This window comes from Collinsella aerofaciens, assembly GCF_028209625.1.
Classification (GTDB): domain Bacteria; phylum Actinomycetota; class Coriobacteriia; order Coriobacteriales; family Coriobacteriaceae; genus Collinsella; species Collinsella aerofaciens_AM.
Genome location: NZ_JAQLDU010000007.1, coordinates 56625 through 112908 on the forward strand (window position 1 = coordinate 56625; position 56284 = coordinate 112908).

The following is a 56284-nucleotide window of genomic DNA, read 5'->3' on the forward strand; positions in this document are numbered from 1 at the left end:
CCTCGAGCGTGATAAAGCTATGTTGAGCAGGCTCAAAAGCCATGGGCGCAGCCCCTTCCTACAAGGCGCGTAAATGCGAGTTATAGCAACCAAGCCATGATACCCCAGTGCTCGGCACGTCCCCAATGGCTAAAGGCGCCTTTCCAAAGTTGCGGTGAAATAGGGACTGATTGAAGCTCTAAGACCGCCAAACAGTCCCTATTTCACCGCAACGTATGATGGGGAATTTTGGATGCTGGGTATAATCGTCGTATTGCATTGAAATGTGGCGAAAGGAGTGGCAATGTCTCGGTATTGCGCCTCGTGCGGCAAGCTTCTTGAAGATAATGCCAAGTTCTGCACCTCGTGCGGTGCACCCGTTGAGCAAACAGCCGCGAGCGATAGCCAGCCCGCTTTTGAGCAGACCGGCTCCCTTGATACGCCGCAAGCCAAGGCGGACGACCCCCTCGCCTATAGCCCCGACCCCGCCGCAAGGACCGAGGCCGTCGAGACCACGCAGCGCATACCCGTCGCGAGCGGCTCGCCCCAACAGCAGCCGGCTCCCGCATACGCGCCCGCTTCGCCACAGACCCCCGCTCCCAAAAAGAGCGGCACCGGGCCGCTTATCGCCGTTATCGTTGTGCTGGTGGCGATCATCATCGCCCTGGTCATCTTCTTTGCGATCAGACCGTTCGACAACGCCGCCACGCAGACGACTGCCGAGGTAGCTAAGCTGCACCATGACGTCGACGACGATGACCTAAAGCCTCTCGGCAATCCCAACAGCCTGTACGACGATGATGACGATGACGACGAGGATGGCGGCGAAGCAACGCTCTCCGAGCAGAACCTCTACCGTCGCCTGAGCGAATACTACGACCTGCTCGAAGATCTCGACAGCCAGGTCCGTGGCTGCGCGCAGAACTTCAACGGCAACTATCTGGAAGAGGATCAAACCACCCGTCAAAATCTCGCCGACGTCGCCGAGCGCACGGAGGACACCATCGAGCAGTATTACGACATCGTCGAGGACCTGGACGTCCCGACGAGCTCCAAGAACTACAGCTCCTGGAAGGATATCATCGCCCTGTACGACGACCTGGATCACCGCATTGACGCAATCTGTGATGCCTGGGAGATCAGCCTGAAATACGCCAAGCCTGCGGACCACAAGAATGAGATCGTGGCGCCGCTGTCGCGCGACAACGTGGCGGGCACCAATGACAATAAGTACCGCCTAGACTTTGAGGAGCGCTATCCCGGCGCTAAGCCTGTCGAGGTGAACTAGCGCTTTGTCGTTCCCGAGCCGGCAGTTAGGGACGTTCCTAAACTGCCGGCAGAAAAGGAACGTCCCTAACTGCCGGTCAAAAAAACGAGCGAGGATCGCGGGGTCCTCGCTCGTTTTTTTGGGCAATGTTTCGACTGCGCCGTTACTTGTCGGCGGCTGCTTTCTTGGCAGTCGACTTCTTCGCGGTCGTCTTCTTGGCGGCAGTGGCTTTCTTAGCCGTCGTCTTCTTTGCCGTGCTCGCCTTGGTTGTGGTCTTGCGACCGCGGGCGGGCTTCTTCTCCTTGGTCGGGCAGTCCATGTTGACGCAGATACGCCACGGACCGCGCGCCGTGTTGACCACCACGATGGGGGCGCCGCACTCGGGGCAGGTCTCGCCCGTCGCCTCGAGCTTGCCGCGCGCCGGCAGCGGATAGCTCACGCCGCAGTCATCGTAGTTGGTGCAGCGGATAAAGCGCTTGCCGCTCTTCTCGCTCTTGTGCGCGATCAGGTCGCCGTGACGTCCGGCCTCGGCACACACCTTGCACTCGCCCACCTTAAGATCGGGCTCGTAGTTGGTGGGGCACGTGGGGTTCACGCAGATCTCGAAGGCCTTCTGGCGGAATGGCTGGCACTTGATGCGCGGCGCGCCGCACTCGGGGCACACGGCGGCCTCGCCCTCGAGCGGGCTCACCTTGACGCCACTCGGCACCGGATAGGTCACGTCGCAGTCGGGCCAACCCATGCAGCCGATAAAGCTGCCGCGGGTCTTGGCGCTCGTCTTCATAACCAGGTCCTTGCCGCACTTGGGGCAGGCGCCCACGCGCGCATCGGCCGTGACGGCGTCGCTGATGGCGTCGCCCAGCTCCTGCGTATGCTTGAGCAGCTCGTCGAGCACGCCGGCCAGCAGCGCGCGCGAGTGCGTCACGACATGCTCTTCGGTGTCCTCGCCGCGCTCCACGCGGGTCATGTCGCCGTCGAGCTCGCTGGTCATATCGGGGCTCGTGATGCGCGGGGCAAACTGCGACAGCGCGTCGATGATGGCGATACCCAGCTGGCTCGGCTCAACGGGATCATTTTTGAGATAGCGCACGGCATACAGGCGCTCGATGATGCTCGCGCGCGTGGACTTGGTGCCCAGGCCGCGCTTCTCCATCTCCTGCACGAGCTTGCCCTGGCTGTAACGCGCGGGCGGCTCGGTCTGCTTGGCCTCAAGCTTAATGTCGAACACGTCGACCGTGTCGCCCTGCTCAAGCGGCGGCATCTGCTCGTCGCGCTTAAGGCCGTACGGGTAGGCCTCGCGGAAGCCCGGGGTCACGAGCACGTCGCCCGAGGCCACGAACGGCTCGCCGCTCACGTCGAGCTCGAGCTTGGTGTTCTCGATGGTCGCGGGACCCATAAGCGTCGCCAGGAAGCGGCGGGCGATGAGGTCGTAGAGCTTACGCTGGCCGCCATCGAGCGTGGACGGATCGCCTTCGCCCGTGGGGTAGATGGGCGGGTGGTCGGTGGTCTCGACCTTGCCGCGCGTGGGCTTCATGGGGCCGGCGAGTACCTTTTTGCACACGGGCGCCAGCGCCGGGTTGATCTTTGCCAGGTCGCTCACCACGGCGCCCAGATCGAGCGTCGCAGGGTACACGGTGTTGTCGACACGCGGATAGCTGATGAGGCCCGCCATGTAGAGGGACTCGGCGATGCGCATCGTACGCGCAGGCGAGATGCCCTCGGCCGCGGCGGCAGCCTGCAGCGAGGTCGTCGCGAACGGCGTGGGCGGCTGCTGCTTGCGGGAGCGCCTGGTCACCGCGGCGACGGTTGCCGTCGTAGCGCCGTCGACGTGGCCGTACGCCGTCTCGGCAGCATCTTTATCGGTAAAACGCGCCGTCTTGTGCGCAATCTTAAAGCGGTCATCCTCGGCAGCACCCTGAGCGGCACCCATGCCGCGAATCTGCCAATAGTCCTCGGGCACAAACGCCATGCGCTCGCGCTCGCGCTCGACCACCAGGGCAAGCGTCGGCGTCTGCACGCGGCCGGCGGAACGCACGTTGCCAAAGCCGCCAAACTTGGCGAGCGTCAGGTAGCGCGTGAGCACCGCACCCCAAATGAGGTCGATGTGCTGACGGCTCTCGCCGGCGTCGGCCAGGTTCTGGTCGAGCGAGACAAGGTTATCGAAGGCCTGCGTGATCTCGGCCTTGGTAAACGAAGAATACTGGGCGCGGGCGACCGGCAAGTCGGGCGCCACCTCGCGCACCTTGTTGAGGGCGTCCGAACCGATCAGCTCGCCCTCGCGATCGAAGTCCGTGGCGATGATGACGCTGTCGGACTTTTTGGCGAGGTTCTTAAGCGAGCGGATGAGCTCTTTCTCGGCCGGAAGCTTAATGACGGGCGCCCAGGTGAGATAGGGCAGGCTCTCGAGCTTCCAGCCCTTGATGGAAATGCCATCGGCAAGGAACGGCTTGCGCTTGGTGTCGTACGGCGGGCGGGCCAGGCCATCGGGCATATCGGCCGGCAGCATTTCGCCGTCCTCCGTGACCGAATACCAGCCCAACTTTTTATCGAACAGCACACTGTCGCAAAAATCGGGTGCCAGGATGTGACCGGCAAGGCCGATCGTCACGCACTCCTCGCCCTTCCACTCAAAACGGTAAATGGCGGTGTTGTACACCTTGTCCTTTTTGGGCTTGCCCGTGGACAGACGCTCGGCGATCTGACGCGCGGCGTCGTTTTTCTCAGCGATGATGAGCTTCAAAAGAGGCTCCTATCTCGTGTGTCTGCGGCTGCGCCCGCCCTCTTGGCGGCCGACTTACGCCCTTGCTTGCTCAATCTGCCCGATGAGCCAATCGCACCAGGCATCCATGCCCTCGCCCTTGCGCGCGCTCACGGCAAACCGCGGCGCCTGCGGATTGAGGTCATCGAGTGTCTTAGTATACCTATCCATGTCAAAATCGAAAGCCGGGGCCACGTCGACCTTGTTGAGCAGCTGCGCGCCGGCGTGTTGGAAGATGCCCGGGTACTTGATGGGCTTGTCGTCGCCCTCGGGCACCGAGAGAATCATGATGGACAGGTTCTCGCCCAGGTCAAAGTCGACCGGGCAGACCAGGTTGCCCACGTTTTCGATAAAGATGACGTCGATGTTCTCCAGACCCACAGCCTGGTCGAAGGCGTCAACGGCCTCCATGATCATGTTGCCCTCGAGGTGGCACAGGCCGCCCGTGTTGATCTGGATGGCGGGCATGCCGGCTTCCTTCATGGTGATGGCGTCGACGTCCGAGGCGATATCGCCCTCGATAACGGCACAGCGCAGGCTGGCTTTGTCACGCAGGCGCTCGTTGGTGCCCAGAATCGTGGTGGTCTTACCCGAGCCAGGGCTCGACAGCACATTGATCACGTAGGTGTCCGTCTGCTCAAACCGCTTACGCAGCTGATCTGCCAGGCGCTCGTTGCGCGACAGAATCGGCGACGCGATATCAATCGTTTTCTCGGCCATACTTAGCGCTCCTTACTTTGGCCCTTTTATACCCCATCGCTAGATGGCGAGCGTGCTAATCGTCGGGGGTCTCGATCTCGATACTTGCGATGTCGAGTTCGCGGCCATGCAGCAGACGCACGTTGGCACCGCCACATTGGGGACAACGGCAATGGAAACGGTCGTGCTCAAAGACCTCACCGCAGTCCAGACACTCGCTTTGTGGATGGACTTCCTCCACGGCAAGCTCGCAGCCGCGCGTGAGCGGGTCCTCGTCGCGAAACGTCTCCCACGCAAAGTCAAGCGCCTCGCGCACGACCTCGGTCATATCCCCGATACGCAGCGTTACCAAAACGGCGCGCGAGGCCCCCGCCCCACGCGCCGCGCGAATCACTGTATCGAGTATGCCGTTGACAATGCCAACCTCGTGCATACCGATTTACTCCTCGTCGTCCTCGTCGTCCGAGAACAGGTCCAGACGGCTCACGAACAGGCCCTCCTTGCCCTCGCGCGCGGTAATGACCACGCGAGCGATGGCGAGCGAAATCTCGTAGAGCGAGAGCAGGGCGCCATACATGAGACCCAGCGTAACGGGCGAGCCGTCGGGCGTAATCACAGCCGAACCCACGAGCAGGCCTACGTACACGTAGCGCCAGGCGCTGCGGAAGGCCGCATAGGACACGATGTGGAAAACGGACAGGTAGAAGATGATGAGCGGCAGCTCAAACGCCACACCAAAGCCGATCATAAAGAGCAGCTCCATGTTGACGTAGTTCTCCAGATCGGGCAACGCCGTAGCGACAGCCGAGGTCTCGCCGATGAGCCACTCAAAGCCCGCCGGGATGATGATGAAGTAGCAGAAGATGGCACCCAGGAAGAACAGCACCGTCGAGGCGAGCACCGTGGGCACAACCCACTTGCGCTCGTTGGGGCGCAGTGCCGGCAGGAAAAATGCCAGAATCTGCCAGATGATCATGGGCGTGCACATGACCACGGCCATCTTGATGGCAAGCGAGAAGCGCAGGCCAAAGCCGCCGAGCGTGGTGGTGATGTAAAACTTACCGTCCGGCACAAAGGAGCGGATGGGGTCCTCAAGAATATCGAGCACCACGGGCGTGGCAAAGTACAGCACGATGGCGGCGGCAAACACCGAAACGACCACGATGGTCAGGCGGCGACGGAGCTCTCCCAGGTGATCGAAGAGCGGCATGCGCGCAGGTCCGATCGGCATTACTCATCGCCTCCCTTCGGGGCGTCGGCGGCAGCAGCCTCGGCATCGTCCTCGACCTCGAGCTCGCGAGCGAGCTGGTCGACGACGGCCTTGCGCTTGCGGGGACGACGGGCGTAGAGATCAGCCGTCGTGGGCTCTGCCGGCTCGGGCTTGGGCTCTGCAGCAGGCTCGGGGTCCGCAGCAGCAGCGTCAGCATCGGCGGTCGCAACCTCAACGGCAGCACCCTCGGCAGCGACCTCGCCCTCAGCAGCACCCTCGCTTGCGGCCTTCTCGGCAGCAAGACGGGCGCGACGCTCGGCAAAGGTCTCCTTCTTGGCGGGCGCTGCCGTCTCGGTGGCATCCTCGTCCGCATCGGAATCGTCGTCGGCCGCAGCAGCCTTCTTGGGCTTGACCGGCGCCGACGCGGCCTCACTCACCGGATCGATAATCTCGGACTGAACAACGGCCGTCATCTTTTCCTGCGTCTCGCGGAACTGACGGATGGCACGGCCGATCGTACGGCCCATCTGCGGGAGCTTATCCGGGCCAAACAGCAAAAAGCCGAAGACCACGATGATCGCGAGCTCACCCTCTCCAATACCAAACACACATACCTCCAAGGCTCGATGTGAGTCGAGCCCGCACCGCGCCATTCGGCCGGAACTCGTCTATTCATTCGGTCAAGTATAGCGCCCGGACGCCAAAACGTCCGAGCGCATCACAAACATATGCCAAACGGCACGCCCCTTTTGGGGCAGGGCCTATGCGGCCGTGATCGAAATCTCCTGGTCGACACCCAGCAGCTGAACCACGCGCATCACCGGAGGCTGCACGTTAACGCAGCTAAAACGCTTGCCGTGATCGGCTGCGTGGTGCGCGGCGCCCACGAGCACGCCAATACCCGTCGAATCGATATAGCTCACCTGGGCAAAATCGAGCTCAACGGCCTCAGTGGGCTGCTCGAGCGCCAGGTCGATGGCATTGCGCAGGCTATCGGCGTTAGAGATATCGATCTCACCGGTCACCTTAATGGTGTAGAGCTCTGGCGTGGGGTTGGTGGAAATACCCAAATCCATGTATACGCTCCTTTACGTATCGAAAGTGCGGATAGTACTAGGCGCGGACTTGCGGGGCCCTACGCGTTAGGCGCGCTCGGCACGCGCAAGCTCGGCAGCGACGAGCTTGACAGCCAGCACCAGCACATCGAGCGCAGCCTCCAGGTCCTCGACCGTGGGATAGCTCGGCGCGATGCGGATGTTGGTGTCGCGCGGATCCTTGCCATAAGGCCAGGTGGCACCAGCCGGCGTGAGCTTGACGCCCAGGTCGGCACAAAGCGCGGCGACCTTCTGGGCCGAGCCCTCGGGGCCATCGAAACTCACAAAGTAGCCGCCATGGGGATGAGTCCAAGTGGCGCAACCCGTGTTACCCAAGCCCTCGGTGAGTTTACGCTCAACGGCCTCAAAGCGCGGGCGCAGGAACTCGGCATGCTTTTTCATGTGCTCCTTGACCGCCTCGATGGTGGGAAGGAAACGCACGTGACGCAGCTGGTTGAGCTTATCGGCGCTAATAAGACCGGCCTTCAGGCGCTTGGAGAACTCGGCGATGACCGCGGGGCTCGCACCGATAAAGCCGATGCCGGCGCCCGGGAAGGTGATCTTGGACGTCGAGGCAAAGGCCACCACGCGATCCTCGGTGCCCGCCGCGCGAGCGAGGTCAAAGATATTTGCGAGCTCGTCGGTCTCGTCGTACAGGTCGTGCACGCAGTAAGCGTTGTCCCAGAAGATGCGGAAATCGGGCGCGGCCGTGGGCATCTCGACCAAGCGGCGCACAGTGTCCTCGCTAAAGGTGATGCCCGTGGGGTTGGAATACTTGGGCACGCACCAGATACCCTTGATGGAATCGTCGGCGGCAACCAGGCGCTCGATCTCGTCCATGTCGGGGCCGTTGTCGGTCATCGCGACGGGGACGTTCTCGATGCCCAGATCGGCGGTGATGCCAAAGTGGCGATCGTAGCCGGGAACAGGGCACAGGAACTTGACCTTCTTGCCGTCGTGCGCTGCCTCGTAAGCCTCCCAAGGGTCGCTGCCGCACGAGCCGCAACGCCAGAACATACCGGCGATATCGTGCTCGATCAGCAGGCTCGATGAGCCCAGTACGAGCGTCTGCTCGGCAGGACAACCCAGGAACTCCCCCGCCAGCTTGCGTGCCGAGGGAATGCCCTCAAAGCAGCCGTAGTTGGAGCAGTCGACGTTGCCGTCATGCAGATCGGCATCGGCATTGAGGATATCGAGCATGGGTCGAGAGATGTCCACCTGGGAGGGCGACGGCTTGCCGCGGGCCATGTCGAGCGCCAGGCCCTTGGCCTTGACCTCGGCGACCTCGGCTTTGAGCGCCTCGATGGCGGCATCGAGTTCGGTGGTTTCCATCTTCTGGTAGATCGTCTGCATGGGGTGCGACCTTTCGCGAAGCGGTACGTTGCAGTTCGTCTAAGTATAGACCGCCATCGTCGCAACGTTATGAAGCCGTGATAGATTAAGTTCATCGCAATCAATTACGAATCGCCGCGCATGCCGGCGTGGGGCGCCCAAGGAGGCACTATGGAGTACGGATCGTTTCAGGCCGAGGAATTCGGCGACTTGCAGCGCCTGGTCGACGGACTGTTTTACGACCGCCACGCCATCGACCGCCTGGATCTGATCGTACAGGCCGAAATCTTGGACCTGGCGCCCGACCTCATGGAAATCGTGAACCTTTTGCCGCCCGGCTACTACGACCGCCAGTCACTTTGCGACCAGCTCAACTCCGCCTTGGCCGCCCACGGCTGGGGCGCCGTCTACGGCACCGTGGAATAAGCCTCGAGGCCGGCATTTGGCCCGTTTCCCGACCCTGGCGAGGCTTGTTTTAGGGCTTGTGGCCAAAAAAGGGCAAATATGAGTACTGTCACCTTTTTAGTAGCAGCGTTTCTTGGTCGAAATCGGCAAAACTCGACTTGAAACTCCCTAATCACCGTCAGCTAGCGCCAAATTGGAAGTCGATGGTCACTCATTAACGTACAGTTCTTATAACTTTGTTCATTATTTTCCGCACCTAAAATGATACGCCGTTTGTGACAGTACTCACAAACGGCGTTTTTTGACCACTGGCGTGTCTGGCAGGCGGCAAGCACCGCCCGAATCCGCATTTTGAACGCGCCCGAATCGGTTCTGGAGCCGGTTTTCGCGCTCTTACTCGTCTTTGGGCGAGGGATGCTTGCAGACCACGCTCATGTAGATCATGCCGAGCACGGCTGCGGTGACCGAACCGGCGAGAATAGCGGCCTTGGCTGCAAGAACCTCAAACTGGGCCGTCGGGAAAGCAAGGCCGCTGATGAGAATCGACATGGTAAAGCCGATACCGCCCAGAATGCCCACGCCGGCAATCATGTGCCAGTTGACATTGTGCGGCAGCTCGCAGGCCTTAAGCTTAACCAGGGCAAACGTCATACCAAAGATGCCGATCGGCTTGCCCAGCAGCATGCCAAAGTACACGCCGAGCGTCACCGGGTCGGTGAGCAGTGTGCTCATGTCCACGCCCACTAAGCGAACCTGAGCGTTTACGAACGCAAAGATCGGCAGGATCACAAAGTTGACCGGCGTGGAGATCAGACGCTCCATGCGGATGAGCGGCGGGGTCACGCGGTGCATGACGCGCTCGACCTTGGTAGTCGAGACGGTAAAGTCATGCTGGCCCAGGATGTGTGCCTCGTCGTCGTAGCGGTCATCGAGCAGCGGCAGGCACTCGCCCAGCCAATCGGTGAGACTATCGAGCTTGACGCCGCACTTGGCCGGAATGGTGAAGGCCAGGATGACGCCAGCAAGCGTGGCATGTACGCCGCTCTTGAACATGCAGAACCACAACAGCAGACCCAGTACCGAATACGGGGCAAGGCGGTAATGCTGCGTCTTGTTGAGCCACACGAGCGCGCAGGTCACAAGTGCGGCGGCGCCCAACCAAAACGGATTGGGGCTCTGACCGTAGAAAATGGCGATGGCGGCGATGGAAATCAGATCGTCGGCGATGGCGAGCGTCGAGAAGAACACGCGCACGCCGTTGGGCACGCGATTGCCCAAAAGCGACAGCACGCCCAGCGCAAAGGCAATATCGGTTGCCATGGGGATGGCCCAACCGTTGCGGGCGCCGGCATGGTTAAAGATCAGGTAGATGCAGGCGGGAACGACGACGCCGCCCACGGCCGCCAACATGGGAAGCATGGCCTGACGCGGATTCTTGAGCTCGCCGACCGTCATCTCGTACTTAAGCTCAATGCCCACCAACAAAAAGAAAATCGCCATGAGGAAGTCGTTGACGAAAAGCTCAACGGTGAGACCAGCCGTAAGGTTACCCAGACCCACATACAGCGGGGTCTCCAAAAAGTGATGGATGGCCTCGTAGGCATCGGTATTGGCGCAGATGACGGCGGCGATGGCGGCGAAGACCATGACGGCGGCGGAAATCGTGCCGTTCTCGGCGATGCGCTCCCAGATGTCGTGACGTTCAAAGCGCTTGCGCTCACGAACGTTGAACAGCTGCTCAGTTGCTGCCATGGGCGGCTCCTTTCACGGGAAAGCTCCCGTCTTAAAAAAGCACGGCCCGCCCAAGTGGCGGCGCCGCGCTCTAACGTATTACGCTTGCATCTAGCCTACCCTGCACGACAAGCACGCAGGCGTGGCCGAAAAGCGGAACCACAGGTTGAACATTATTTGCTCAACGGCACGGGCACGCCTGTCCAAGAGACAACGCGGTTCCGTGCACAAAAAACGACCGGAGCGCGGGGCGTCCGCGATCCGGTCGTGGCGTTCGGTCAACTAAACCTAGCAGGCGGCCATGATGGGGGCAGCGACCTGCTTCTTACGGGAGAGGACGCCCGGCATCCAGACGCCGTCGTGCTCGTCAGCGATGCCCAGGCCCTTCTGAGCGGCCTCGGTCTCACCCTCGAGCAGGACCTGCGAGCCCTCCTCCATGATGTCGGTGATGCACAGGACGATGCCGTCGGCACCCTTCTCGGCGGCATAGGCGCGCATGGCCTCGCGGATCTCGTCAATCATGCCAAGCGCACGGCTCTTGTCGACAGTCTCGTACTGGCCAATGAGCAGCTTCTTGCCAGCGGGCTCGAACATCTTGATGTCGTTGCCGACCATCTCGGCTGCGGTGAAGGAGCCGGACGGACGGGTGAGGAAGACCTCCATGCCAAACTTGACCGGGTCGACGCCCACCTGCTCGCCGAGCTTGGCGGCGACGGCGCGGTCGACATCGGTGGTGGTGGGGCTCTTGAGCATGAGCGTGTCGGTCATCATGGCCGAGAGCAGCAGCTTGGCCTGGACGTCGGAAAGCTCAACGCCGAGCACGTCGGCGAGCTTGGTGACGATGGTGCAGCTGGAGCCCCAGGGCAGGCAGATGTAGTGCAGCGGGCCGGCGGTCTCGAAGTCGCCGATGCGGTGATGGTCGACGACGCCAAAGACCGTGGCGTCCTTAAGGCCTGCGACGGACTGGGCGGACTCGTTGTGGTCGGTGAGGACGACGAGCTGACCGGCCTCGACGGACTCAATCACGCGGGGCTCGGCGATGCCGGCGTCGGCAAGCAGCTTGGCGGACTCTGCCGGAAGCTGACCAAGGGCGCAGGCCTCGTAGGTGTTGCCGGCATACTCAACCTGGTTGAGCAGCTGGGACAGGACGACGGCGCTCATGATGGCGTCGTTATCGGGGTTCTGGTGACCAAAGACAAGAACGTTTGCCATGGGTTTCCTCCATATGCGTGTGTGTACTCATACGTGTCTATGGTAGCACGCTGACGCCGAACCTTCTGAAACGGAAGGGGCGCAGCGCAATTTGGGACAAACGTTGAGGCGAGGCCTACCCCCTCACCACCCGCCCCTTGCATCAGCTATTTACCGGCGGCGCGCAGGGCTACGTAGGCGGCACCGATGATGCCGGCGTCGTTGCCGAGCGAAGCGACCTTAATGGGCGTCTCGCGCGAGGCGGAGAGCGCGTACTGCTTAAAGTGCTCGCGAACCTTGTCGAGGTAGACATCGGCCGAGGCGGAGGCGCCGCCGCCGATGAGGAACATCTCGGGATCAACCACGTTGGCAATAAGCGCCAGTGCGCGGCCGAGATAGTCGGCCATGGTATCGGCCGCGGCCAGCGCGAGCTTGTCGCCCTCGCGGCAGGCCTGGAACACGTCCTTGGAATCGGAGGGGCCGGTCAGCTCGATGGGCTCGACGCCCGCCTTTTCGCACTCGGCAAGGTAGTTGCTCACCACGCCGGTGGCGCTGGAATACTGCTCCAGATGGCCATGGCCGCCGCAGCCGCAAGTGCGTTCCTCAGCCGGGTTCAGGCACATGTGGCCAATCTCGCCGCCGGCGCCCACAACGCCTGATACCACGTCGCCGTTAACGATAACGCCGCCGCCCACGCCGGTACCAATGGTGACCATCACCACGTTCTGTACGCCCTTGGCAGAGCCGAGCCAGGCCTCGCCCATGGCAGCGGCGTTGGCATCGTTCTCGTACTTAACGACCGCGTCGGGGCAGTGCTCCTGAATGGCGACTCTTAGCTCAGGCAGGTTAATGGCAATGTTGGCCTTGACCTTGGCATCGCCCGATGCCGGGATGGGGCACGGAACGGCCAGGCCAATACCCGCCACAAAGGCGCGCGGAATCTGGGCCTTGGCGACCACCTGGTCGATAGCCTCGGTCACCGCGGCAAAGCCCGCAGCGTCAACGATGGGAGGCGTGGGCACGCTGGCCTTGGCCAGCAGGTTGCCGTCCTCGTCGAACAGGCCCTCCTTAACCGAAGTGCCGCCGACGTCGATGCCGATGTAATACTGCTTAGGTTCCATGGGAGCCCGCCTTTCTCGTTTAAACATTGCCTGTATGGTACCGCTCCCAAGGCAAAAACCTGCCAAAAAGGGACAGGTTTGTTTTGGCAGGTTTTATCTGGGAAAACGCAAGGCATGAGATTCGGTTCGCTGGGCGGCAAAACGGCCCAACCCCATCTTCGAGCCGATCAATTTGCTCAATACCACATTATTCGAATGCATATTCATTTAGAGCGCTCTAGTTAATATAGAAAAGCGTTTTTTGATTATATCTTTCTCGAACTTTTCAAAACGCAATAGGGATGCTTAGGCGTGGACTATACTTTCGTTTGTACTCAATCAAGCCGGAAAGGAGGTTCCATGATTCCCAAATACGAGGCAATAGCTGCAGATATCCGTCGAAGCATCGAGGACGGCGCTCTAAAGCCGGGCGACAAGCTGCCCACCGTCGTTGAGTTCTGCGAGCTCTATAGCGTTTCCAAAATCACCGTCAAACGAGCTATTGAGCAGATTACCGATGAAGGTCTTGTTACCAGCCGGCGCGGATCGGGCACCTACGTTAAGGACACGGCGGGGCTTCCCGGCCAGGCGTTTTTCCAGGGCAAGAACGATCGCTCCCAGGGCTTTTCGTACGAGCATCGCGGGGAGAAAGTGACCTCGGTGGTCTACGATTTCTCGATCGTCAATCCGCCGGCAGAGGTTGCGACCCAGCTGGGAATGGCCGAAGACGACTTTGCCTATCACATCGTGCGCGTACGCGAGGTCGATGGTCAGCCCATCGTTATCGAGTATACCTATATGCCACTCGAGCTGATTCCGGGTCTTAAGAAAAAAGACCTGTACGCGTCGGTCTACAGCTTCATCCGCGAGCAGTGCGGACTCAAGATCTCGAGTTTCCACCGCACCATTCGCGCCGTCGCGGCAACTGAGGAAGAGGCTGAGCGCCTGGATACCAAACCCGGCTCTCCCCTGCTCGAACTCAACCAGATTGGCTTCTTGGATAGCGGCACCGCGTTTGAATATTCTATCTCGCACAACGTAGGCGACCGCTTTGAGCTGCACAACGTAACGCTGGCCTAGTTTTGTAATCCGGTGGGTGCTCGTTTTGAGCTGTCTTACGCGGCACCCGCACAACCTTATGGGAGTATTCACATGTCCGATTTGATTAAACTCACGCCGATTTTCCACGAGAAGATCTGGGGCGGCCGCCAGCTCGAAACCGTATTTGGTTACGACATTCCCGAGGGTCCCATCGGTGAGTGTTGGGCTATCTCGGCCCACCCCAACGGCGACTGCCAGATCGCGGAGGGCCCGTACGCCGGTCACACGCTGTCATGGCTGTGGGCCGAGCACCGCGAGCTCTTTGGCAACTGCGAGGGCAAGGAGTTCCCGCTGCTCATTAAGATTCTGGACGCCAAGGACGACCTTTCGATCCAGATCCATCCCAACGACGAGTACGCCGCCGAGCACGAGAACGGCAGCCTGGGCAAAACCGAGTGCTGGTATGTGCTGGACTGCGAGCCCGGCGCCACAATCATCGTCGGCCAGCGCGCCAAGGACCGCGCCGAGGCAGCACAGATGATCGAGGACGGCCGCTGGGACGAGATGCTCAACGTGCTGCCGATTCACAAGGGCGACTTTTTCCAGATTGACTCCGGTACCGTGCACGCCATCAAGACCGGTACGCTCATTTTGGAGACGCAGCAGTCGAGCGATGTGACCTATCGCCTGTACGACTACGACCGCCCCGGCACCGACGGCAAGCTGCGCCCGCTGCATATTGAGCAGAGCCTCGACTGCATCGATTTTGATGTTCAGGCGCCGACCGACGGCACCGTGACCGCGCCCGAGGTCGACGGCGTGACCGAGCTCGAGTCCAATCCCTGCTACACCGTCGATCGTGTGCGTGTCGACGGCAGCAAGACCCTCGACCAGCGCTGGCCCTTCATGTGCCTGTCGGTCATCAACGGCGAAGGCACCGTCTGCGGCGACCCCGTCCACAAGGGAAGCCACCTGCTGGCCCCGAGCACCGTCAGCTCCATCGACCTCGAAGGCAAGATGGAACTGATTATTAGCCACCTGTAGGTCACTGGTACCCGAGTGCTCGCCGGGATGGGCGCGGGGTTTGATCGCCTGCTCGGGCAGTCCTGCTCGCACGGAGAGCACATTAAGTGCTCTCCGCGCGAGCAGGACTGTCCGAGCAGGCGACGTTGTCCATGGCGCCTGTCCGGGGCCGCCGAGATTACGACAGCTTGACGATCGGCGCAAAGCCCTTCATAAGCTTTTTGGTCTGGCCGGTTTTTTCGAATTGAACCTCGATCATGTCTCCGGCGACCGAGATCACGGTACCCGTGCCAAAGGTCTTGTGGCTCACGGTATCGCCCGCGGCAAAGTCCTGCGATGCGCTGGCGCGATCGACCTTGCGCTCCACCGTCGGCGACACCTTGGACGACGGCTTTTTGGCTCGCGGCGCGCCCGAGCCAAAGGTCGAGGCGACACGGCCGGCGTCGGGTGAGACCCCGCGATGACGCTCGGTCCCGTAGCTGCTGCCGCCAAAGAAATCGTCGAAGCTCGATCCGCCGCGCGAACCGGAACCGCCGGTCGAGCGCGTATGCGAGCCAAACACCTTGCCGCCATACATGTCCGAGCCCATACCCGAGCCAAACGTGCCGTGGCGGTCGCCGCGCTTCTCCCAGCCCGTGCCCTCAAAACCGGCAGAACCGATGCCGCTAAACTCGATGTCCCCAAACGGAATCTCGTTGAGGAAACGCGAACGCGGGTTGGCAGAAGTCGAGCCGTAGGTGCGACGCGTGGCCGCATAGGTCAAGAACAGGCGCTTACGAGCGCGCGTAATGGCAACGTAGGCCAGGCGACGCTCCTCCTCGAGCTTGCCCGGATCGTCACTACCGCCAAAGTCGTGCACGTGCGGGAAGATGCCCTCCTCCATGCCAGCCACGAACACCGCCGGGAACTCCAGGCCCTTGGCGGAGTGGATGGTCATCATAGTGATAGCATGCGTCTCGCCGGCCAGGGAATCCAAGTCGGAGCGCAGGGCCAGCCACTCCATGAGCGCCGGCAACGCCTTGCAAGTGAGCGGGCCATAGGTGCGCTCGATCTCGTCGGCATGTACAGCACCCGCCGGCAGCTCCGTCGGTGCGGCATAGGCGTTGCCCGCGATGGCGGCGGCCAAGGCATCCTGCGGCGAGAACGCCGGGGCGGCTAGGCTATCGAGCGGATTGGAGCCCGCGGCGTCACGAGCGCCGACAAGTGCCTCAAACGAGGATGCCGGAGCGGACGGCCCCGGCTCGGGCGCGGGCGCACTCACCACGACGGGCTCGGGCTCGGCACTGACAGGCACATCGGCAACACCGGCTGCACGCAGCTCTTCCAAGCTCTCGAGCGTGCCCTCGATATCCTCGTGCGTCTCCTCAAATTCGGCAGCGACGCCCAGGAATTCCTGGATGTTCTCGGCGCGGCTCTCGGACTCCATGGTGCCCTCGGCGCGGAACGCCTGCAGCAGGCCCGTCTTGTCGACAATCATCTCGACGACATCCTTGAGCTCGCCGTCCATGCGACGGCCCTCGCGCACCAGCGCCACAAAACTCGACAGGCCGTTGCGCACCTTGGCACTAAACATGCCCGTCTCGGCTGTTGCGATCTCGCAGGCCTGGAAGAACGAGCAACGGTTGTCGCGCGCCAGCTGCTCAATCTTTTGGATCGAAGTGGAGCCGATGCCGCGGCGCGGCGTGTTGATGACGCGCTTGACGCTCATCTCGTCGGCCGGGTTCACGATCATCTTGAGGTAGGCCATGACATCGCGGATCTCGGCGCGGTCGAAGAATCGCGTGCCGCCGACGATCTTGTAGGGCACGCCCGCGCGCAGGAACATATCTTCGAGGATACGCGACTGGGCGTTGGTGCGGTAGAACACGGCGATATCGTCGTAGCTCGTACCCTTGGCATGCAGCTTCTCGATCTCGCCGGCAATCCAGCGACCCTCGTCGCGCTCGTCGCTTGCCTGGAAAGCCTGAATCTTCTCGCCATCGCCCTCGGCCGTAAACAGGCGCTTGTCCTTGCGCTGCGAGTTGTGGCGAACAACGGCATTGGCGGCGCTCAGGATATGGCCCGTAGAGCGATAGTTCTGCTCCAGCTTGACGGTCTTGCAGTTTTTAAAGTCCTGCTCAAAGTCCAGGATGTTGGTGATGTCGGCGCCACGCCAGCTGTAAATGGACTGGTCGTCGTCGCCCACGACCATAAGGTTTTGGTACTTGGCGGCCAGCAGGTTGGCGATCTCGTACTGGACGTGGTTGGTGTCCTGATACTCGTCGACGCTAATGTAGCGGAAGCGCTCTTGATACTTGTCGAGCACCTCGGGGCGGGTGCGCAGCAGCTCGAGCGTGCGCACGAGCAGGTCGTCGAAGTCCATCGCGTTGGCGGCGCGCAGGCGGCGCTCCAGCTCCAAGTAGACCTGCGCGGCCTTTTTGTCATTGGGGCTGTCAGCGGATTTGAGCATGTCCTCGGGCCCGATCATGGCGTTTTTGGCCGAGCTGATCTTGCTGCGGATCATGTTGATGGGGAACTGCTTTTGCTCAATGCCGAGCGCCTGCATAATGTCGCGCACCATGCGCTTTGAGTCATCGTCATCGTAGATGGTGAACTGGCCGGTGTAGCCCAGCAGGTCGGCGTCCTCGCGCAGCATGCGCACGCACATGGCATGGAAGGTGCACACCCACATGCCGCGGGTGCCACTGGGGATGAGCGCTGCCAGACGCTCGCGCATCTCGGCCGCGGCCTTGTTGGTAAACGTGATGGCCAGGACCTGCCAGGGCTTAACGCCCAGGTCGCCAAGCATATGCGCGATGCGGAAGGTCAGGACGCGGGTCTTACCCGAACCGGCGCCGGCGAGCACCAGCAACGGACCCTCGGTGGTGAGTACCGCCTCACGCTGGGCGGGGTTCAGGCTATCGATGTCGACGAGCGGCTTGGCGGGCTTGGGTGCCGGCGCGGAAGCGTCGTAGATGTCGAGCGGAACGAGCTCGGGCTCCGGCGCAGCGGGGGCGGTGTATGCATCGAGCGGCACGGGTTCCGGCGCAGGCGGCACGGGTACCGCGGCGTTCTTTTCCCAGGGCAAGGGCTGGGTCATGGGCGACTCCTCATCTGACGGACGGCGCGCCTGCGGGCAGCGCCATAGTTTGAGCCGTACCAGTATACCGAGCCGCGCGGACACCGACGCAAATCACACCACGACTCCGTGCGCCGCCGTCAGGCCCACCCCATCGCCCAAAAACGAGGGCGGCATAGACCTTTTGGTCATGCCACCCTCTTTGAATGACAAGTTGTCGCTCTGGCCGCCGCGCAGCGTCAACCAAGTTACAGGCCGAGCATGGGCTCCAGAACGAAGAAGTATGCGAGCACTACGATGCCCAGGATGATGCGGTAGACGCCGAAGCACTTGAAGTCGTGACGGCGGACGAAGCCCATGAGCCACTTGATGGCGATGAGCGAAACCACAAAGGCCACAACGCAGCCCACGCCCAAGATGGCGATCTCGTTGGTGCCGAACGTGCCGCCCTTGATGAAGTACTTGACCAGCTTGAGCGCACTCGCGCCAAACATAACAGGAATAGCCAGGAAGAACGTGAACTTAGACGCCACCGAACGCGTACAGCCCAAAAGCAGGCCGCCGATGATGGTAGAACCGGAGCGAGACGTACCAGGCACCAGCGAAAGCACCTGGAAGCAGCCGATACCCAGCGCAGTCTTCCAGCTCAGGTCCTCGAGCGTGGCGATGGAACCAAAGTCCAGATTCTCGTCATCGTCCTCATCCTCAGCGGTAGCCGTGGCGGACGCCGCAAAGTGCGCACCGGCGGGACGTCCACCCGACACCACAGCACGCGAACCAAACGAACCGGCAACGGCCATTTCCTCGCGCTTGCTCGCGCGCCAGTTCTCTATCACGATAAACAGCACGCCGTACACAATGAGCGCCAGCGCCACGACGGGAGCGTTGTAGAAATGCTCCTCCATCCAGTCGTTGAGCGGCAGGCCGATCGCCGCCGCAGGAATGCAACCGAGCACAATCTTGCCCCACAGCACCCAGGTGTCGCGACGGCCCTCCTTGCCCTTGCTGGGCGAGAACGGGTTGAGCTCGTGGAAAAACAGCACGCAGACGGCCAGAATGGCGCCGAGCTGAATCACGACCAGGAACATATTCCAGAACGTCTCGCTCACGTTCATCTTGACGAACTCGTCCACCAAGATCATGTGACCCGTCGACGAAACGGGCAGCCATTCGGTGATGCCCTCGACCAGGCCCATGAAGGCAGATTTTAGAAGCTCGATAATATCCAAAGGGACCCCCTCGTTAGACACCCGCCGGTAGATGTTCTGCGGACGATGCGGGCGATGTCCCATTATCAACCGTTGGCGGTGCGACCGCGCCTACCCTTACCAAAAAACTCGCCCGTTCACAGAATTGCGAGCAGTTAAACCGAAATCCTTGGGTATAACTGCAACAAGATAAAGTGTCCGGCGGTCAACGCACCCGCGCCCGCCCGACGCACGAGCCCCGCGCCCGTGCGATAGACCAAGGAGGAAACCATGAACGAGGGCTACACCAAGGTATTTGTTTCACTCGACGGTACTGAGCAGCAGGATTTTGTGCTCGCACGCGCCATCAAGGTCGCCGCGAACAACGGCGCCAAGCTGATTATCGGCCACGTTATCGATTCCACGGCACTCGAGAGCGCCGGCTCCTATCCGGTCGACCTGGTCAACGGCCTAGAGGAGGCATTTAAGAACTCCATCGCCAAGCAGCTCGAAGAGGCCAAGGCCAATCCCGACATTCCCGAGGTCGAGGTCATGATTCGCGCCGGCCGCATTCGCGAGACGCTCAAGGACGAGATGCTCGACGTGGTTAAGCCCGACCTGGTGCTCTGCGGCGCCCGCGGCCTGTCCTCGATCAAGTATGCGCTGCTGGGTTCAATTTCGACGTTCCTGCTGCGCAATACGGACTGCGACATTTTGGTTGTGAAGTAGCGTTGCTCCCACCGGCCGCGGGGCCTGCGGGGTTTCCACGGGCACGTCCTCGCCGCGTTGCGGCTGCGGGATATGCCCTTAGGAAACCCCTCCCGGCCCCGCGGCCTTCGCAGCCTTACTTCAGCGAGTTGGCTGATAAAAGATGGCGTGCCGCCCCGTTTGGGGTGGCACGTTTTGTTTGGGCTGCACGTTTTTGTTTGGGTGGGCGTCTGCCGCGTGCGTTACTCGAAATATTGAAACTTATTCGTTGAAAACGCGAATGTTACGACGAAGCCTTCGCCGGGCTCGGATGCCGCGGTGACGTCGATGCCCATCTTGGAGCACAGGCGCGCCACCAGGTAGAGGCCGATGCCCGTTGCGCGCTTGGTGGTGCGGCCGTTGTCGCCGGTAAAACCCTTCTCGAACACGCGCGGCAGGTCGGCCGCGCTCACGCCGCAGCCGTTGTCCGCGACGGTAAGCTCGATGCGTTCGCTCGCCAGGCCCTCGTCCAGCAACGCGCCCGAAAACACGATCTTTGCGCCGTCCTCGCGCGCATATTTGATGCTGTTCTGAATAAGCTGGCCTAAGATGAACTCCAGCCATTTCTCGTCGGTAAAGACCTCGAAGTCGAGGTTCTCGCACACCGGAGCCACGTGCGCCGCGATAAGCTCGCGCGCGTTGGCTTTAATCGCGCCCGTCACCAAGGTCTTGAGATCCCAACGGCGAATCAGGTAGTCGCGCTCCACGACTTCCGAGCGCGCATAGTACAGCGCCTGGTCGATATAGCGCTCAACGCGAGCCAGCTCGCGACCCAGGTCATCCACACGCGACAGGTCGTCTTCGCTGCCGTCCAGGTTTTCCAAAATCAGGTGGGCCGCCGCCAGGGGCAGCTTGGCCTCGTGGACCCAGCTCTCGATATAGTCGCGATAGTCATCGGTCTGACGTCGGCCTTCGGCAACCTCGTCGCAGGCAGTTTTGCCCACCCGGCGCAAGACCTCGTATTCGAGCTCGCCCTCGGCATAGGTCGGGCATTGCACCATCTCCTGCACCCATGCGGGACTCTCGAGCTCCTCTGCCGCGCGCTCCAACTGACGCAGAAAACGGCGACGGCGAGCGTACTCGATCACGATGCCGAGCATACCGAAGATAAAGGACACGCCAACCGCCACGACCACGATAGAAACGGGTGCGCCGGCGACCGTCAGCACAAAGCAGCTCAGCAGCACGCCGCACGTCCACACGGCGACGGGAAGCAGTGCATCTTTAAAGAACTTGCCAAACGACATAGCCGGCCCCTAGACCGAATAGCCTTGGCCGCGATGCGTCGTCAAATACCCCTTGATGCCGATTTTTTCGAGCGTAGTGCGCAGGCGGTTGATGTTGACGGTGAGCGTATTGTCGTCCACGAAGGCGTCGGAGTCCCACAGGTCCTGCATGATGGCCGAGCGCGAGACGATCTTGCCCGCGCGGCTCAGGAGCAGCGAGAGAATGCGCAGCTCATTTTTGGTGAGCTCGGTGCTGTCGCCGGTCGCCGTGTTGGTGACCATAGAGCGGGCGAGGTCGAGCTCCAGCCCCTTGTGGACGAGCGTGCTGCGCTCGCCTGACGCCGCGGTGCGACGCAGCAGTGCGTTGATGCGCGCCACGAGCACGCGCGCGCTATAGGGCTTGGGAACAAAGTCGTCCGCGCCGAGCGTCATGGCCATGACCTCGTCGATCTCGGTCGTGCGCGAGGTGAGGACGATGATGGGGACCTCGGATTCGCGGCGAACCTCGTGGCAGATATGCTGGCCGTCCTTGACGGGAAGCGTGAGGTCGAGCAGCACCAGGTCGGGCGCGGCGGCGAGAATATCGCGCGAGACATGCTCGAACGATTCGCAGGCCTCGATTTCAAACCCGGCGCGGGCAAGGATGTCGACAAGCTCACGACGAATGAGCTCGTCGTCCTCAACGATATAGATTAGCGCCATGGATTCCGCTCCCCTCTTGGTTGTCTTGCCACCATTATGGCTGCGAAACTGCAGGTGCGCGCCACGCACGTCGCCAAGGTGACAGAACTGTTCGCGAGCGGGGGCGTTTTGTCCGCCTCGCACTCGCAGCGGTGGCGGGAACCAAAATGATTCTTTAATCCCCGTCCCAGAATAATCATTTAGCGGCGGGCGCGAAGCTTTTCGTAGCCGTCGGCGAAGAAGGCGACCGTCGCGGCATCAGACTCGGCGGCGTCGGCGTCGGTGGCAGGCACCACGCCGTGCTCGTCGCTTACCAGGAACAAGGCGCCCTTGAGCTGTGCGGGAATGTCTACGCGCGTGACCGGGATGCCCTTGGTCTGGGCCAGCTGCTCGATGAGTGTCGCCGTGCCGCACAGGCACTCGTCCGCCGGCGCCACAAAGGCCAGCTCGCCGTCGTTGACGGCGGCAAGCAGCTCGGGCGCCACGCCGGTTTCGTCGGCCTCGGAACGGGCCTCGGCAGAGCGGGCACGCAGCGCCTTGGCTGACGTATCGGCGAGCGGCTCGTACTCCCCCACTGTCATGGCGGCGTTGCCGTTGATGTCGATCACCAGCATGAGCACGCCGTCGTGCGCGGTATAGTCGCCCTCGGCTAGCGACCACTCAACGTGCTGCTTGGCCCAGCTGAGCATGTTATGGGTAAGTGGCTCGCCCTGCACCAGACGCTCGGACAGCGCGCGAATGTGGCGGTTGAGCATGGGTACCTTTTTGTTGGACATGCGCCAACGGCAGACAAGCGCGGGCTTGTCGAGCGTAAACTTCTCGACCGCCTCCTGATTGGCGCAAAAGTCCTCGTACGCACGCTGATCCTCGGCATTGCCAAACAGCTCGGCATCATCAATCTGGGGCATGGTTGTACCTTTCGTGTTAGTCATTCCGTCCTCTTATACCAAAAAGACGGCCCTCCAAACGGAGCGGCCGTCTTTTGCAGAGATTATTTTAGAAGCGAGGCGGTCCAAGAGACGAGATAACATCCCATCCTCCCCAGTCAACCTAACAGGTCGGCGAGGGTTGCCCAAGTGCCGCAGATTGCCGTGAAAGAGGAGCGACGCGTACTTGGGTACGCGAGCGACGAATGAGCGGCAAGGTGCGGTGGTTGGGCAAGCCGCAGCGCCACCTCCCTACTTAATGGCGGAAGTGGCGGGCACCCGTGAAAACCATCGCAATATTGTGCTCGTTGCAGGCCTGGATGCTCTCGTCGTCGCGCTTGGAGCCACCGGGCTGGATGATGCAGGTCACGCCGTGTGCGGCAAGCACGTCGACGTTGTCGCGGAACGGGAAGAACGCGTCACTTGCGCAGGCAAAGCCGCCCTTCTCCACGCCTTCGCGCTCGCAAAAGTCCTCGGCGCGTTCGCAGGCAAGCAGTGCGGAGTCAACGCGGTTGGGCTGACCCGGGCCCATGCCAATGCCGGCCTTGCCCTTGGAGACCAGGATGGCGTTGGACTTAACGCCCTTGCAGACCTTCCAGGCAAACTCGAGCTCGGCCATCTCAGCGTCGGTGGGCTTGCGGTCGGTGGGGAACGTAAAGGTCGCGGGATCCTCGGTCACGTGGTCGACCTCCTGCACCAGCATGCCGCCGTCGATGGAGCGCAGCTCCACCTGGGCACCGTGGTCCACGCCGCCGGTAGCCAGCACGCGCAGGTTGGGGCGCTTGGCCATGCGCTCGAGCGCCTCATCGGTGTAGCTCGGGGCGATGATGACCTCGACGAACTGCTTGTTCTGGTCGGCGAAGTGCTCAACCAGCTCAAAGGGAACCTCGCGGTTGCAGGCGATGATGCCGCCGAAGGCGCTCTTGGGATCGCAGGCGAAAGCGCGGTCGTAGGCGGCCGTGATGTCCTCGGCAACGGCGGAACCGCAGGGGTTCTGATGCTTGAGGATCACGCAGGCCGGCTCGTCGAACTCGCGGACCAGGTTCCAGGCGGCATCGGCGTCCAGATAGTTGTTGTAGCTGAGCGGCTTGCCCTGGATCTGCTCGGAGCCCACAAGCGGGAACTGAGAGCTCGCGGTGTTCTCGCAGCCCTCGGCAAAGCGGTAGACCGTAGCCTTTTGCTGAGGATTCTCACCATAGCGCAGGTCGTCGACCTTCTCCAGCGAAATCTCGAGCTTGGCAGAGGTGTCCGCCACGTCGCTTGCCTGGGCGGCAAGCCAACGGGAGATAGCCGTGTCGTAGGCGGCGGTGGTCTGGTAGACCTTCACCTGCAGGCGACGACGGGTGGAAAGCGTGGTGCAGCCACCGGTCTCGCGCATCTCGGCCAGGACGGCATCATAGTCGGCCGGGTCGGAGATGACGGTAACGCTCGCGGCGTTCTTGGCGGCAGAGCGCAACATGGAGGGGCCACCGATGTCGATGTGCTCGATGGCATCCGCAAAGGTGACCTCGGGGTTGGCGACGGTCTTCTCGAACTCGTACAGGTTGACGACGACCAGGTCGATCAGCTTAATGCCGTGCTGGGCGACCTCCTGCATGTGCTGCTCGGAATCGCGGCGGGCCAGCAGCGCGCCGTGAACCTTGGGGTGTAGGGTCTTAACGCGGCCGTCCATCATCTCGGGATAGCCCGTGAACTCCTCGATGGGGGTTACGGGAACGCCCGCGTCCTCGATGGCACGAGCCGTGCCGCCCGTAGAGATGATCTCGACGCCAAAGTCATCAACCAGCGTCCGTGCGAAATCGACGACACCCGTCTTATCGGTAACCGAGATCAACGCGCGTGCGATCTTCACATCAGATCCCATGCAGTCCTCCTGTCTGGTACGCCGCCGTGCTCTGTGAGTCGGTGATACGTCGATCTGCAGCGCTCGCGCAGCGGCATTGAAAATACTGATTCAATGTAGCGCATCGAGCGCGACGTTGCATCCCGCAACGCACGGCTGTGCAGAAAAAGTTTACGAGCGGGGGGATGGGCACGGCACCAGGCACGGTGAGTTCATGGAACACAGGGGCACCATAATTAGATGCCAATAGCGTGGTAGAACTGTGCTCGATATGCATCCGCAAAAGAAAGAGGCACCATGGTCTCGCGGGTTCTCTACCGACCGTTTGATACCGAAGACTTCGACGCCATCGCGCTGATTCTGCAGCAGCTTTGGCATAACAATTCGGATAACGATGAGTACAACCGCCTTGAGGCCGCGTGCGACCTCGCCTACTGCCTTTCATCCTCGACGTTTTCGCAGGTTGCAGTGATTGACGGCGAGGCGCGTGGCATTGCGCTCGCGCGCGCGGGACAGAGTTCCGGCGCCACCGTTAAGGAACATTGGATGGATACCGAACGCGCGCTGCTATCGCAGATGCGTGAGCTAGAACCCGAGTCGTGCGCCGAGTATCTCTCGTTTGTGCGCGCCACCATTCGAACCAACAACCGCCTGCTCGAGAAAAGCCCACTGCCGCATGACAACGAGGTCACGCTGCTCGCCGTCGATCCCGATGTCCATGGCCTGGGCGTTGGCTCGGTTTTGCTCGATGCCGCGGTCTCGTACCTGTCCTCGCGCGGGGCGACAAGGGCGCACTTGTACACCGACTCTAACTGCTCGTGGAAGTTCTACGAGCTGCACGGCTTTAAGCGCACGGCCACGCACCGCGCCAACCGCGAAGAGCGTCGTCACGACATGCCGCGCGAAAGCTTTCTCTACGAACTCGACCTAACAGCCTAGCCCAAGCAGCCACACCTGGTCATTTAAGAACGTCCCCAATGACTGATCCCCAACAACTAGTCATTTAAGTCTGTCCCCAATGAGTGGCCTAGGGGGTTTGTAGATAGCCTTGGTCAAAAAACATCAAATATGAGTACTGTTACCTTTTTAGTAGCAGCGATTTGGGGCATTTTTGATGCTTGTAGGCATGACGACCAGCTGCACGAGCTGACGTAGCTCCCCAAATGTTCAATAAAATGGGCTCCTAACGAGAAGTACTCTCATTAGGAGCCATTATTATGTGCAAACATATGTGACCAACGCAGCAACAGTACTCATATTTGGCATTTTTTGTCCACTGCCCCTTGCGCGAAGGTCCTCAGCGGAAAGTTTGACCCGTTTCGATGCACAAAAATGGGATGAATCTTCCCTGGCAACCGCCCAGAAAGATCCACCCCAAAGCAAGCGCTCGCTAGAACGTTCCGCCGCCGCCTCCGCCGGCGCCGCCACCACCGCCGCCAGAGAAGCCGCCGCCGCTGCCGCCGCTCGAGCTGTCGGAGCTCGAAGCCAGCTCGCGGATGGTCTCGTGGTACACATCGTTGAACGAATCGAGTGGGGACTCGTTGCCGTAGTGATGGTAATACCACCAGTAGCAGGGGTAGTTGTCGTAGAAATCGTCGCTGTTGCGCAGGTCCGCAGGCACGGCTTCGGCCAGCTGTCGCAGCACTTCTTTCGAAACGCCCAGAGCAACGCCCATCACCAGCAGTTTGTTCCACAAGATCAGGTCGCTGGGAATGGCCTCCTTCAGGCGCGTAAAGTCCTCGAGCCAATGCTTGAGCGCCTTGCAGCGAGCCGCCACCTCGGCGCCCTCCGGCGTGTAGCGACGGAAGGTGCAGCTCAGGACAAAGCCCACGATCGTGACGGGGATCGAGATCATAGCGGCACCGACGTTGGCGTCCGCAAAGTCGGTATAGATCAGAGAGCCCAGAATGCCAAAGACGATGATGATGCCGAGAACCAAGCCGGCAACCAGGGCGATGGTGCCGTCCGAGGCGATAAGCTCGCGCGTCTCCAGCTTGCCCTTAACCGTGCTTTGATAGTCCTCGAGCTTGTTGCCAACAGATTCAGTACGCTCGCTGGCATACTCCTCCAGCTCGCTAAACGTGCGTGAACGGACGCCGTCTTTATCGGGCTTAACGCCGGCGAAGAAGACCTTGAGCACATCGCGATCGATGCCGTCCTTCTTGGCAGCCTTCCAGGCCTCGTCGGTCACTGTGATGCGATACGTCTGCTCCTCTTTTTCGCGACGGAGCAGACCCTTCTTCTTGGTCTCGGTCGCTTCTTCCAGCTTGATCACGCGGTCGTCGGTAAGCTTCATAAGCGTGGCGATATATGCCTGATCGGGCACCTCGTTCCAGCTCATGAGGGCCGAAAGCACGGCGGGATGGTCGGCCGAAGGCACATCGCGGAAATATTCGTCCTGGAAAAGCGGCTTGGGCTTGCGGCGGCGCAGCTTGAGCACAACGATTGTGCCGGTAAAGGCCACCGCCGCGACAACACTTAGCACGGCAAGCGCATTGGCAATCATGCGAGCGTGAGCGCGGCGAGCGTTGGCCTCGTCGGCCCATTCCTTCTCTTCGCTCAGAATCGTCGACATGCGCTTTTCGCCCGAGACGGCAAGCTGCGGCACCCAGTCGCTGGGGAAGGCGATGCGTGCCTCGGCGAATTCGCCCTCATGCACGCAGGGAATGGTATAGGTGACCATGGGCTCGTCCGCATCGAGCGACACGTCGCCCGTCAGCGGGCCGTGGCCCCATGCGCGGAAGTTATCGCCCTTGACGGCAGCCGTCCCGGCAGCGGCATTTGCAAAGTAGACTTCCATCTCGACGTCATCGGAGTCCGCAGACCAGCCGTCACCCACAAATTTCCAGTAGAGCTCGGCGGTATCGGCCCAGTTCATAACCGCACCGGTCATGGAATAACTCACGTAGTAGATTGCGCTGTCGCCGCTCTCGTGAGGGCTGAACACCTTAATCTTTACGCCGTCGTCGGACTGCTCCACCGTGTAAACGCCGTCGTCGCCTTTATTTGCGCTGTCGACCTTGTTAAACGCAGTGTCGTCTTCCTCGACGCTCAGCACATTGACGACCACCGAGCCGCCTTGCTGGTTAGAGCCTGTATTGATATCCCAATACACGCCGTTAATGTCATCGTCGAAATCGAACTGGCGTCCCTCGACAACGGTCAGCGAGCCATCGGCCTCAACCGTGGCACCGATATAGGTTTGGCTCATGGAGTAGCCGTCGGCGTGCGCGACGGCAGGCAGCAGCAACAACGCAAGCGCGACGAGTGCGCAGACGGAAGCGAACCGCGCAAACAGGCGGCGCTGCCGACAGGGCTGGGCAACGGGGGCGTTCATAGGCACATCCTTTGTCTGTGGTACCAGTAGCGTCATTGTCCCACGTTTGCGAGTTCATGTGACGAACATCTAGGCCAGCGGAGTATCAAACGGGACGAAAGTCACGTCCACGGCCGGCACTTGGGGACGTTCCTTATCTGCCGGCAGTCTGGGACACTCCTTGCCATGGCCCGCGCCAGCAGCAGACACCACTTCACAGCTCCGTCACAGGTGTAGCGGCTTTGTGTTGCCGCTAAAACGCTGATTGAGCCTGCGGGCGAAGGGCATAAAGCAGTTGAGCGAAAACGGTTTGCCCCTTTCCCGTTCGCTCGAGGATCATGTCCCCCTTTTCCGCGGAAACCCCGGCAGTTGCGAAGAGCTGCCGGGGTTTCTGTCGTTTGAGGGCTAGATTGATTGACGACGATTAAGGCGCCGAGCCGGTGGTCCGGCACGCGCAACGTGTGGCCTCAGCAACTTGCAGGCCACGGCAGCGTCTCCCCCACCGCGCCCCGCGCTATACTCGTCCGCATGGACATCAACGCACGCAACATAGCAACAACCGCCGCCGACGCGCCAACGACGCCGGCCGCTCCCGCGCCCGTCGTGGGGCGCTTCGCCCCGTCGCCCTCGGGCCGTATGCACCTGGGCAACGTGTTCAGCTGCCTGTGCGCATGGCTTTCGGCCCGCAGCCAGGGCGGCAGCATCGTGTTACGCATTGAGGACCTGGACGATCGCTGCAAGCGCCCGGAACTTGCCGCCCAATTGATTGACGACCTGGCCTGGCTGGGGCTGGAGTGGGACGAAGGCCCCTACTACCAGCACGACCGCCTAGACCTGTACGAGAGCGCCTTGCGCCGGCTGAAAGACGCCGGCCTCACCTATCCCTGCTTTTGCACACGCGCCGAGCTCCACGCCGCGAGTGCACCGCACGTGAGCGACGGCACGCCCATCTACCGTGGCGCCTGCCGAAGTCTTTCGGCCGAGGAGGTGGCCCGCCGCAGCGCCCTGCGCGCCCCGGCCACACGTCTGCGCGTGCCCACCGTCGACGACCTCGCAGACGACGTGATCGAGTTTGTAGACCGCACGTACGGAGCCCAGTGCGAGGCACTTGCCACCGAGTGCGGCGACTTTTTGGTACGCCGCAGCGACGGCGTATTTGCCTATCAGCTGGCCGTGGTGGTCGACGACGCCGCCATGGGCGTCACCGAGGTCGTGCGCGGATGCGACCTGCTGGGCTCCACGCCGCGCCAAATCTACCTGCAGCATCTGCTGGGACTTCCCACGCCGCACTACGCGCACATTCCGCTGCTCATGTCGCCGGGCGGCCACCGCCTTTCCAAGCGCGACCGCGATCTGGACCTGGGCGAGCTCCGCGCCCGCTTTGGTACGCCCGAGGCACTGTTGGGCTGGCTCGCCGGGCAAACGGGCATCGCGCCGGACGCCACACCGCGCTCTGCCGAGCAGCTGGTCGAGCACTTTAGCTGGAACGTTATCCGCGCGCACCGGGAAAACATCACTGTAACGGCCGAGTAGCCAGCCACTCCGCCCCTACGCAACATCCCAGGGTTGGAGTTCGTCGCCTAGGCGAACGATGCAGTCGTAGAGCACGGTATGGCGCTCGGCCGGGTTGGCATCCCGATGAAAATGCCCGTAATACCAGCGTTTGTAATCCAAGCGATCTTCCAGCTCATCGAAAAACGCCGTAAGTCGATCAACGCCGGGGCAATTCCAGCCGGGCCCCGGATAGAGCGTGGGCGAAAGCATGTGCGTAGAGCAGGTGTGGGTGATTACGTAGTCGACCTTCCAACCCACGCTGTCGAGCTTTGCCCGCGCCTCCTCAAAGTTGCGCTCGTCCGGCAGCTCCTGAGGCCATCAGCTGGAATAGGGAATGCGGTATTCCTTATCCACGCTCGTGGCGCCGCCCATAGTAAAGATCGTTGAGCCATCGAGTTCAAAAACCTCGCCGCGCGTCAGGCGCCGTATGGGAGAGGTATCCGACAGGCGCTGCGTCAGCCCACCGCGCCACAGCTCCATGGGACGCTCCGCCCAGTGATCGAAACGCTCGTGGTTGCCGTCGACAAACAGCACGGTATAGGGGCACGACTCCAGCCAAGCGATGTCGGCACATTCCTCGGCAGAAAAATCCCACGGAAAGCCAAAGTCGCCCGCGATGATGAGATAGTCGTCGCTCGTCAGGCTATCCCCAAGCTCCCAGTCGCGCAGCTTTTGCATGTCGACGCCGCCGTGAATATCGCCCGTCGCATAGACCGTCATCGGATTACCACTTCCCTGTAAGTCGCTAGCCCACATTCTGCACGATCACTAAGTCAACCGTTCCAGCCCTTCCATCCTTTGGGACCTACCCCTCGCTCTTCCATCCAAACGGGTCAAACACCCAAAAGATCAGATCGAGCACGCCGCCGGTCATCATGGCGCCGGCAAGAGCCATGCAAACATGCAGAGAACTGGCACTTCGGAGCACATCAAACGGCCCCAGAACAGCCAGCAGCGCGACCGTTGCGCCGGCAAGGCACAGCACGAGGCACGGCCCCGCGTTCTTGACGCACTTCTTTGCGAGATGCTTGGTGTTATCACTCATCGATATCGAACTCCTTAGAGGACCGTTGTTTGGGTACATGCCGCCGCGGCAGAGCAGGGCGGCAGGGTAAGTGTCACATGTCGTGCGGACATGCTTGAGTTACCCTACAAGTTAATGGATTTGATAGAATGTAGGGTAACTACTCGGAAAGGAGGCTCCATGTCCGTCTTAGAAGATGTCCTAGAAGAGGAATATGCACGCTCGAGCCGCCTCTTGGGCCTCATGGAGCAGGAAATCAGTCTCCTTCCAAAGGGCAGCATCCGCATGCGAAACATAAAGGGCCACGAATACTGCTATCTCAACTATCGAGTCGGCGACAAGGTCAAAAGTGACTATGTACCCGCTACAAAGGTTGATGAGCTGCAAGCCAAAATCGAACGTCGAAGGGCTCTTGCGGCCGCCATTAGAGAGCAGAAGCGATCTCAAAAGCTAATCATACGTGCGTTGGGAAGGGTGCCGAATGCTGACTGAGCAGCAGAGGTTTTCCTCTAAAACAATTTGAAAACCTTGCCGCATACATGCTGTTCGCATCCGCTGAGTCCGAGCCGCTGCCCAAGTCACCATGTGCCCGACACACAAATAGTTACACGCGGAACTATTCCAAAACCGAAAGAACCACTGCAGTTAGTACCCAATAACCATAATGCCTTTTAACGGAACAGGCATGCGCCCGCTTGCATACAATGTTTTGAAAAAAGTTACGACCTTTTCGTAGTCTCTGCTTGAGTTGTCACCGCTCTTGTACACATTACGAACGACTACACAAAGATATGCTGCATCCTGTATCATGCACGCTTCAAAAAAATCCTTCAGAAACTGGTTGTTCGCGACAGCGCGCCCGGCCTCAATCTCCACTATCGTGTTAGTGTCCCTATGGACGGCATCGACCTCAAAAGCTTTATCAATTAAGCCTTTCTCCCCATACAACACTGGCATCGATAGTTTCTCGTTTTTCTTTTTCCCCACCTCAACATTGAAACCAAATTGCTCCAAATCGAACGCCAAAATTCGGAGCACGCTATCGCTGTGCTCGCTGTTTTTATCAGAACGAATCTGCTCAATATTTTTATTTACAGCTTTTACAACGTCCATTAACGGCTGCGGCGGACGACCGTTTAATGGGAAGTAAATCCAGTTGCACTCCATTGATAGTCCTTTCTCTATATTCATTCAGCCACTGCAGCTATTTTAAATTAATGTTATAAAACACCGACGACTAACGATGCCATAAACAGTCAATCGGTCAACCTTTTAGCAGCTAGCGAACCATGCAAGCAAACAGAAACCTTAATCAACATGACGGATTGGTGCTTTCGGTCATTAGCAAACAGAATCACTTGCCCATGGAGCCATTTACCCTTGGCCTTTCAATTAGGACTGGCGTCAAATGCCGCATGCCTAAGTAATATTAAGGTCCTTCCATGGCTGCCGTGTGTGAAACTCATACTTTTGCAACGCGATTTTAATCCATATGATCCGTTCGCCTTGCTTATCCCATTTCTGACGCCGGCTTGATACCGGCACCCCATCTCCCGCTATCGAGGTCTAATACTTTTCCCACTGCCACCCAAAAACTCATCCAACATTAATCTTGGCTCAAGAATCGCTTAATCTATAACCTGCACTATAGAGTTCGACCAAGGGCGGGGCGGCGGCGCGCAACGCAGGCCGCCGAACGCAACGCTCGCGCCCGGGCAGATCGCCCGACGTCGCGCCCATCGAACGAAAGGACAGGTCATGGACGACCTCGAAAAAGTTGAAACCATCCGCACCAAGTGCAACGTGAGCTACACCGACGCCAAGGCCGCGCTCGACGCCGCCGACGGCAACGTTCTGGACGCCATCATTTGGCTCGAGTCGCAGGGCAAGACCCAGACCACGTCGGCGCACGCCGCCACCGAGTCCGAGCCGGCCGATGAGCCCTCGGCCGAGATGGTCGCCGCGCAGGCCGCCTACGAAAAGTCGAGCGAAAAGACCGACTTCTCCAAGAAGATGGACAGCGTGTGGGAGTACCTCAAAAAGCTCTTCCGCCTGAGTCTGGACACCAAGTTTATCGCCACGCGCCGCGATGCGATCATCCTCAATATCCCCATCCTGATCCCCATCGTCGCGCTATTTGCCTGGGGCGCCACGATATGGCTGATGCTGATTGGCCTGTTCTTTGGCATGCGCTACCGCATCGACAGCGACGGCGACGTGCCCGGCAGCATCAACAACCTTATGGATAGCGCTGCTAACGCCGCGGACGACATCAAGCAAAATCTGAACGACGACAAATAATCGCAGACGGGGGCACGTATGGCACGAATCCTGATCGTAGAGGACGAGGAGAAAATCGCCCGCTTTGTGACGCTCGAACTGGAGCACGAGGGCTACCAGGTGGAGCACGCTGCCGACGGCCGCACCGCCGTGGACCTGGCGCTGGAGCGCGACTACGATCTGATTCTGCTCGACGTGCTGTTGCCGCAGCTCAACGGCATGGAGGTGCTGCGGCGCATCCGCAAGCACAAGGATGTGCCGGTGATCATGGTAACCGCGCGCGATGCCGTGATGGACAAGGTGGCCGGGCTCGATGCCGGTGCCGATGATTACTTGACCAAGCCGTTTGCGATTGAGGAGCTGTTCGCACGGATCCGCGTGGCGCTGAAGCGCTCAGAGGCCGTGCGGGCGGCTTCGGACGCGGCTGGCGTCGGCGCCGGAGCGGGCGCGGCAGGCGGCGCGGGTGTCGGCGCCACTGCGATACCCCCGGTCAGCGACTCGACTCAGGCTTCCGCCGCGCCCTCCCCCGCCACGCTCGCCGTGGGCTCGGTCGCGCTCGATCCCGACCGCCGCGAAGTCACGGTCGGCGGCTCGCCCATCGTGCTGACTGCCCGCGAGTTCGATGTTCTCGCCCTGCTTATGGCGCATGCCGAGACCGTGCTCACGCGCGAGCGCATCGCGCACGAGGCGCTGGGCTACGAATACGTGGGCGACACCAACAACGTCGACGTACACATCGCGCACCTGCGCGCCAAGATCGAAGACGCCGGCAGCGCCCGCATCATCCAGACCGTGCGCGGGGTGGGCTATGTCTGCCGCGCATAACGCCGAGGCCAAGCGCGTCACCTCCATTGCCCGCGCCATCAACTGGAGCTACATGTGGCGCCGCCTGATGAGCTACGTCTGGCTCGATCTGTGGCTGCTGGTTGTTGCGGCGGCGATCCTGGTCTATGGCTACAACCAGACGCTGCCCACAGGCACCTTTACCGCAGGCTGGATTCCCGGCACCACCGTTCACGGCATGTCGCTCGCACCCACGCGCGGCTGGGACCTGGCCACGCTCACCTATACCGTCGAGCTTGCGCGCACCACCAAGACCTTCCCCCTCGCGCAGGACCTCATTGCGCTGTGGCCCCTCTATCTTGTCGTTGCGGGCGAGCAAGTCATCAGCGTGCTCAACATGCTCAGCGGTGCCCGTCGCGTGCGCCGCACTATGGCACCGCTCAACGACCTGGCCCTGCGCGTGGACGAGCTCGGCCGCATGCAGCTCTCCGGCGGCAAGATGGAAACGCTGGAGCAGGCCATCGAGCGCGCAAGCGTCGACTCGCCGAGCGTCACCACCGGCGATGCCGACCTGGCAAGCATCGAGGTCGCACTCAACCGCCTGCTGCGCCAGATGCAAGAGGCCAAGCTGCAGCAGATGCGCTTTGTCAACGATGCAAGCCACGAGCTGCGCACGCCCATCGCGGTGATTCAGGGCTACGTAAACATGCTCGACCGCTGGGGCAAAGACGACCCGGACGTGCTGGCGGAGTCTATCGCGTCCCTCAAGGCCGAAAGCGAGCATATGCAGGAGCTCGTGGAGCAGCTGCTGTTTTTGGCGCGCGGCGACGCCGGACGCACGGTCCTGCGGCGTGCGAATACCAACCTGGCCGCGCTGGTCGGCGAGGTATGCGAGGAGTCACAGATGATCGATGCCGCGCACACGTATCGACCGGCGTACGACGCTGCGCTTGTCAGCGACCCGCGCTGCGACGCGCCCGTTGACGTGGCGCTCGTGAAGCAGGCTCTGCGCGTGATCGTGCAAAACGCCGCCAAGTATTCGGACGCGGGCACGTCCATCAGATTTGGCGTAGTGCCGGATGCGGGCGCGGGCACGATCGACATAAGTGTTGAGGACGAGGGCATCGGCATGGACCAGGAATCCGCAGCTCACGCATTCGAACGGTTCTACCGCGCCGACAACGCGCGCGATGCCGGCGCGCAGGGCTCGGGTCTGGGGCTCGCTATCGCCAAGTGGATCGTCGACAGCCACGGCGGCGTCATCGGCGTGACCTCGGTCGAGGGCGTCGGAAGCCGCTTTACGATTCGCCTGCCACGGTAGGGATGCCCCCTCGTGGATCGAGGTCTAATACTTTTCCCGAGAAGTGAACGACCATATTCGGACCCCCGAAGCATCCGCATTTTTCGGCCGCAAAATCGCAGGATTCCAGCATCGAAACTGCAGGAAACGATGCCCTTAAAGTGTCGATGCTTCGGGGGGCTGATTTGTCTCGTTCACTTCTCGGAAAAGTATTAGACTTCGGTTTTTTGACCGTTGCAAAAGTCGATCCCTCGGCATAAATAAAGGGATAAGGCCATGCGGCCCTATCCCTTTTTGCTAGCTATGGCAGCTTGTACGCTACTCGCGGCACAGATGCACGGCGAAGCCGGCGAACTCGCGCTTAAAGTACACGAGCTTGGTAGAACCGTCGGGCAGCAGCGCGCGCGACTCCTCGTTGACCTCGAGCCCGCGCTCGGCAAACCACTTCTCGGCCGCATCGATGTCGTTGACGGCAAAGCCGATGTGGCCCTTGGTGCCACGACCGTTCTGCTTCATGATCTCGACCAGCGAATCGTTAAAGTACGAAACGGGGGTCTCGATGACGGGCAGGCCCATCATCGTCGAGAACAGCTCCGCAATCTCCAAGGCGTCTGCCGGGTCGGCGGCGTTAATGCCCACATGGGCGACGCGCATACCAAAGAGCTCTACCGGATTGGCGTTCTGCTCACTCATGCAGTCAGCGCCTACTGAGCCATGACGTCAAGAACGGCCTTCTCGGCAGCGACGCGGTTCATGCCGGTCATGAAGGGCACGCCGCTCACGTACGGGCAGGTGAGGCCCTCGGGGGCAACGGTGGTGGCGATCAGCAGGTCGGCGCCCTCGTCGCAAGCGTCCTTGGCCTCGGAGATGGCGCACTGCACGATCTCGTACTTGTCGGCATAACCGTTGGCGTCGAGCATGGTGGCGACCTTCTGGGCAACGAGCGTGGAAGTGGCAGCGCCAGCACCGCAAGCCAAAACGATCTTTTTCATAGGTAATGTCTCCCTTCATGGTTTACTTTAGGTAAGTGTACCGCAGCGAGCGATGGCGCTCAGCCTCGATGCGCTTTTATGCCAGTTTGCTTACGCGCTGCGTATAATACATCCAGTACGTGTTGTCATACCGCTCGCTTTATGAGTGACTAAGGACCCTAATATGCCCGATTCCCGCACACTCTGGACCGCCGTCGTTATCATCTGCATCGCCGTGTCGGTGTTCTTTAGCGTCAAAAAACGCACCACGTTTAAACGCCTGCAGCAGCTTATGGCCGCTAAGCAGTGGGACGAGTTCGATCGTTTGCTCGACGGCAAACTCACCAGCATGCTGTACCCGCGCTACAACCGCGACTACCTGCGCCTGAACTCCTATCTGCTGCGCGAGGACCACAAGCGCGCCGATGAGATGTTCGATTTGCTGCTGGGGCTCAATCTGCCCAAGATGCAGCGCGTCGACCTGGTAATCAAGGCCTTTAACTACTACGTTGGCCAGGAGGACCGCAAAAAGTCCAAGGAGCTCCTGCACGAGATCAAGGGCTTTGAGGGCGGTCAGGCCGAGGCGGTCGCACACGAATGCCAGCTGATGTACGACACGATGATCCTCAAGCGCCACAACGACATTCCCGAGCTGGAGCGCATGCTCGAGGATGTCGGCGACGACCCGGTCAAGCGCTGCCGCTTGGAGTACCTGCTGGCCCTGCAGTACCAGAACAAGGGCGACGAAGCCAAGTTTGCCGAGTACTTGGAAAAGTCAGGCCAGCACTCGATGGCCGTCAACGCGTAACGGACGGCTTGTGCTAGACTTCTAGTCTCACGGGGGCGTGGCGGAATTGGCATACGCAGGAGACTTAAAATCTCTCGCCGCAAGGATTGTGGGTTCGAGTCCCACCGCCCCTACCATATGAAGCGTTCGAGCCCGTGTCCCGTTGGGATGCGGGCCCGTTTTTTTCGGACGCCGGTGGGGCTCGAACCCGCGAGGGGGCGAGCGTCAAGCGGACGCGCAGCGTCCGCAGCGAGCCGGCAAGGGCGCCGGCAGGCGGCCGAAGCCGGTGCGGATTTGCGCAGCAAATACGCGGAAGTCCCACCGCCCCTACCATGTAGTGCTTACGAGCCCGTGTCCCCCAGGGATGCGGGCTCGTTTCTTTTAGGTGCCGTCAACTGCAGAGCAGCTCATTTGGGACAGAGCCTTTTTGACTACTTTTAAAGGGTGCTCAGGCTCGGGGTCCAGGCGATGGTGGGGGTCGCGCCGTCGAGAACCTCGTTGATGGTGGCGGCCATGCCGGCGAGGAGGCTGTTCTCACTTACGGTGAGCGTCTTGTAGCCGCCGGCTCGCATGAGCTCGCGAATCACCACGGCGCCGGCCAGAATCACGCCCGCGCGTTTGGGCTGTACACCCGGTAGCGCGGCGATACCCTCCACATCCAGCGCGGACATACGCTCGATGGCAGCCGAAACCTGCTCCATCGAAAGCTCGCGCAGGTGCACAAAGCTCGAATCATACGGCTCCAGCTCGTGAACGAGTGCCACGAGCGTGGTGACGGTGCCGCCCACCGCAACGAGGCGTTCGGCGCGCTCAAAGTCGCTGGGCAGGCCTTCAAAATAGGCGGCAAACTGCTCGCCTGCCCACGCGGCAGCGGCAGCAAGCTCGCCATCCGCGGGCGGCAACGCGGAGAAAAAGCGCTCCGTCACGCGGCGACAACCGATGTCCAGCGAGCGCGTTCCCTCCAGCGCAAAGACGCCGCGCTCCGGTGCATAGACGCCCGTCGCGAGCTCCGTGGATCCGCCGCCCGAATCGGCAACGATGATGCGCTCGCCAGCAAAGTCGTGCGCCACGCCAAAAAACGTCAGGCGCGCCTCGACCTCGCCCGGAATCACCTGCGGTTCGAGCCCCAGCTCGCGCAGGCCGTCCAGCAGCAGCGCGGCGTTGGACGCATCGCGCGCGGCACTCGTGCAGGTGGTGCAGACGCACGCAGCCCCAAAGGCACGGGCCTCGTCCACAAACATTCGGCATGCGGCGAGCACGCGCTCGACCGCCGCCTCGCGAAAGCGGCCCGTCGCATCCACGCCCTCGCCCAAGTCGGTAATCTCGGTATGCTTGGACGATTCCACGATCGCCCCGCCTTCGACCTGGGCCAACACCAGTCGCGACGACACCGTTCCCAGGTCGATCGCGGCCACCTTATAGCGTTTGCAATTTGTCATTGCGGGCTCCCCCCGGGCGCTATTTGCCGTTGGACACGACCGTCTGGCCCTCGACGCCGTTAAACCCAAACAGCATGTCGAGCGCTTGGATGTACCACGGCGCGTCCTTGCCGACTTCTTCGATTTCCTTGGCCACTTCGCTGGCCTTCTTGGCGTTTGAGGACTTTTTGCTCGACGACGAGTCCGAATCGTCGTCCAGGCCCTGCACTTCAATCCTCTTCTCGCCGGGCATCACCATGCCCAGGTCTCGTGCCGAATCCTTAATGCCCTCTTCCGAGAACCACTTGTCAGTGTCTTTTTTCATCTCGTCGTTATATTGCTCGCGAATCTCGACCTGCTTGGCCAAGATGTCGCTCGAGCGTTTGGCAACGTAGAGGTCGCGCACGGGAAAGTACAGGCTCACGAGCGCCAGGGCGACGACAATGCCAACAAACAGCCCTCGCTGGGGACCGTGGGTAAAGTCGTAGATTGCCTTGACCACCGCGTTATCGTTGGCGTAATGCATGAAGTCCGAGCCCGAAAGACGGTTCGAGGGCCTACTCGGCTTTTCATGCGTTTGAGCCGAGGGACGTTGGGCATGCGTCGAGTGTGGCGGGCGGCCCGTCGACGTATTCATTTGAGCACGGGAGTGTGAGGCACTTGTCGGTCGCTGCATGGAGCGGTCGGCACCGGCGTAATCGGACCCGCCGAGCTGCACCGTGCGCGCACGGCGAGGTGACGGCTCACGCGAACCGGCGGAATAGTACCTGTTGTCGTAAATCTGATCCATGTGCGCCTTGTGCGGTTGAGGTTTGTTTGCGCTAAGTCTTTTAGTTATAGCACGAGTGCGCGCACCGCCTTCGGCGGCCCTTGCTCGACATAAAAAAGGCGCTGAGCCATATGGCCCAGCGCCCCATGGTGCTCAACAGTGCCCGGCGGGAGCGAGGTGAATCCGAGTCAGCCCCGCCCCCGCACACGCCACTTGCCTAGCGAATGTTGTAGAACGCGGCCTTGCCGGCGTAGCGCGCGCTGCCCTCGAGCTCGTCCTCGATGCGAATGAGCTGGTTGTACTTGGCGATACGGTCGCTGCGGCACGGGGCGCCCGACTTGATCTGGCCGGCATTGACGCCCACGACCAAGTCGGCGATCGTGGAATCCTCGGTCTCGCCGGAGCGGTGGCTCACGATGCAAGCGTAACCGGCCTCCTTGGCGGTCTCGATGGCCTCGAGCGACTCGGTGAGCGTGCCGATCTGATTGACCTTGACCAGGATCGCGTTGGCGGCACCCAGCTCGATGCCCTTCTTGAGGCGCTCGGTGTTGGTGACGAACAGGTCGTCGCCCACCAGCTGCACCTTGTTGCCAATGCGGCGGGTAAGCTCAACCCAACCGTCCCAGTCCTCCTCGGCCATGCCGTCCTCGATGGAGATGATGGGATAGGTGTCGACGAGCTTCTCCCAGTAATCAACCATCTGGGCACTCGTGTACTCCACGCCCTCGCCCTTGAGCTCGTACATGCCGGTCTCGGCGTTGTAGAACTCGGTCGAGGCCGGGTCCATGGCGTACATGAAGTCGACGCCGGGCTTAAAGCCAGCCTTCTCAACGGCCTTGGTGATGTACTCGAACGGCTCGGCGTTGGTCTTAAGGTTGGGCGCAAAGCCGCCCTCGTCGCCCACGCCGCCGCCCAAGCCGGCCTCGTGCAGCACGCCCTTGAGGGTGTGGTAGACCTCGGCGCACCAGCGCAGACCCTCGGCAAAGCTCGGGGCGCCCACCGGCATGATCATGAACTCTTGGAAGTCGACGTTATTGTCGGCATGCACGCCGCCGTTGAGGATGTTCATCATGGGCGTGGGCAGCAGATGGGCGTTGACGCCGCCCAGGTACTGGTACAACGAAAGACCCGCCGACTCGGCAGCGGCGCGGGCAACGGCCAGCGACACGCCCAGGATGGCGTTGGCACCGAGTTTGGTCTTGTTGGGGGTACCGTCCGCGGCAATCAGCGCGGCATCGACGGCGCGCTGGTCAAAGGCGTCGAGGCCCACGACGGCGTCGGCGCACTCCTTGTTGACATGCTCGACGGCCTGCGAAACGCCCTTGCCCAGGTAGCGACCCTTGTCGCCATCGCGCAGCTCGCAGGCCTCAAAGGCACCGGTCGAAGCGCCCGAAGGCACCATTGCGCGGCCAAAGCTACCGTCCTCGAGCACGACCTCGACCTCGACAGTGGGATTGCCGCGGCTGTCGAGCACCTCGCGACCGTAGACGTCCAAAATATCGCTCATGTTGTCTCCCTCTCACTTGGAAACATAGTGGATGCAAGCGACCGGCTGACCGTGCACCGTCGGTGCGCCTCCGTAAGTTAGCCATGTCGCACTTTTTGCATTATGCCCTAAGTTAGCCGAGGGATACACTTGATTTTCGAAAAATTTAGCGGGAACGATGAGGCGTGTCAGCCCGTCGTTCCCGCAGTCTTACTCCTCCGCCTTTGCGGCATCCCACAGGTCGTTAAGGCCGTGGGTCGAAAGCTCGGCAAGATCCACGTGGGCGTCAGCCGCCATCTGCTCCATCGCAGCCCAGCGGCGGCGGAACTTGGCCGTGCTCGCGCGCAGGGCACTCTCGGCGTCAATCCCCTCTTTGCGCGCAACGTTGACTAGGGCAAAGAGCAGGTCGCCAAACTCCATCTCGCGCTCGGGCGAGCCGGGCTCCTCGGCCTCAAACTCGGCACGCTCCTCGGCGACCTCGTCCCACACATCCTGGACCGTCTCCCACTCAAAGCCCACGGCCGCCGCCTTGCGCGACACCTTCTGAGCTTGCATCAGCGCCGGCAGGTGCGTGGGCACGCCGTCGAGCAGGCCTTCGGGCGCAGCCTCGTCCGCCGCCACAGCCTTGTCCTTGGCAGCCTTCTCGGCAAGCTTGACCTCGTCCCAAATCTTGAGCACCTCGTCGGGGCTGTCGGCATCCGCATCGCCAAACACGTGCGGGTGGCGGCGAATGAGCTTGGCGTCAATATCGCGCGCCACGTCGGCCAGCGTAAACTCGCCGGCGTCCGCCGCAATCTGCGCATGCAGCACCACCTGCATGAGCACGTCGCCCAGCTCCTCGCGCAGATGCGTGGCATCGTCGGCCTCGATGCAGTCGAGCGCCTCATAGGCCTCCTCGATCATGTTCTTGCCAATGCTGCGGTGCGTCTGCTCACGGTCCCACGGACAGCCGTCGGGCTGACGCAGGCGCCAGATGGTCTGCACCAGATGCTGCAGCTCGGCCGACGCGTCGACCAGCGTGGACAGGTCGCGCGAGCCCTCGGCATTTTGCTGAGCCATGTGCTGCGCCATGGTTACTCCTCCTCCAGGATCACGTGACGGAACGCGCCGCCCTCGTAGATACCGTAGCTGTGCGTACCGTCCTTGGGAATACTCACGCTGCCGGGATTGAAGAGCCACAGACCCGGGTGAGTCTCGCTTGCCTCGTTAACTTTGATGTGCGTGTGGCCGTAGACGAGCGCGGAGCCCTCGGGCAGCGCGGGCGCGTGGTCGACGCTGTTGTGCATGCCGGCGCCAAAGACGTGGCCGTGCGTCAGGAACAGCTCACGGCCGGCCTCATCGAACAGCGTGGCGTAGTCGGCCATGACAGGAAAGTCGAGGACCATCTGGTCGACCTCGGCGTCGCAGTTGCCGCGGACGGCAATGATGCGGTCGGCCAGGGCGTTGAGCAGCGGAATCACGCGCTTGGGGGCGTAGTCGCGCGGCAGGTCGTTGCGCGGGCCGTGGTAGAGCAGGTCACCCAGCAGCACGATGCGGTCGGGCTGCTCGGACTCGATGGCGGCACACAGGTGCTCGGTCCAGTATGCCGAGCCGTGGATGTCGGAGGCGATGAGGTATTTCATGGGGGGGTCCTTTCGGGTGGGGTTGATGGGGCTGGGCGTGGCGTGCCACTGGCCGCGCTATTCAAATCGCAGCGCCGCGGCTTGTGCCGCCTGCATCACGCGCTGGAGCGGCACGTTGTGCACGCGGGCGAGACGGGCGCAGTCCTCGTACTCGGGCGCCGCACGCTCACTGCCGTCGGGCAGGGTGGCCACCTTGACGGCTACCTCGCCCCAAGGCGTCGCCACCTGCTCAAAGCGGCGCGGCAGGCAGACGCGCTCCATAATCTGGCGCCGGATACCGTTGGTCGTAGTCTCCAAAAAGATAATCGTCTGTAGGCGCTCGATATCCTCGTGCGAGCAAATCACCTGCAGCTGCCAGCCGGGGCGGCCTTTTTTGCAGTAGAGGGGCAGCCAGTGCACCTCGCGGGCGCCGGCCTCGCGCAGGCGGTCGGCGGCGTAGGCGAGCACCTCGGGCGACGCGTCATCGATGTCGCACTCCAGCTTGACGATAGTTTCGGGCGCATCGGTCTCGCGGGACAGCGGAGATGTACTTCCACGTTGCATACGGTCCGAATCCTTTCCGCACGGGCTCGTTTTATTCACCCAAACGCTAGCACATCGGACGTGGCACAGGCGTGACTTTCGCCCGTCGCCGCCCTCACCCCTATCCAAACGTGTACGTCAGCCTCCAAACATGTCATTTTTTGTCGGTTTTGGAGGCTGACGTACACGTTTTGGAGCGAGGCCGCACACGATCAGAATTGCGCCCGCACTCCGTCCACCACAAAGTTCGCCGCACTCAACAATTTTGGACTTTCTACGCAGTTCATCGACCAAAAATTACCCTCGGCATACTTACCCGCTGCACGATGTTACTCTAGTTGCATTTGGCTAACTAAGCGGCTGCCGAGGACCCCGCCCGGCACCGTTACGGCATAGGAGGTTTCATGTTCGAGAAGCGGCTCTTCTCCCTGGTTCCGCAGGCAACGCCCTACATTATGGCAAGCGTCCTGTTTAAGTGGATCGCGCTCATGGCAAACATCACGGTGATGTGGGTGCTTGCGCGCATCTTGGGCGGCATCGTCACGGACGGCCTTTCCGCCGCGCTCGCCGTCGATGCCCTCGCACAGGCGGCCCTGCCGCTCGCCGCCGCCATCATCGTGCGCGCCGCCTCCATCTACCTGGCCCAACGCGCCGGCGACAAAGCCGCGTTCGAGGCCGTCCGCCGCGTGCGCTCGTTCGTCTACGACAAGCTCACCGCACTCGGCCCCTCCTACACCGAGACCGTCCCTACCGCCGAGGCCGTCCAGACCAGCGTCGAGGGCGCCACGCAACTCCAGGTGTACTTTGGCGGCTACCTGCCGCAGCCCTTCTTTGCCGGCTTGGCACCCATCACGCTGTTTGTACTGCTCGTGGGCCAGGCGGGTCTTCCCGCCGCGCTGCTGCTCGCCTGCGTTCCGATCATCCCCGTCTCCATTATGATGGTCATGCGCAACGCCAAAAAGATCGGTGCCGAGTACTGGGGCAGCTATGTCGATCTTGGCGGCATGTTCCTAGAGGCCGTGCAGGGTCTCACCACCCTTAAGGTCTACCAGGCCGATCGAAGCTGGCACGAGCGCATCAACGCCGAGTCCGAGCGTTTCCGCACAGCGACCATGCACCTGCTGGTGATGCAGCTGCGCTCCATTTGCGTTATGGACCTGGTCGTCTATATGGGCGCCGCGCTCGGCATTATCGTGGCCGCACTGCAGCTCGCCACGGGCAAGATCGGCTTTGAGGCTGCCTTCCTCATCGTCTTTCTGTCACAGGAGTTCTTTTTGCCTATGCGCCGCCTGGGATCGCTGTTCCACACGGCCATGAACGGCATGGCCGCCTCGCGCCGCATGTTTGGCATTTTGGATACGCCCGAGCCCGAGCGCGGCGATGTTGAGCTTGATGGTCGCGGCGATATCGAGCTCGCAGGCGTGAGCTATGCCTACGGCGACCGCACCGTGCTGGACAGCGCCAGCGCGACCATTGCGCACGGCTCGCTCGTGGCACTCGTGGGCGAAAGCGGCGGCGGCAAGTCCACGCTCGCGGGGATTATCGCGGGCCGCAAGGGTGCCTACCGTGGCAGCGTTCGCATCGGCGGCGTTGAACTGCGCGATGCCACGGCCACCTCACTCATGCGCGCCGTCACGCTGGTGCCCACCAACGGCTACCTGTTTGCCGGCACCCTGCGCGACAACCTGCTGCTCGCCCAGCCCAACGCCACCGACGCCGAGCTTTTGCGCGCGCTCGGCCGCACGCGCGTGGCGGCCTTTGTGCAGGCCAACGGCGGGCTCGACATGGTGATTAACGAGGGCGGCACCAACCTTTCGGGCGGCCAGCGCCAGCGCGTGTGCATGGCCCGCGCCCTGCTGCACGACTCGCCCATCTATGTGTTTGACGAGGCGACGAGCAACGTCGATGCCGCAAGCGAGGCCGCGATCGGCGAGGTCATCGCGTCGCTTGCCGGCGAGCACACCGTAATTGTGGTGGCGCATCGCCTGTCGACGATCGTGGACGCCGACCAGATCCTGGTGCTGGAACGCGGCCGCATTGCCGAGCACGGGACTCACAGCGAGCTCTTGGCCGCCGCGGGCGCCTATGCGCGCATGTGGAACAGCCAGAAGCAGCTCTCGGCATATGCGTATGCAGAGGGTGATGCTGAGGATGCCGGCGCGGTTGAGGCTGTTGACGGCAGCGCCGCCTGTGCCGATGGCCTCAACGGTACTAGTTCGTCTTCCGCTGCCGCGGCGCCTGACTCCGGCCGCGCCCGTCGCTCGGCGCCGTCCATCATGTGGCGCATGATGGGGCTCGTCCGACCGCTTGCCGGCTGGCTTGTGCTAGCCGTCGCGCTGGGCAGCATCGGCATGCTCACCGCCGCGTTCGTGCCGGCCTTTGGCGCCCTTGGCCTTATGGCCGCGCTGGGCCGCAACGCCTTGGGGCTTGGTCTTATCGCAGCATGCGCGGCCTGCGCCGCCTGCGGCATCGCGCGCGGGCCGCTCCACTACGGCGAGCAGCTCTGCAACCATTACATCGCATTCCGTCTGCTCGCACACATTCGCGACCTGGTGTTTGGCGCCCTGCGCCAGCTCGCCCCCGCCAAGCTCGAGGGCCGCGGCAAGGGCGAGCTCGTGAGCCTGGTCACCTCGGATATCGAGCTGCTCGAGGTCTTCTACGCGCACACCATCTCGCCCATTGCCATAGCTCTGGTCTGCACCGTTGTGTTTGAGGGTTTTTTGCTGGCTGTGAGCCCCGAGCTCGCGGGCATCGCGCTCGTGGCCTACGCGGTCTTGGGCGTGCTGCTGCCCCTGACCTCGGCCAAGGCATGCGGCACCACCGGCCGCCAGAGCCGCGAGGGCGCCGGTAAGCTGGGCGCCTTTGTGCTCGACAGTCTGCGCGGCGCATCCGAGACTATCCAGTTTGCCGGTGGCGCCGATCGCAGCCGTGCCCTGGGCAAGCTGACCGAGCAAGTCGGCGCCGTGGACGCGCGCCTCAAGCGCCGCCAAGCGGCCAGTGAGGCCGTAGCCGATGCGCTTATTCTTGCGGCCAATCTGGTGATGCTCGGGCGCGCGCTGCAGCTGGTAGCTGCGGGAACGATTGACTTTGCCGCAGCGTTTGTCGCCGTCTTTACCTTTGTGTCGTCGTTTGGCTCGGTGATGGCCGTGAGCCGCCTGGGCGCCTCACTGCAGGAGACGCTCGCCTCGGGCGCACGCGTGCTCGATTTGCTCGACGAGCAGCCCCAGTGCGCCGAGGTCGCCGATGGACAGGACGTTGAGTTTGCCGGCGCCGCAGCCGAGCATGTCAGCTTTAGCTATGCGGGCGGCGTGGACGCGGGCGGTGCGGGCGCCACAGAGCAGATCGCGAACAACGCCGCTGCGAGTCTCATCCTCGACGACGTGACCTGCACCTTTGCGCCCGGCACCATGACCTGCATCATGGGGCGCTCGGGCTCGGGCAAGTCGACGCTGCTTAAGCTGCTCATGCGCTTTTGGGACCCCGCAGCCGGCACCATCACGGTGAGCGGCGTCGATGCCCGCCACATCAACACGGCGAGCCTGCGCAGCCACGAGGCCTATATGACCCAGGACACACATCTGTTCTGCGGCACCGTACGCGAGAATCTGCTGGTCGCGCACGCCAATGCCACCGATGCCGAGCTGCTCGACGCTTGCCGCTCCGCCTCACTCACCACGCTCATCGACCGCCTGCCGCAGGGTCTCGACACCCCGGTTGCCGAGCTGGGCGACTCGCTCTCGGGCGGCGAGCGCCAGCGCATCGGCCTTGCGCGCATCTTCCTCAACGACGCGCCTTTCATCTTGCTCGACGAGCCCACCAGCGCACTCGACGCTCTCAACGAGGCAGCCGTAATGCAGGCCGTTGACGAGCTCAAGCGCCGCGGCAAGACCATCGTGCTCGTAAGCCATCGCGCCAGCACCTGCGCCTTTGCCGATTGCTCGCTTTCGGTCGAGCACGGGAGGCTGAGCTAATGGCGCGCCCGGTCGACACGCCGGAGCTGGCGCGCAAACGTGAGCGCGAGACCCAAATGGTGTCGCAGATGATCGCGCTGTGGTGTCGTGGGCATCATGGCGGCGGGCATGCGGTCGAGCAGGCTGGCGACGATGAGCCCGTGCGCGTGAAGCTCGGTCTTCGGACCATTACGCTCTGCCCCGAATGCGCCGAGCTGCAGAAATACGCCGTCGCGCGCATCGAGCGCTGCCCCCACATGGGCACCAAGACATTTTGCTCGGCTTGCCCCTCGCATTGTTACCGGTCTGCCATGCGCGAGAAGATTCGCGAGGTCATGCGCTGGTCAGGGCCGCGCATGATCTGCTATCGCCCCATCACTGCCGTCCGGCACGCGATTGTGACGGTGCAGGCCAAACGCGCGGCGACACGAAGCAAGTAGTCGCCGTCGCCGGCACGCGCTGCCCCGCCCCTCGCCCTCGTCTCAAACGTGTACGTCAGCCTCCAGACATGTCATTTTTTGTCGGTTTTGGAGGCTGACGTACACATTTTGGAGCGAGGCCGCACCGCGCGCCGCGCAGCCTTCCCAATCGATTTCGACCCCCGGCGTGCCCGGCGTGTTGAGGGCTGCGCCATTACAATGGAGCGGATTCGCCAAATGCAAAGGAGTCGCCATGTCCGCCTGCCCGCTGGTCGATTGCCATACCCACACCTCGTTTTCGGATGGCCATGCCTCGTTTGAGGACAACGTCCGCGCCGCTGCTGCAGCCGGCTGCCGCGTCATGGTCTCGACTGACCACCTCACCCTGCCCGCCAGCATGGACGCCAACTGCGAAGTGCAGGTTGTCGAGGACGACCTGACGGCGCATCGCCTGGCATTTGAGGACGCCCGCAGGCTTGCCACGCAAATCGCGCCGGAGCTCGAGCTTATCTATGGCTTTGAATGCGACTGGTACGAAGGTTGCGAGCCTTTGGTTGAGGGCTGGTCCGCGGGTGCCATAGTGCGCTTGGGCAGTGTGCACTGGATTGGCAACCCGGGAGATATTGCGGCAGGTGCCGCGGGCACGGCAGGGACAGAGGACGTCGCGCGCCCCGATACGCCCGACTCACGCTGCGGCTGGATCGACGACGACACCAACCTGCACGTTTGGGAAAACTTAGGCGTGCGCGGCGTATGGGAACACTACGTCGACGACTGGTGCCGTGCTTGCGAAAGCTCGCTTAACTTTGACGTGATGGCCCACCCCGACCTGGTCATGCGTTTTTCGAAGGAGGGCTTTGCGCCCGATTTTGACCCGGCGCCGTTTTGGGGGCAGATGGCCGAGTGCGCGCACGATACGGGTCGCCGTGTCGAAGTCTCGACCGCCGCGCCGCGTAAGGGCCTCGACGACTATTACCCCTCGACGGGGCTGTTGCGCTGCTTCGCCCACGCCGAGGTGCCAATCACTTTTGGCTCGGACGCGCACCGCGCCTGCGACATCTGCTGGAACATTCGCGAGGCTCAGGCCCACGCCTACGACTGCGGTTATCGAACCTTCGACATCCCCCACGCCACCAGCGAATGGGAGTCCACGCCCCTCGCCTAACTAGTCGTTTAAGAACGTCCATTGACTAGTGGCGGCGGGCGTTGAGTTCGCCGGCCAGCTCGTCGAGGGTAATGCCGTAGCGCTCGAGCGTCACGAGCAGGTGGTAGATCAGGTCGCCGGCCTCGTAGCGAATGTGATCGTGGTCGTTATCCTTGCAGGCCATGATCACCTCGCTCGCCTCCTCGGCAAGCTTCTTGAGCAGCTCGTCCTCGACGTCGGTCAGCAGACGGGCGGTGTAGCTCTCCTGTGGCGACGCATCGCGACGACCGTGAATCACCTCGGCCAGACCCGTCAGCGTCTCGCCGATGTTTCCATCCTGAACATTTGCGGTGCGCACACCCATAGTTCAATCCTTTCTGGTGGCCGAGCGTCTAATCGAACGCCCGCCCTACGCGAGTTTCTTAAAGAAGCAGGTACGGTTGCCGGTATGGCAGGCAGGACCCGGCGAGTCGACCTTGACCAGCAGTGTGTCGCTATCGCAATCGGCCCAGAGCCCACGGACCTCCTGCATGTTGCCGCTCGTCGCGCCCTTGTTCCAGAGCTCCTGGCGGCTGCGGCTCCAAAACCACGTGGTCCCGGTCTTGAGCGTCAGCCCCACCGATTCCTCGTTCATCCAAGCAACCATAAGCACCTCGCCGGTGTCATATTGCTGAACCACGCAGGGAATGAGCCCACAGTCGTCATATTTAAGCTCTGCCGCGGTTGTCACTTGCTCCATTTAGAAGTCCAATCTCACGGGGATTCCCTGGCTAGCCATATATTCTTTGACTTCGCGAATGCTGAAGGTTCCAAAGTGAAAGACGCTGGCCGCCAGCACGGCGTCGGCTTCGCCCTCGATCACGCCCTCGGCAAAATGCTCGAGCGTGCCCACGCCACCGCTCGCGATGACGGGAATCGGCACCGCACGCGCCACGGCGCGGGTGAGTGCCAGGTCAAAGCCGGCCTTGGTGCCGTCGCGGTCCATGCTGGTCAGCAAGATCTCGCCGGCGCCGCGGCGAGCCGCCTCCTCGGCCCACGCCACCGCGTCGATACCCGTGGCATTGCGGCCTCCCGCGGTAAAGACCTCCCACTTGTCGGCATCCGGCTGCCCAGGCAGGCCGACGCGCTTGGCATCGATCGCCACGACCACGGCCTGGCTGCCAAACGCCGCGGCAGCTTGGCTGATCAGCGATGGGTCGCGCACAGCGGCAGAGTTGAGCGATACCTTGTCGGCACCGGCCGCCACCATCGTTCGCATGCCCGCAAGGTCGCGAAAGCCACCGCCCACGGCGTAGGGAATGGCGAGCTCCTCGGCCGCATGCGCCGCCATCTCGATGGTCGTCGCACGGTTGTCGCTCGTGGCAGTGATGTCCAGGAACACGACCTCGTCCGCACCCTCGCGATCGTAGGCACGGGCAAGCTCCACCGGATCGCCCGCATCGCGCAGGCTCACAAAGTTGACGCCCTTGACCACGCGGCCGTCCTTAACGTCCAGGCAGGGAATGACGCGTTTGGTAAGCATGGGCTACTCCTCCCCTCGCGCGGCGGCCAACGCCTGTACCAGCGTAAAGTTGCCCTCGTAGAGCGCACGACCGGTGATGGCGCCCTCAATAGCGCCCTCGCCCACCGCGGCGAGCGCACGGATATCATCGAGCGTCGAGATGCCGCCCGACGCCACAACGGGAAAGCCCGCGACCTCGGCCACGTGGCGATATGCTGCCACGTCGATGCCCGTCTGCATACCGTCGCGCGCGATATCGGTATACACCAGATGTTTAAAGCCCAGCTCCGTGAGCTGCGCCACGGCATCGTCGAGCGCCACACCCGCACCGTCGCGCCAACCGTTCACCTTGACCTGGCCGTCACGGGCGGCAATATCTGCCACCAGCAGCTCGCCAAAGCCTTGGGCCGCCACCTCGGCAAAACCCGGCTCAGTCACCAGCACGGTGCCCAGTGCGATGCGACGCGCGCCGTAGCCGGCCAGCTCGTCGATGCGCGCGAGCGAGCGAACGCCGCCGCCCACGTCCACCGACAGACCGTCGACGCCGCAGATGGCCTCGATCGCCGCCGAGTTGGCAGCGCACGCGTCCTCGTCCTCGCCAAAGGCAGCGGACAGGTCGACGACGTGCACCCAGCTCGCACCCTGCTCGGCAAAGGAGCGAGCAACGGCCACGGGGTCGTCGGAATATACCTTGCAGCGGCTCCGGTCGCCGCGCTCCAGGCGCACGACCTTGCCGCCGATCAAATCGATTGCAGGAAACAGGATCATCGGCCGGCCTCCTCGACGATGTTGACGAAGTTCTTAAGGATGCGCTGACCAAGCGCGGAGGATTTCTCGGGATGGAACTGGCAGCCCCACACGTTGCCGCGACGCACGATGCACGGGAAACTCCGCGTGTAGTGTGTGCGCGCCAAAACATCAGCGGCATCGGCGTCGTCGGTCACCGCGTAGCTGTGGGTGAAGTACATGTTGGCGCCCTCGGCAAAACCGGCGAGCAGCGGGTCGGCAGCACCGGCGGGCGTCATGTGCACCTGGTCCCAGCCCACGTGCGGCACCTTCAGACGACTCGATTCCAAGCGCGTACACGAACCGCGCATGATGCCCAGGCCATCGACCCAGGGGCCGCCAGCCTGCTCGGGGGTGCCGCCATCCGCGGCCACGCCCTCGTCCGCAGGCACGCCCTCGTTGCCGCGCTCAAAAAAGAGCTGAAGACCCAGGCAGATGCCGAGCAGCGGAGTTCCGGCGACAACGGCACCGAGCACCGCGTCCGCCTCGCCGCTCTGGCGCATAAAGGCGATCGCGTCATAGAACGCGCCCACGCCCGGGATGACCAGGCCGTCGGCGTCGCGGATCTGCTCCGGATCATCCGATGTACAGGCGGCGGCACCGGCGCGCGCAAGCCCGCGCACGACGCTCGACAAGTTGCCCTTGTGGTAGTCGACCACCACGATCTTCGGTTCGCCCACGCGACCCCTCCTCCTCGTCTTGTCCAAAAACCACCACAAAGGGGACAGGCACCTTCGTAGTGGTTTTACCTTTGTAGCGGTTACAGCGAGCCCTTGGTGCTGGGGATGCCCTGCACGCGGGGATCGAGCTCGCAGGCGTGGCGCATCGTGCGGCCCACGGCCTTAAAGGCGGCCTCGATAATGTGATGCGAGTTGCCGCCCGCCAACTCGCGCACATGCAGCGTGAGCTTGGCGTCGCGCGCGAAGGCGTAGAAGAACTCGACGGCCAGCTCGGTATCAAAGCTGCCCACGCGCTCGGTGGGCACGGGCAGCTCGCAGTAGGCCTGCCCGCGGCCCGAAATATCAACAGCAGCCATCACAAGCGTCTCGTCCATGGCGATCGCCGCGTCGGCAAAGCGCGTAATGCCCGCCTTGTCGCCCAGCGCCCGGCAAAACGCCTCGCCCAGCACAATACCCGTGTCCTCGACGGTGTGGTGCGCATCGACCTCCACGTCGCCCACCGCGTGCACCGTCAGATCGAACAGACCATGGCGGCCAAAAGCGTTGAGCATGTGGTCGAAAAACGGCACGCCGGTCGAGATATCGCACACACCGGATCCGTCCAGGTCGAGCTTTACGACAATGTCGGTCTCGTCCGTCTTGCGGGTTGCCTCGGCATAGCGGTCCATCTACATCCCCTCCTTCACCAGCGCGGCAAACGCAGCCAGTACCTCGTCGTTTTCCTGTGGGGTGCCCACGGTAATGCGCAGGCAGTCCGCGAGCCCCGGCGCATAGCTAAAGTCGCGCACCAAAATTGAATACTCGTCGCGCAGGCGCTCGCGCACGCGCGTGGCATGCGGCGTACGCACGAGCACAAAGTTCGCCGCGCTCGGCCATGCCTCCACGGGCATGCCCTCGGCAGCCATCGCGCGCAGAGCGGCCTGTTCGCGTTCGCGCTCGGATGCGACCTGCGCCACCACGGGCGTGTAGGCATCACGGGCACGCACGCAGGCAAGTGCTGCCGCCTGGCTCAGTACGTTGACCGAATAGATCTGGCGAATCGCCGCGAACACGTCGATGACTTCCGGCGCCGCGATCACGTAACCCAGACGCGTACCGGCAGCGCCGAACGCCTTGGACAACGTATGCAGAATCACCAGGTTGGGATGCTCGGCGATAAGCCCCTGCGCCGTGGTGACCGCGCCAAACGAATCGTCGGCAAACTCCACGTAGGCCTCGTCAACCATTACCATGCCGGGGCACGCATCGCACAGCGCCGCGACAAAGTCGAGCGGTGCCACGTCACCCGTGGGGTTGTTGGGCGAGGTCACGATTGCCAGGTTGCACTCGGACGCCGCCGCAAGCACGGCTGCCTGGTCGAGCTCAAAGGTCGCGGGGTCGCGCCACACGTCGCGCACCTCGGTCTGACAGAGCGACGCAAAGAACGCATACTCGCTAAAGCACGGCGGGCAGTTGAGCAGGGTCCGTCCCGCGCCGCCAAACGCCAACAGGTAGTTATAGAGCAGCTCGTCGCCGCCGTTGCCCACGCAGACATTCTCGCGCGCCACACCATGCCAAGCGGCAAGCTCGTCGCGCAGATCGTTGGACATGGGATCGGGATAGCGGTTGAGCGGCGTGGCAGCCAGGGCGGCGTCGACCGCCTCGCGCACGCCAGCCGGCACGGGATAGGTGTTCTCGTTGGCCGAAAGGTTGATGCGCGTGGGCGTAAAGTTGGGATCGTAGGGCTCAATACCGGCCAGGTAAGGCTGGACGAGCTCCTTCATGCGAGGCGTGAGTTCGGCCATATTAGGCCTCCCCGCCGGTTACGCCAGCGCCATCTGCGCCTGCAGCCGCCAGGTCCACGCCCTCGGCAACCGTCGCCACGGCGTCGCCCGGCCAGGCAACCTTGGTCAGGTCGGCCGCGGCGAGCGACTCGGCGCTCACGGCATCCTCGCCCTGCTCCAACACGCGGCGACGCAGTGCGGCCGAAAGCGCGTGCGCCCACAGGCCCTCGGCCTCGGCCAGACGCTGCGTAGCGGGAGCGTCGGAGAGCAGGCCCTCGGGTGTATAGCAAATGACACTCGAGCGCTTGACGAACTCTTCGACCGAAAGCGGGTTGGAGAACATGGCCGTGCCGCCGGTCGGCAGCGTGTGATTGGGGCCAGCAACGTAATCGCCGAGCGGCTCGGAGCTCCAAGCGCCCACAAAGATGGCGCCGGCGTTGCGAATGCCGCCGAGCAGGCCCATCGCATCCTTGCAATGCAGCTCAAGGTGCTCGGGCGCCACGGTGTTCACTGCCTCGACGGCAGCCGCCATGTCGGCGGCCACCACGATGGTGCCTTCGTTGTCGAGCGAGGCACGCGTGATCTCGGCACGCGGGGACTGTGCCACCAGGATGTCGATACCTGCCTCAACCTCACGCGCAAACTGCTCGTCGCAGGTCACCAGATAGCAGGCCGCCAGCGGATCATGCTCGGCCTGGGCCATCAGGTCGGCCGCGACCACCATGGGCTTGGCCGTGGCGTCGGCCAGCACGCAGACCTCGGAGGGACCGGCGACCATATCGATACCCACATCACCCGAGACAATCTGCTTGGCGGCGGCAACAAAGGCGTTGCCCGGGCCGGTGATTTTGTCGACACGCGGAATGGTCTCGGTGCCGTACGCCAGCGCGGCCACGGCCTGAGCGCCGCCCACCATATAGATCTCGTCCACGCCGCCGAGCTTGGCCGCCGCAAGCGTATACGGGCTGATCAGGCCGTCTTTTTGCGGCGGGGTCACCATGACCACGCGCTTGACGCCGGCCACCTTGGCGGGAATGGCGTTCATGAGCACGGTGGAAGGGTATTGTGCACGACCGCCCGGCACGTAGATGCCAGCCGCAGCAAGCGGGGTCACCTTAACGCCGAGCATCGTGCCGTCCGCGCGCGTGGTAAACCAGCTCTGCTCGACCTCGCGCTGGTGGAACTCGCGAATCTGGCGTGCAGCCTTCTCGAGCGCGGCGACAAAGGTCGGGTCGAGGCCTTCGAGCGCGGCATCGATCTGCTCTTGCGGCAGACGGAAGCTCTGCAGCTCAACGCCGTCAAAGCGCCGGCAATAGTCGCACACCGCGGCATCGCCGTTAGCGCGCACGTTGGCCACGATATCGCGGGCGGCATCGACGATGTTTTGCGGCAGCACGCCCTTGCGGTTGAGCTGGTTGGTAACGAGGCGCTCACCGGGAGCGAGCTTGATGGTCTTCATATCGGTATCCCCTATCGGTTGAGGTTGCATTTGAAAAACGAGATGCCGGGCAGCGACACCAATCGGTCCGCAGCCCGGATATGGGGGCGCCCGTGCGTGCTCGCGCTATTGTGCCGAGCCCGCGACGGGCTCAAAATGCTTGTCCTTCACGGCAGCAGCCAGACGATCGGCCAAGTTGCGCACGCGCGGATCCAGGCGCGCGGCACCCGGATTGACGAAGAAGCGGGCCGTGCAGTCCATAATGCGGCCGGTGATGACCAAGTCGTTGTCGCGCAGCGTGGCGCCCGTCGCGGTAATATCCACGATGCGATCGGTCATGCCGACGATGGGGCCCAGCTCGATGTTACCGTGCAGGGAGACGATATCGGCGTTCACGCCGCGCTCGGCATACCAGGCGCTCGCGATGCGCGGGTACTTGGTGGCCACGCGAAGCGACCCGCGGCGGGCATAGTTGCGCTCGGCCTGGCCGGCGCGCCATGCGGGCTCCGCCTCGATAAACGTGCACAGGCCGTAGCCCAGATCGACCAGCTGCAGCAGGTTGAGGTCGGCCTCGATAAGCGAGTCCCAGCCGCAGATGCCGCAGTCGGCGCCGCCGCAGCCCACAAAGGCGGGCGCGTCGCTGGGGCGCACAATGACAAACTCGATATCGCCGACCGCGCCCTCACCGGCACGCGTGTCGCGACCGCGCACGATCAGGTGACGACCGGGGTCACGCAGCTCAGAGACATCAAGGCCCGCGGCCTCGAGCACGTCGAGCGTGTCGGCCTTGAGCGAGCCCTTGGGCACGGCGATGCGCAGCGGGCCCTCGGCGCCACGGCCCACAGCGTGATCGCCGTCGGAGGCGGCGTCCTCGGCCGAGGTGCGCGCGGCCTCCAGACGCTCGAGCGAAAAGGCGAAGCCCGCCGCCGGCACCTCGATACCATCGCCGAATGCGCCGGTAAAGATGGAGTCGTAGCGTCCGCCCGAACCGACCGGATCGGGCAAGCCGCCGGCATAGGCCTTAAAGACCAGGCCCGTGTAGTAATCGAAAGAGTTCATGATGGAGAAGTCGAACGACAGCACCTGGGCGTCCTCGGGAGCCAGGCCCTCGACCAGGGCACGCAGCTCGCGCGTGAGCGGCGCGACAATGCCCGCCGCCGCCAGAAGCGCATCGACGCGGTCGAGTACCTCGGCACCGCCGTGCAAGCGCGGCAGCTCGCCAATGGCGGCCTTGACGGCATCGGGCTCGGCGCTTGCAGCCACGCGGGCATCGAGGCCCACAAAGTCGTTGGCGTGCACGCAGCGCAGCGCCTCGGCAGCAAGCTCGCGGTCCTTGCACGCCGCGAGCAGTTCCTTAAACGGACGCACGCTACCTGCGATAATGCGCGCATCGGGCAGCGCCAGCTTGCGTACCGCCTCGGCCACGAGCGAGACAATCTCGACATCGCCCGCGGTGTCGCCCGCACCGATAAGCTCAAAGCCCAGCTGCGTAAACTGACGCGAGCCACCGGCATTGCGCTGGCACTCGCGAACCACCGGCGCCTCATAGCGCAGGCGCAGGGGCAGGTCGGCCGCGCGCATGCGGGTCGAGACCAGACGCACGATCGGCAATGTGTTGTCGGGACGGACCACCAGCAGACGGCCATCATCGTCAAAAAGCTTAAACGGCGTGTCCGCGATGCGGCCGCCTTCCTCGAGTGAACCCTTGTCCTCGAGCAGCGGCGTTTCGACCGGAAGGTAATGATGCTCCCTGAAGCAGCCCTTCACCGTCAGCGCAATCTCCTCGCGCGCCTGAGCCTCCTCGGGCAATATGTCCCGGAATCCCCACGGTGTGGCCGTCATCTGGTGAGCCTCCTCATGCTGTGTTTCATATAGAGCAGAAGACCGGCATAGCTCCGCCGGTCTTCTGGGTACTTTAGCATACTAGAGTGCTTGCGGGGAAAATCGTCTCTCTCGGCTCACAGCGTATTCATTTGGAAACATTGGAACGGATTGTCGCAACCCAACCCCACCTAGACGCCAATCGCACGACGATACTCTGCCATTACCTGCGCATCGGCAGCTGCGGGGTCGGCAAAATAGCGCCAGTCATAGGTCTCGGCCGAAACAACTCCGCGATAGCCGCGCGCCACCAGCCTATCCAGGTCGGCGCGCATATCGCGGTCGCCGTCACCCCAGGCAAGATGCGTCGTGCCATCTGCCGCAACATCGACAAAATGCACGTGGGCGACATCATCGCCAAGCAGATCGAAATAATCGTCGATGGTATCCCC

55 protein-coding genes and 1 tRNA gene (2 of these 56 only partly in view) are annotated in these 56284 nt (G+C 62.3%); 16 read left to right on the forward strand and 40 right to left on the reverse strand.

The features are described 5' to 3' along the window. On the reverse strand, positions 1-43 hold the beginning of the coding sequence (gene tmk, locus PMW70_RS04780) for a dTMP kinase (RefSeq protein ID WP_117772884.1). It extends 641 nt beyond the left edge of the window; only the first 43 of its 684 coding nucleotides appear in the window; it begins with the start codon at positions 41-43; its stop codon lies off the left edge, out of view. A 240-nt stretch (positions 44-283) separates the two neighbouring features. Here tmk and PMW70_RS04785 point away from each other — a divergent pair, with 240 nt between their 5' ends. Next, positions 284-1267, forward strand: coding sequence for a zinc ribbon domain-containing protein (locus PMW70_RS04785; RefSeq protein WP_271744027.1), 984 nt, complete (start codon positions 284-286; stop codon positions 1265-1267). Positions 1268-1409: 142 nt separating this feature from the next. Here the strand turns inward: PMW70_RS04785 and PMW70_RS04790 are convergent, their stop codons facing one another. The 7 genes from PMW70_RS04790 to PMW70_RS04820 all read right to left on the reverse strand — a co-directional run bounded on the left by PMW70_RS04790 (position 1410) and on the right by PMW70_RS04820 (position 8360). Next, complete coding sequence (locus tag PMW70_RS04790) at positions 1410-3986, reverse strand: DNA topoisomerase I (RefSeq protein ID WP_271744028.1); 2577 nt, start codon at positions 3984-3986, stop codon at positions 1410-1412. Between the two features lie 54 nt (positions 3987-4040). Then, positions 4041-4724 (reverse strand): hydrogenase nickel incorporation protein HypB, encoded by a 684-nt coding sequence (hypB, locus tag PMW70_RS04795; RefSeq protein ID WP_271744029.1) that lies wholly within the window; start codon positions 4722-4724, stop codon positions 4041-4043. Positions 4725-4779: 55 nt separating this feature from the next. Next, complete coding sequence (gene hypA, locus PMW70_RS04800) at positions 4780-5136, reverse strand: hydrogenase maturation nickel metallochaperone HypA (protein WP_117565013.1); 357 nt, start codon at positions 5134-5136, stop codon at positions 4780-4782. A 6-nt stretch (positions 5137-5142) separates the two neighbouring features. Beyond that, entirely contained in the window at positions 5143-5934 is a 792-nt protein-coding gene (gene tatC / locus PMW70_RS04805) for a twin-arginine translocase subunit TatC (RefSeq protein ID WP_055285525.1), read from the reverse strand. Next, on the reverse strand, positions 5934-6521 hold the full coding sequence (locus PMW70_RS04810) for a Sec-independent protein translocase subunit TatA/TatB (protein WP_271744030.1): 588 nt from the start codon (positions 6519-6521) through the stop codon (positions 5934-5936). The genes tatC and PMW70_RS04810 overlap by 1 nt, the downstream gene beginning before the upstream one ends. A gap of 153 nt (positions 6522-6674) precedes the next feature. Further along, positions 6675-6989: an STAS domain-containing protein gene (locus tag PMW70_RS04815; protein ID WP_089572422.1), complete on the reverse strand. Its 315-nt coding sequence runs from the start codon at positions 6987-6989 to the stop codon at positions 6675-6677. 66 nt (positions 6990-7055) lie between these two features. After that, positions 7056-8360, reverse strand: coding sequence for an aspartate aminotransferase type Ic (locus tag PMW70_RS04820; RefSeq protein WP_089572423.1), 1305 nt, complete (start codon positions 8358-8360; stop codon positions 7056-7058). 150 nt (positions 8361-8510) lie between these two features. Here PMW70_RS04820 and PMW70_RS04825 point away from each other — a divergent pair, with 150 nt between their 5' ends. Further along, entirely contained in the window at positions 8511-8765 is a 255-nt protein-coding gene (locus tag PMW70_RS04825; RefSeq protein ID WP_022093864.1) for a hypothetical protein, read from the forward strand. 372 nt (positions 8766-9137) lie between these two features. Here PMW70_RS04825 and nhaA read toward each other — a convergent pair whose 3' ends face one another. From nhaA to PMW70_RS04840, 3 genes are all read right to left on the reverse strand, one after another. Then, the gene (nhaA, locus tag PMW70_RS04830) at positions 9138-10496 is read right to left on the reverse strand and encodes a Na+/H+ antiporter NhaA (protein WP_099432234.1); all 1359 of its coding nucleotides are present in this window, start codon (positions 10494-10496) and stop codon (positions 9138-9140) included. Between the two features lie 267 nt (positions 10497-10763). Next, positions 10764-11687, reverse strand: coding sequence for a manganese-dependent inorganic pyrophosphatase (locus PMW70_RS04835; RefSeq protein WP_117646235.1), 924 nt, complete (start codon positions 11685-11687; stop codon positions 10764-10766). Between the two features lie 146 nt (positions 11688-11833). After that, positions 11834-12787: an ROK family protein gene (locus tag PMW70_RS04840; protein ID WP_232049578.1), complete on the reverse strand. Its 954-nt coding sequence runs from the start codon at positions 12785-12787 to the stop codon at positions 11834-11836. Between the two features lie 339 nt (positions 12788-13126). Here PMW70_RS04840 and PMW70_RS04845 point away from each other — a divergent pair, with 339 nt between their 5' ends. Both PMW70_RS04845 and PMW70_RS04850 read left to right on the forward strand, forming a co-directional pair. After that, positions 13127-13846: a GntR family transcriptional regulator gene (locus PMW70_RS04845; RefSeq protein WP_271744031.1), complete on the forward strand. Its 720-nt coding sequence runs from the start codon at positions 13127-13129 to the stop codon at positions 13844-13846. Between the two features lie 72 nt (positions 13847-13918). Beyond that, positions 13919-14851: a type I phosphomannose isomerase catalytic subunit gene (locus PMW70_RS04850; protein WP_271744032.1), complete on the forward strand. Its 933-nt coding sequence runs from the start codon at positions 13919-13921 to the stop codon at positions 14849-14851. A 157-nt stretch (positions 14852-15008) separates the two neighbouring features. Here the strand turns inward: PMW70_RS04850 and PMW70_RS04855 are convergent, their stop codons facing one another. After that, positions 15009-17909: an ATP-dependent helicase gene (locus PMW70_RS04855; protein ID WP_271744033.1), complete on the reverse strand. Its 2901-nt coding sequence runs from the start codon at positions 17907-17909 to the stop codon at positions 15009-15011. A 227-nt stretch (positions 17910-18136) separates the two neighbouring features. Further along, positions 18137-19117, reverse strand: coding sequence for an undecaprenyl-diphosphate phosphatase (locus PMW70_RS04860; protein ID WP_117564917.1), 981 nt, complete (start codon positions 19115-19117; stop codon positions 18137-18139). 249 nt (positions 19118-19366) lie between these two features. Between PMW70_RS04860 and PMW70_RS04865 the strand changes: the two genes are divergently transcribed. Beyond that, complete coding sequence (locus PMW70_RS04865; RefSeq protein ID WP_006235921.1) at positions 19367-19804, forward strand: universal stress protein; 438 nt, start codon at positions 19367-19369, stop codon at positions 19802-19804. Positions 19805-20025: 221 nt separating this feature from the next. On the opposite strand, the gene PMW70_RS04870 is transcribed toward PMW70_RS04865, so the two are convergent. The 4 genes from PMW70_RS04870 to purH form a co-directional block, all read right to left on the reverse strand. Then, positions 20026-21069, reverse strand: coding sequence for a sensor histidine kinase (locus tag PMW70_RS04870; RefSeq protein WP_271744034.1), 1044 nt, complete (start codon positions 21067-21069; stop codon positions 20026-20028). 9 nt (positions 21070-21078) lie between these two features. Next, on the reverse strand, positions 21079-21750 hold the full coding sequence (locus PMW70_RS04875; RefSeq protein ID WP_271744035.1) for a response regulator transcription factor: 672 nt from the start codon (positions 21748-21750) through the stop codon (positions 21079-21081). Positions 21751-21929: 179 nt separating this feature from the next. After that, a complete protein-coding gene (locus tag PMW70_RS04880; protein WP_229057838.1) occupies positions 21930-22637 on the reverse strand; it encodes a hypothetical protein in 708 nt (235 codons plus the stop codon). Between the two features lie 274 nt (positions 22638-22911). Then, complete coding sequence (purH, locus tag PMW70_RS04885) at positions 22912-24519, reverse strand: bifunctional phosphoribosylaminoimidazolecarboxamide formyltransferase/IMP cyclohydrolase (RefSeq protein ID WP_195404403.1); 1608 nt, start codon at positions 24517-24519, stop codon at positions 22912-22914. Between the two features lie 276 nt (positions 24520-24795). On the opposite strand from purH, the gene PMW70_RS04890 reads away from it, so the two are divergent. Further along, complete coding sequence (locus PMW70_RS04890; protein ID WP_271744036.1) at positions 24796-25437, forward strand: GNAT family N-acetyltransferase; 642 nt, start codon at positions 24796-24798, stop codon at positions 25435-25437. Positions 25438-25888: 451 nt separating this feature from the next. On the opposite strand, the gene PMW70_RS04895 is transcribed toward PMW70_RS04890, so the two are convergent. Further along, positions 25889-27835 carry a DUF2207 domain-containing protein gene (locus PMW70_RS04895; protein ID WP_271744037.1) on the reverse strand — a complete coding sequence of 649 codons (1947 nt, stop codon included), beginning with the start codon at positions 27833-27835 and terminating at the stop codon, positions 25889-25891. A 507-nt stretch (positions 27836-28342) separates the two neighbouring features. On the opposite strand from PMW70_RS04895, the gene gluQRS reads away from it, so the two are divergent. Next, entirely contained in the window at positions 28343-29347 is a 1005-nt protein-coding gene (gene gluQRS / locus PMW70_RS04900; RefSeq protein WP_416378076.1) for a tRNA glutamyl-Q(34) synthetase GluQRS, read from the forward strand. 15 nt (positions 29348-29362) lie between these two features. Here the strand turns inward: gluQRS and PMW70_RS04905 are convergent, their stop codons facing one another. The 3 genes from PMW70_RS04905 to PMW70_RS04915 form a co-directional block, all read right to left on the reverse strand. Further along, positions 29363-29626, reverse strand: coding sequence for a hypothetical protein (locus PMW70_RS04905; protein ID WP_271744039.1), 264 nt, complete (start codon positions 29624-29626; stop codon positions 29363-29365). A 60-nt stretch (positions 29627-29686) separates the two neighbouring features. Beyond that, positions 29687-30088: a metallophosphoesterase gene (locus PMW70_RS04910; protein ID WP_271744040.1), complete on the reverse strand. Its 402-nt coding sequence runs from the start codon at positions 30086-30088 to the stop codon at positions 29687-29689. A gap of 85 nt (positions 30089-30173) precedes the next feature. Beyond that, a complete protein-coding gene (locus tag PMW70_RS04915) occupies positions 30174-30413 on the reverse strand; it encodes a hypothetical protein (RefSeq protein ID WP_117772850.1) in 240 nt (79 codons plus the stop codon). A gap of 159 nt (positions 30414-30572) precedes the next feature. Here PMW70_RS04915 and PMW70_RS04920 point away from each other — a divergent pair, with 159 nt between their 5' ends. Beyond that, positions 30573-30884: a DUF6788 family protein gene (locus PMW70_RS04920; RefSeq protein WP_117772848.1), complete on the forward strand. Its 312-nt coding sequence runs from the start codon at positions 30573-30575 to the stop codon at positions 30882-30884. Between the two features lie 153 nt (positions 30885-31037). On the opposite strand, the gene PMW70_RS04925 is transcribed toward PMW70_RS04920, so the two are convergent. Beyond that, complete coding sequence (locus PMW70_RS04925) at positions 31038-31559, reverse strand: hypothetical protein (protein ID WP_117772846.1); 522 nt, start codon at positions 31557-31559, stop codon at positions 31038-31040. Positions 31560-32150: 591 nt separating this feature from the next. Here PMW70_RS04925 and PMW70_RS04930 point away from each other — a divergent pair. From PMW70_RS04930 to PMW70_RS04940, 3 genes are read left to right on the forward strand one after another with little or no spacing between them, the layout of a single operon-like run. Then, positions 32151-32693: a UBA domain-containing protein gene (locus tag PMW70_RS04930; protein ID WP_118377259.1), complete on the forward strand. Its 543-nt coding sequence runs from the start codon at positions 32151-32153 to the stop codon at positions 32691-32693. A gap of 18 nt (positions 32694-32711) precedes the next feature. Beyond that, positions 32712-33497: a response regulator transcription factor gene (locus PMW70_RS04935; RefSeq protein WP_271744041.1), complete on the forward strand. Its 786-nt coding sequence runs from the start codon at positions 32712-32714 to the stop codon at positions 33495-33497. Beyond that, positions 33481-34776 (forward strand): sensor histidine kinase, encoded by a 1296-nt coding sequence (locus tag PMW70_RS04940; RefSeq protein ID WP_271744042.1) that lies wholly within the window; start codon positions 33481-33483, stop codon positions 34774-34776. The genes PMW70_RS04935 and PMW70_RS04940 overlap by 17 nt, the downstream gene beginning before the upstream one ends. A gap of 297 nt (positions 34777-35073) precedes the next feature. Here PMW70_RS04940 and PMW70_RS04945 read toward each other — a convergent pair whose 3' ends face one another. Both PMW70_RS04945 and PMW70_RS04950 read right to left on the reverse strand, forming a co-directional pair. Then, positions 35074-35448 (reverse strand): VOC family protein, encoded by a 375-nt coding sequence (locus PMW70_RS04945; protein ID WP_118450408.1) that lies wholly within the window; start codon positions 35446-35448, stop codon positions 35074-35076. Positions 35449-35459: 11 nt separating this feature from the next. Then, on the reverse strand, positions 35460-35747 hold the full coding sequence (locus tag PMW70_RS04950) for a PTS sugar transporter subunit IIB (protein WP_117736040.1): 288 nt from the start codon (positions 35745-35747) through the stop codon (positions 35460-35462). A gap of 163 nt (positions 35748-35910) precedes the next feature. Here PMW70_RS04950 and PMW70_RS04955 point away from each other — a divergent pair, with 163 nt between their 5' ends. Further along, positions 35911-36534, forward strand: coding sequence for a hypothetical protein (locus tag PMW70_RS04955; protein ID WP_271744043.1), 624 nt, complete (start codon positions 35911-35913; stop codon positions 36532-36534). 31 nt (positions 36535-36565) lie between these two features. Then, a tRNA-Leu gene (locus tag PMW70_RS04960) sits at positions 36566-36650 on the forward strand. Between the two features lie 300 nt (positions 36651-36950). Here PMW70_RS04960 and PMW70_RS04965 read toward each other — a convergent pair. The 6 genes from PMW70_RS04965 to larC2 form a co-directional block, all read right to left on the reverse strand. Further along, positions 36951-37952: a Ppx/GppA phosphatase family protein gene (locus tag PMW70_RS04965; protein ID WP_271744044.1), complete on the reverse strand. Its 1002-nt coding sequence runs from the start codon at positions 37950-37952 to the stop codon at positions 36951-36953. A gap of 19 nt (positions 37953-37971) precedes the next feature. Then, positions 37972-38721, reverse strand: a complete 750-nt coding sequence (locus tag PMW70_RS04970) for a hypothetical protein (protein ID WP_271744045.1) — start codon at positions 38719-38721, stop codon at positions 37972-37974. Between the two features lie 196 nt (positions 38722-38917). Then, positions 38918-40207 (reverse strand): phosphopyruvate hydratase, encoded by a 1290-nt coding sequence (gene eno, locus PMW70_RS04975; RefSeq protein WP_271744046.1) that lies wholly within the window; start codon positions 40205-40207, stop codon positions 38918-38920. A 189-nt stretch (positions 40208-40396) separates the two neighbouring features. Then, positions 40397-41257, reverse strand: a complete 861-nt coding sequence (gene mazG, locus PMW70_RS04980) for a nucleoside triphosphate pyrophosphohydrolase (protein ID WP_271744047.1) — start codon at positions 41255-41257, stop codon at positions 40397-40399. Positions 41258-41259: 2 nt separating this feature from the next. Continuing rightward, complete coding sequence (gene yfcE / locus PMW70_RS04985; protein WP_271744048.1) at positions 41260-41808, reverse strand: phosphodiesterase; 549 nt, start codon at positions 41806-41808, stop codon at positions 41260-41262. Positions 41809-41865: 57 nt separating this feature from the next. Then, a complete protein-coding gene (gene larC2 / locus PMW70_RS04990; RefSeq protein ID WP_271744049.1) occupies positions 41866-42351 on the reverse strand; it encodes a nickel pincer cofactor biosynthesis protein LarC2 in 486 nt (161 codons plus the stop codon). 383 nt (positions 42352-42734) lie between these two features. On the opposite strand from larC2, the gene PMW70_RS04995 reads away from it, so the two are divergent. The 3 genes from PMW70_RS04995 to PMW70_RS05005 all read left to right on the forward strand — a co-directional run bounded on the left by PMW70_RS04995 (position 42735) and on the right by PMW70_RS05005 (position 47864). After that, positions 42735-46301, forward strand: coding sequence for a thiol reductant ABC exporter subunit CydD/CydC (locus tag PMW70_RS04995; protein WP_271744050.1), 3567 nt, complete (start codon positions 42735-42737; stop codon positions 46299-46301). After that, a complete protein-coding gene (locus PMW70_RS05000) occupies positions 46301-46720 on the forward strand; it encodes a nitrous oxide-stimulated promoter family protein (RefSeq protein ID WP_271744051.1) in 420 nt (139 codons plus the stop codon). Before PMW70_RS04995 ends, PMW70_RS05000 begins: the two co-directional genes overlap by 1 nt. A gap of 232 nt (positions 46721-46952) precedes the next feature. Next, the gene (locus tag PMW70_RS05005) at positions 46953-47864 is read left to right on the forward strand and encodes a PHP domain-containing protein (protein ID WP_271744052.1); all 912 of its coding nucleotides are present in this window, start codon (positions 46953-46955) and stop codon (positions 47862-47864) included. Positions 47865-47889: 25 nt separating this feature from the next. Here PMW70_RS05005 and hisE read toward each other — a convergent pair whose 3' ends face one another. The 10 genes from hisE to PMW70_RS05055 all read right to left on the reverse strand — a co-directional run. Then, positions 47890-48207, reverse strand: a complete 318-nt coding sequence (hisE, locus tag PMW70_RS05010; protein WP_195536089.1) for a phosphoribosyl-ATP diphosphatase — start codon at positions 48205-48207, stop codon at positions 47890-47892. A 45-nt stretch (positions 48208-48252) separates the two neighbouring features. Next, positions 48253-48582, reverse strand: coding sequence for a phosphoribosyl-AMP cyclohydrolase (gene hisI / locus PMW70_RS05015; protein ID WP_271744053.1), 330 nt, complete (start codon positions 48580-48582; stop codon positions 48253-48255). Further along, entirely contained in the window at positions 48583-49365 is a 783-nt protein-coding gene (gene hisF / locus PMW70_RS05020) for an imidazole glycerol phosphate synthase subunit HisF (protein WP_117817577.1), read from the reverse strand. It lies immediately after the preceding gene. Positions 49366-49368: 3 nt separating this feature from the next. Next, positions 49369-50112: a 1-(5-phosphoribosyl)-5-[(5-phosphoribosylamino)methylideneamino]imidazole-4-carboxamide isomerase gene (locus tag PMW70_RS05025; RefSeq protein ID WP_117817579.1), complete on the reverse strand. Its 744-nt coding sequence runs from the start codon at positions 50110-50112 to the stop codon at positions 49369-49371. Further along, complete coding sequence (gene hisH, locus PMW70_RS05030; protein WP_271744054.1) at positions 50109-50810, reverse strand: imidazole glycerol phosphate synthase subunit HisH; 702 nt, start codon at positions 50808-50810, stop codon at positions 50109-50111. The genes PMW70_RS05025 and hisH overlap by 4 nt, the downstream gene beginning before the upstream one ends. 80 nt (positions 50811-50890) lie before the next feature. Next, positions 50891-51478 (reverse strand): imidazoleglycerol-phosphate dehydratase HisB, encoded by a 588-nt coding sequence (gene hisB, locus PMW70_RS05035; RefSeq protein WP_271744055.1) that lies wholly within the window; start codon positions 51476-51478, stop codon positions 50891-50893. Then, positions 51479-52594, reverse strand: a complete 1116-nt coding sequence (gene hisC / locus PMW70_RS05040) for a histidinol-phosphate transaminase (RefSeq protein WP_271744056.1) — start codon at positions 52592-52594, stop codon at positions 51479-51481. A 1-nt stretch (position 52595) separates the two neighbouring features. Continuing rightward, the gene (gene hisD, locus PMW70_RS05045) at positions 52596-54032 is read right to left on the reverse strand and encodes a histidinol dehydrogenase (RefSeq protein ID WP_271744057.1); all 1437 of its coding nucleotides are present in this window, start codon (positions 54030-54032) and stop codon (positions 52596-52598) included. Between the two features lie 105 nt (positions 54033-54137). Next, on the reverse strand, positions 54138-55853 hold the full coding sequence (gene hisG, locus PMW70_RS05050; protein ID WP_271744058.1) for an ATP phosphoribosyltransferase: 1716 nt from the start codon (positions 55851-55853) through the stop codon (positions 54138-54140). A gap of 170 nt (positions 55854-56023) precedes the next feature. Next, positions 56024-56284 carry the final stretch of a sugar phosphate isomerase/epimerase family protein gene (locus tag PMW70_RS05055; RefSeq protein ID WP_117648470.1) on the reverse strand. Its footprint extends 576 nt past the window's final position, so the window shows 261 of its 837 coding nt (coding positions 577-837); its start codon lies off the right edge, out of view; the stop codon is at positions 56024-56026.

Excerpts from the sequence above, each read along its gene's own strand:
- PMW70_RS04785 (WP_271744027.1), top strand. The coding sequence starts at position 284 with ATGTCTCGGTATTGCGCCTCGTGCGGCAAGCTTCTTGAAGATAATGCC.
- hypB (WP_271744029.1), bottom strand. The coding sequence starts at position 4,724 with ATGGCCGAGAAAACGATTGATATCGCGTCGCCGATTCTGTCGCGCAAC.
- hypA (WP_117565013.1), bottom strand. The coding sequence starts at position 5,136 with ATGCACGAGGTTGGCATTGTCAACGGCATACTCGATACAGTGATTCGC.
- tatC (WP_055285525.1), bottom strand. The coding sequence starts at position 5,934 with ATGCCGATCGGACCTGCGCGCATGCCGCTCTTCGATCACCTGGGAGAG.
- PMW70_RS04815 (WP_089572422.1), bottom strand. The coding sequence starts at position 6,989 with ATGGATTTGGGTATTTCCACCAACCCCACGCCAGAGCTCTACACCATT.
- PMW70_RS04820 (WP_089572423.1), bottom strand. The coding sequence starts at position 8,360 with ATGCAGACGATCTACCAGAAGATGGAAACCACCGAACTCGATGCCGCC.
- PMW70_RS04825 (WP_022093864.1), top strand. The coding sequence starts at position 8,511 with ATGGAGTACGGATCGTTTCAGGCCGAGGAATTCGGCGACTTGCAGCGC.
- nhaA (WP_099432234.1), bottom strand. The coding sequence starts at position 10,496 with ATGGCAGCAACTGAGCAGCTGTTCAACGTTCGTGAGCGCAAGCGCTTT.
- PMW70_RS04835 (WP_117646235.1), bottom strand. The coding sequence starts at position 11,687 with ATGGCAAACGTTCTTGTCTTTGGTCACCAGAACCCCGATAACGACGCC.
- PMW70_RS04840 (WP_232049578.1), bottom strand. The coding sequence starts at position 12,787 with ATGGAACCTAAGCAGTATTACATCGGCATCGACGTCGGCGGCACTTCG.
- PMW70_RS04845 (WP_271744031.1), top strand. The coding sequence starts at position 13,127 with ATGATTCCCAAATACGAGGCAATAGCTGCAGATATCCGTCGAAGCATC.
- PMW70_RS04850 (WP_271744032.1), top strand. The coding sequence starts at position 13,919 with ATGTCCGATTTGATTAAACTCACGCCGATTTTCCACGAGAAGATCTGG.
- PMW70_RS04855 (WP_271744033.1), bottom strand. The coding sequence starts at position 17,909 with ATGACCCAGCCCTTGCCCTGGGAAAAGAACGCCGCGGTACCCGTGCCG.
- PMW70_RS04865 (WP_006235921.1), top strand. The coding sequence starts at position 19,367 with ATGAACGAGGGCTACACCAAGGTATTTGTTTCACTCGACGGTACTGAG.
- PMW70_RS04870 (WP_271744034.1), bottom strand. The coding sequence starts at position 21,069 with ATGTCGTTTGGCAAGTTCTTTAAAGATGCACTGCTTCCCGTCGCCGTG.
- PMW70_RS04875 (WP_271744035.1), bottom strand. The coding sequence starts at position 21,750 with ATGGCGCTAATCTATATCGTTGAGGACGACGAGCTCATTCGTCGTGAG.
- PMW70_RS04880 (WP_229057838.1), bottom strand. The coding sequence starts at position 22,637 with ATGCCCCAGATTGATGATGCCGAGCTGTTTGGCAATGCCGAGGATCAG.
- purH (WP_195404403.1), bottom strand. The coding sequence starts at position 24,519 with ATGGGATCTGATGTGAAGATCGCACGCGCGTTGATCTCGGTTACCGAT.
- PMW70_RS04890 (WP_271744036.1), top strand. The coding sequence starts at position 24,796 with ATGGTCTCGCGGGTTCTCTACCGACCGTTTGATACCGAAGACTTCGAC.
- PMW70_RS04895 (WP_271744037.1), bottom strand. The coding sequence starts at position 27,835 with ATGAACGCCCCCGTTGCCCAGCCCTGTCGGCAGCGCCGCCTGTTTGCG.
- gluQRS (WP_416378076.1), top strand. The coding sequence starts at position 28,343 with ATGGACATCAACGCACGCAACATAGCAACAACCGCCGCCGACGCGCCA.
- PMW70_RS04910 (WP_271744040.1), bottom strand. The coding sequence starts at position 30,088 with ATGACGGTCTATGCGACGGGCGATATTCACGGCGGCGTCGACATGCAA.
- PMW70_RS04915 (WP_117772850.1), bottom strand. The coding sequence starts at position 30,413 with ATGAGTGATAACACCAAGCATCTCGCAAAGAAGTGCGTCAAGAACGCG.
- PMW70_RS04920 (WP_117772848.1), top strand. The coding sequence starts at position 30,573 with ATGTCCGTCTTAGAAGATGTCCTAGAAGAGGAATATGCACGCTCGAGC.
- PMW70_RS04925 (WP_117772846.1), bottom strand. The coding sequence starts at position 31,559 with ATGGAGTGCAACTGGATTTACTTCCCATTAAACGGTCGTCCGCCGCAG.
- PMW70_RS04930 (WP_118377259.1), top strand. The coding sequence starts at position 32,151 with ATGGACGACCTCGAAAAAGTTGAAACCATCCGCACCAAGTGCAACGTG.
- PMW70_RS04935 (WP_271744041.1), top strand. The coding sequence starts at position 32,712 with ATGGCACGAATCCTGATCGTAGAGGACGAGGAGAAAATCGCCCGCTTT.
- PMW70_RS04940 (WP_271744042.1), top strand. The coding sequence starts at position 33,481 with ATGTCTGCCGCGCATAACGCCGAGGCCAAGCGCGTCACCTCCATTGCC.
- PMW70_RS04945 (WP_118450408.1), bottom strand. The coding sequence starts at position 35,448 with ATGAGTGAGCAGAACGCCAATCCGGTAGAGCTCTTTGGTATGCGCGTC.
- PMW70_RS04950 (WP_117736040.1), bottom strand. The coding sequence starts at position 35,747 with ATGAAAAAGATCGTTTTGGCTTGCGGTGCTGGCGCTGCCACTTCCACG.
- PMW70_RS04955 (WP_271744043.1), top strand. The coding sequence starts at position 35,911 with ATGCCCGATTCCCGCACACTCTGGACCGCCGTCGTTATCATCTGCATC.
- PMW70_RS04965 (WP_271744044.1), bottom strand. The coding sequence starts at position 37,952 with ATGACAAATTGCAAACGCTATAAGGTGGCCGCGATCGACCTGGGAACG.
- PMW70_RS04970 (WP_271744045.1), bottom strand. The coding sequence starts at position 38,721 with ATGGATCAGATTTACGACAACAGGTACTATTCCGCCGGTTCGCGTGAG.
- eno (WP_271744046.1), bottom strand. The coding sequence starts at position 40,207 with ATGAGCGATATTTTGGACGTCTACGGTCGCGAGGTGCTCGACAGCCGC.
- mazG (WP_271744047.1), bottom strand. The coding sequence starts at position 41,257 with ATGGCGCAGCACATGGCTCAGCAAAATGCCGAGGGCTCGCGCGACCTG.
- yfcE (WP_271744048.1), bottom strand. The coding sequence starts at position 41,808 with ATGAAATACCTCATCGCCTCCGACATCCACGGCTCGGCATACTGGACC.
- larC2 (WP_271744049.1), bottom strand. The coding sequence starts at position 42,351 with ATGCAACGTGGAAGTACATCTCCGCTGTCCCGCGAGACCGATGCGCCC.
- PMW70_RS04995 (WP_271744050.1), top strand. The coding sequence starts at position 42,735 with ATGTTCGAGAAGCGGCTCTTCTCCCTGGTTCCGCAGGCAACGCCCTAC.
- PMW70_RS05000 (WP_271744051.1), top strand. The coding sequence starts at position 46,301 with ATGGCGCGCCCGGTCGACACGCCGGAGCTGGCGCGCAAACGTGAGCGC.
- PMW70_RS05005 (WP_271744052.1), top strand. The coding sequence starts at position 46,953 with ATGTCCGCCTGCCCGCTGGTCGATTGCCATACCCACACCTCGTTTTCG.
- hisE (WP_195536089.1), bottom strand. The coding sequence starts at position 48,207 with ATGGGTGTGCGCACCGCAAATGTTCAGGATGGAAACATCGGCGAGACG.
- hisI (WP_271744053.1), bottom strand. The coding sequence starts at position 48,582 with ATGGAGCAAGTGACAACCGCGGCAGAGCTTAAATATGACGACTGTGGG.
- hisF (WP_117817577.1), bottom strand. The coding sequence starts at position 49,365 with ATGCTTACCAAACGCGTCATTCCCTGCCTGGACGTTAAGGACGGCCGC.
- PMW70_RS05025 (WP_117817579.1), bottom strand. The coding sequence starts at position 50,112 with ATGATCCTGTTTCCTGCAATCGATTTGATCGGCGGCAAGGTCGTGCGC.
- hisB (WP_271744055.1), bottom strand. The coding sequence starts at position 51,478 with ATGGACCGCTATGCCGAGGCAACCCGCAAGACGGACGAGACCGACATT.
- hisC (WP_271744056.1), bottom strand. The coding sequence starts at position 52,594 with ATGGCCGAACTCACGCCTCGCATGAAGGAGCTCGTCCAGCCTTACCTG.
- hisD (WP_271744057.1), bottom strand. The coding sequence starts at position 54,032 with ATGAAGACCATCAAGCTCGCTCCCGGTGAGCGCCTCGTTACCAACCAG.
- hisG (WP_271744058.1), bottom strand. The coding sequence starts at position 55,853 with ATGACGGCCACACCGTGGGGATTCCGGGACATATTGCCCGAGGAGGCT.